Origin of the sequence: Pseudomonas sp. TYF_14 (genome assembly GCF_043105275.1) — a bacterium.
In the GTDB taxonomy this organism is placed as follows: Bacteria; Pseudomonadota; Gammaproteobacteria; order Pseudomonadales; family Pseudomonadaceae; genus Aquipseudomonas; species Aquipseudomonas alloputida.
Genome location: NZ_JBICLK010000003.1, coordinates 1 through 41,194, shown reverse-complemented (window position 1 = coordinate 41,194; position 41,194 = coordinate 1). Strand labels below are relative to the sequence as shown.

44 protein-coding genes, 1 tRNA gene and 1 pseudogene are annotated in these 41,194 nt (G+C 62.9%); 22 read left to right on the top strand and 24 right to left on the bottom strand.

Translation table 11 applies throughout. From position 1 onward, the window contains the following. Positions 1–64: 64 nt before the first annotated feature. A complete protein-coding gene (gene wecB / locus ACF8O8_RS00865) occupies positions 65–1,207 on the bottom strand; it encodes a non-hydrolyzing UDP-N-acetylglucosamine 2-epimerase (protein WP_392509119.1) in 1,143 nt (380 codons plus the stop codon). A 428-nt stretch (positions 1,208–1,635) separates the two neighbouring features. Between wecB and ACF8O8_RS00860 the strand changes: the two genes are divergently transcribed. After that, positions 1,636–1,971, top strand: coding sequence for a helix-hairpin-helix domain-containing protein (locus ACF8O8_RS00860; protein ID WP_020193049.1), 336 nt, complete (start codon positions 1,636–1,638; stop codon positions 1,969–1,971). A 36-nt stretch (positions 1,972–2,007) separates the two neighbouring features. Here ACF8O8_RS00860 and ACF8O8_RS00855 read toward each other — a convergent pair whose 3' ends face one another. Then, positions 2,008–2,175, bottom strand: coding sequence for a DUF2897 family protein (locus ACF8O8_RS00855; RefSeq protein ID WP_010952850.1), 168 nt, complete (start codon positions 2,173–2,175; stop codon positions 2,008–2,010). Positions 2,176–2,358: 183 nt separating this feature from the next. Here ACF8O8_RS00855 and pyrF point away from each other — a divergent pair, with 183 nt between their 5' ends. Continuing rightward, complete coding sequence (gene pyrF, locus ACF8O8_RS00850) at positions 2,359–3,060, top strand: orotidine-5'-phosphate decarboxylase (RefSeq protein ID WP_010952851.1); 702 nt, start codon at positions 2,359–2,361, stop codon at positions 3,058–3,060. 208 nt (positions 3,061–3,268) lie between these two features. Here pyrF and ACF8O8_RS00845 read toward each other — a convergent pair whose 3' ends face one another. After that, positions 3,269–4,270, bottom strand: coding sequence for an NADP-dependent oxidoreductase (locus tag ACF8O8_RS00845; protein ID WP_014591984.1), 1,002 nt, complete (start codon positions 4,268–4,270; stop codon positions 3,269–3,271). 177 nt (positions 4,271–4,447) lie between these two features. On the opposite strand from ACF8O8_RS00845, the gene ACF8O8_RS00840 reads away from it, so the two are divergent. Next, positions 4,448–5,209, top strand: a complete 762-nt coding sequence (locus ACF8O8_RS00840) for an SDR family oxidoreductase (RefSeq protein WP_392509118.1) — start codon at positions 4,448–4,450, stop codon at positions 5,207–5,209. 143 nt (positions 5,210–5,352) lie between these two features. Here the strand turns inward: ACF8O8_RS00840 and ACF8O8_RS00835 are convergent, their stop codons facing one another. Then, positions 5,353–6,096: a hypothetical protein gene (locus ACF8O8_RS00835; RefSeq protein WP_266025038.1), complete on the bottom strand. Its 744-nt coding sequence runs from the start codon at positions 6,094–6,096 to the stop codon at positions 5,353–5,355. A gap of 405 nt (positions 6,097–6,501) precedes the next feature. Here ACF8O8_RS00835 and ACF8O8_RS00830 point away from each other — a divergent pair. Both ACF8O8_RS00830 and ACF8O8_RS00825 read left to right on the top strand, forming a co-directional pair. Further along, positions 6,502–7,533: pseudogene (locus ACF8O8_RS00830) on the top strand (methyl-accepting chemotaxis protein); the annotation flags it as partial. Between the two features lie 27 nt (positions 7,534–7,560). Further along, the gene (locus tag ACF8O8_RS00825) at positions 7,561–8,442 is read left to right on the top strand and encodes a methyl-accepting chemotaxis protein (protein ID WP_392509120.1); all 882 of its coding nucleotides are present in this window, start codon (positions 7,561–7,563) and stop codon (positions 8,440–8,442) included. Between the two features lie 96 nt (positions 8,443–8,538). Here the strand turns inward: ACF8O8_RS00825 and ACF8O8_RS00820 are convergent, their stop codons facing one another. Continuing rightward, positions 8,539–9,729 carry a benzoate/H(+) symporter BenE family transporter gene (locus tag ACF8O8_RS00820; RefSeq protein WP_104887196.1) on the bottom strand — a complete coding sequence of 397 codons (1,191 nt, stop codon included), beginning with the start codon at positions 9,727–9,729 and terminating at the stop codon, positions 8,539–8,541. 144 nt (positions 9,730–9,873) lie between these two features. Between ACF8O8_RS00820 and ACF8O8_RS00815 the strand changes: the two genes are divergently transcribed. Further along, positions 9,874–10,476: a glutathione S-transferase family protein gene (locus ACF8O8_RS00815; protein ID WP_010952856.1), complete on the top strand. Its 603-nt coding sequence runs from the start codon at positions 9,874–9,876 to the stop codon at positions 10,474–10,476. A gap of 130 nt (positions 10,477–10,606) precedes the next feature. Here the strand turns inward: ACF8O8_RS00815 and ACF8O8_RS00810 are convergent, their stop codons facing one another. The 5 genes from ACF8O8_RS00810 to ACF8O8_RS00790 all read right to left on the bottom strand — a co-directional run bounded on the left by ACF8O8_RS00810 (position 10,607) and on the right by ACF8O8_RS00790 (position 13,385). Next, entirely contained in the window at positions 10,607–10,978 is a 372-nt protein-coding gene (locus tag ACF8O8_RS00810) for a glutaredoxin (RefSeq protein WP_004577078.1), read from the bottom strand. A 59-nt stretch (positions 10,979–11,037) separates the two neighbouring features. Continuing rightward, on the bottom strand, positions 11,038–11,583 hold the full coding sequence (folE, locus tag ACF8O8_RS00805; protein WP_003252789.1) for a GTP cyclohydrolase I FolE: 546 nt from the start codon (positions 11,581–11,583) through the stop codon (positions 11,038–11,040). A gap of 70 nt (positions 11,584–11,653) precedes the next feature. Next, positions 11,654–12,214, bottom strand: coding sequence for a Smr/MutS family protein (locus ACF8O8_RS00800; RefSeq protein ID WP_350298743.1), 561 nt, complete (start codon positions 12,212–12,214; stop codon positions 11,654–11,656). A gap of 174 nt (positions 12,215–12,388) precedes the next feature. Beyond that, positions 12,389–12,709: a hypothetical protein gene (locus ACF8O8_RS00795; protein WP_004577080.1), complete on the bottom strand. Its 321-nt coding sequence runs from the start codon at positions 12,707–12,709 to the stop codon at positions 12,389–12,391. Between the two features lie 85 nt (positions 12,710–12,794). Next, positions 12,795–13,385: a cysteine hydrolase family protein gene (locus ACF8O8_RS00790; RefSeq protein WP_003252796.1), complete on the bottom strand. Its 591-nt coding sequence runs from the start codon at positions 13,383–13,385 to the stop codon at positions 12,795–12,797. A 181-nt stretch (positions 13,386–13,566) separates the two neighbouring features. Between ACF8O8_RS00790 and prmB the strand changes: the two genes are divergently transcribed. Continuing rightward, positions 13,567–14,475, top strand: a complete 909-nt coding sequence (gene prmB / locus ACF8O8_RS00785) for a 50S ribosomal protein L3 N(5)-glutamine methyltransferase (RefSeq protein WP_003252797.1) — start codon at positions 13,567–13,569, stop codon at positions 14,473–14,475. Between the two features lie 180 nt (positions 14,476–14,655). Here the strand turns inward: prmB and ACF8O8_RS00780 are convergent, their stop codons facing one another. Together ACF8O8_RS00780 and ACF8O8_RS00775 are read right to left on the bottom strand one after the other, a co-directional pair. Then, the gene (locus ACF8O8_RS00780; protein WP_392509117.1) at positions 14,656–15,438 is read right to left on the bottom strand and encodes a hypothetical protein; all 783 of its coding nucleotides are present in this window, start codon (positions 15,436–15,438) and stop codon (positions 14,656–14,658) included. Between the two features lie 65 nt (positions 15,439–15,503). Further along, the gene (locus ACF8O8_RS00775; RefSeq protein WP_392509116.1) at positions 15,504–16,466 is read right to left on the bottom strand and encodes an alpha/beta hydrolase; all 963 of its coding nucleotides are present in this window, start codon (positions 16,464–16,466) and stop codon (positions 15,504–15,506) included. A 227-nt stretch (positions 16,467–16,693) separates the two neighbouring features. Between ACF8O8_RS00775 and aroC the strand changes: the two genes are divergently transcribed. From aroC to ACF8O8_RS00760, 3 genes are all read left to right on the top strand, one after another. Continuing rightward, entirely contained in the window at positions 16,694–17,785 is a 1,092-nt protein-coding gene (aroC, locus tag ACF8O8_RS00770) for a chorismate synthase (protein ID WP_003252803.1), read from the top strand. A gap of 142 nt (positions 17,786–17,927) precedes the next feature. Continuing rightward, positions 17,928–19,082 (top strand): MFS transporter, encoded by a 1,155-nt coding sequence (locus ACF8O8_RS00765; protein ID WP_020192206.1) that lies wholly within the window; start codon positions 17,928–17,930, stop codon positions 19,080–19,082. Beyond that, entirely contained in the window at positions 19,082–19,618 is a 537-nt protein-coding gene (locus ACF8O8_RS00760; protein WP_392509115.1) for an oxidase, read from the top strand. The genes ACF8O8_RS00765 and ACF8O8_RS00760 overlap by 1 nt, the downstream gene beginning before the upstream one ends. Before the next feature lie 123 nt (positions 19,619–19,741). Here ACF8O8_RS00760 and ACF8O8_RS00755 read toward each other — a convergent pair whose 3' ends face one another. Beyond that, on the bottom strand, positions 19,742–20,014 hold the full coding sequence (locus tag ACF8O8_RS00755) for a DUF3509 domain-containing protein (protein ID WP_003252809.1): 273 nt from the start codon (positions 20,012–20,014) through the stop codon (positions 19,742–19,744). A 266-nt stretch (positions 20,015–20,280) separates the two neighbouring features. On the opposite strand from ACF8O8_RS00755, the gene ACF8O8_RS00750 reads away from it, so the two are divergent. Both ACF8O8_RS00750 and ACF8O8_RS00745 read left to right on the top strand, forming a co-directional pair. Beyond that, positions 20,281–20,805 carry an ankyrin repeat domain-containing protein gene (locus ACF8O8_RS00750; protein ID WP_014591974.1) on the top strand — a complete coding sequence of 175 codons (525 nt, stop codon included), beginning with the start codon at positions 20,281–20,283 and terminating at the stop codon, positions 20,803–20,805. A gap of 60 nt (positions 20,806–20,865) precedes the next feature. Continuing rightward, positions 20,866–21,396: a hypothetical protein gene (locus ACF8O8_RS00745; protein WP_010952867.1), complete on the top strand. Its 531-nt coding sequence runs from the start codon at positions 20,866–20,868 to the stop codon at positions 21,394–21,396. A gap of 123 nt (positions 21,397–21,519) precedes the next feature. Here ACF8O8_RS00745 and ACF8O8_RS00740 read toward each other — a convergent pair whose 3' ends face one another. Continuing rightward, positions 21,520–22,458, bottom strand: a complete 939-nt coding sequence (locus tag ACF8O8_RS00740) for a ZIP family metal transporter (RefSeq protein WP_003252816.1) — start codon at positions 22,456–22,458, stop codon at positions 21,520–21,522. Positions 22,459–22,584: 126 nt separating this feature from the next. On the opposite strand from ACF8O8_RS00740, the gene ACF8O8_RS00735 reads away from it, so the two are divergent. The 4 genes from ACF8O8_RS00735 (at position 22,585) to ACF8O8_RS00720 (ending at position 25,923) form a co-directional block, all read left to right on the top strand. Then, positions 22,585–22,776, top strand: a complete 192-nt coding sequence (locus ACF8O8_RS00735) for a PLDc N-terminal domain-containing protein (protein ID WP_003252818.1) — start codon at positions 22,585–22,587, stop codon at positions 22,774–22,776. A gap of 139 nt (positions 22,777–22,915) precedes the next feature. Further along, positions 22,916–24,973, top strand: a complete 2,058-nt coding sequence (locus tag ACF8O8_RS00730; protein WP_392509114.1) for an LTA synthase family protein — start codon at positions 22,916–22,918, stop codon at positions 24,971–24,973. 206 nt (positions 24,974–25,179) lie between these two features. Beyond that, positions 25,180–25,416 (top strand): hypothetical protein, encoded by a 237-nt coding sequence (locus ACF8O8_RS00725; protein ID WP_020192211.1) that lies wholly within the window; start codon positions 25,180–25,182, stop codon positions 25,414–25,416. A 174-nt stretch (positions 25,417–25,590) separates the two neighbouring features. Beyond that, entirely contained in the window at positions 25,591–25,923 is a 333-nt protein-coding gene (locus ACF8O8_RS00720) for a ribonuclease E inhibitor RraB (RefSeq protein WP_010952871.1), read from the top strand. 45 nt (positions 25,924–25,968) lie between these two features. On the opposite strand, the gene ACF8O8_RS00715 is transcribed toward ACF8O8_RS00720, so the two are convergent. Then, positions 25,969–26,769 (bottom strand): c-type cytochrome, encoded by an 801-nt coding sequence (locus ACF8O8_RS00715; RefSeq protein WP_392509113.1) that lies wholly within the window; start codon positions 26,767–26,769, stop codon positions 25,969–25,971. 529 nt (positions 26,770–27,298) lie between these two features. Here ACF8O8_RS00715 and ACF8O8_RS00710 point away from each other — a divergent pair. After that, positions 27,299–28,033: an amidotransferase gene (locus ACF8O8_RS00710; protein WP_010952873.1), complete on the top strand. Its 735-nt coding sequence runs from the start codon at positions 27,299–27,301 to the stop codon at positions 28,031–28,033. A gap of 101 nt (positions 28,034–28,134) precedes the next feature. On the opposite strand, the gene ACF8O8_RS00705 is transcribed toward ACF8O8_RS00710, so the two are convergent. The 3 genes from ACF8O8_RS00705 to ACF8O8_RS00695 form a co-directional block, all read right to left on the bottom strand. Continuing rightward, positions 28,135–29,106 carry a magnesium and cobalt transport protein CorA gene (locus ACF8O8_RS00705; protein WP_010952874.1) on the bottom strand — a complete coding sequence of 324 codons (972 nt, stop codon included), beginning with the start codon at positions 29,104–29,106 and terminating at the stop codon, positions 28,135–28,137. A 68-nt stretch (positions 29,107–29,174) separates the two neighbouring features. Continuing rightward, complete coding sequence (locus ACF8O8_RS00700) at positions 29,175–29,888, bottom strand: 1-acyl-sn-glycerol-3-phosphate acyltransferase (RefSeq protein ID WP_020192669.1); 714 nt, start codon at positions 29,886–29,888, stop codon at positions 29,175–29,177. A gap of 120 nt (positions 29,889–30,008) precedes the next feature. Then, positions 30,009–30,698 (bottom strand): crotonase/enoyl-CoA hydratase family protein, encoded by a 690-nt coding sequence (locus ACF8O8_RS00695; protein WP_076403568.1) that lies wholly within the window; start codon positions 30,696–30,698, stop codon positions 30,009–30,011. A 198-nt stretch (positions 30,699–30,896) separates the two neighbouring features. Here ACF8O8_RS00695 and ACF8O8_RS00690 point away from each other — a divergent pair. Continuing rightward, positions 30,897–30,986 (top strand) — tRNA-Ser (locus ACF8O8_RS00690). 201 nt (positions 30,987–31,187) lie between these two features. Here ACF8O8_RS00690 and ACF8O8_RS00685 read toward each other — a convergent pair. The 3 genes from ACF8O8_RS00685 to ACF8O8_RS00675 all read right to left on the bottom strand — a co-directional run bounded on the left by ACF8O8_RS00685 (position 31,188) and on the right by ACF8O8_RS00675 (position 35,318). Then, on the bottom strand, positions 31,188–33,320 hold the full coding sequence (locus ACF8O8_RS00685) for a TonB-dependent siderophore receptor (protein WP_392509112.1): 2,133 nt from the start codon (positions 33,318–33,320) through the stop codon (positions 31,188–31,190). Between the two features lie 215 nt (positions 33,321–33,535). Beyond that, positions 33,536–33,916: a hypothetical protein gene (locus ACF8O8_RS00680; RefSeq protein WP_012053335.1), complete on the bottom strand. Its 381-nt coding sequence runs from the start codon at positions 33,914–33,916 to the stop codon at positions 33,536–33,538. Between the two features lie 214 nt (positions 33,917–34,130). Further along, positions 34,131–35,318 (bottom strand): MFS transporter, encoded by a 1,188-nt coding sequence (locus tag ACF8O8_RS00675; protein ID WP_392509111.1) that lies wholly within the window; start codon positions 35,316–35,318, stop codon positions 34,131–34,133. 105 nt (positions 35,319–35,423) lie between these two features. Here ACF8O8_RS00675 and ACF8O8_RS00670 point away from each other — a divergent pair, with 105 nt between their 5' ends. Further along, complete coding sequence (locus ACF8O8_RS00670) at positions 35,424–36,302, top strand: LysR family transcriptional regulator (RefSeq protein ID WP_392509110.1); 879 nt, start codon at positions 35,424–35,426, stop codon at positions 36,300–36,302. A gap of 45 nt (positions 36,303–36,347) precedes the next feature. On the opposite strand, the gene ACF8O8_RS00665 is transcribed toward ACF8O8_RS00670, so the two are convergent. Further along, positions 36,348–37,097: a 3-oxoacyl-ACP reductase family protein gene (locus ACF8O8_RS00665; RefSeq protein WP_064490987.1), complete on the bottom strand. Its 750-nt coding sequence runs from the start codon at positions 37,095–37,097 to the stop codon at positions 36,348–36,350. Between the two features lie 118 nt (positions 37,098–37,215). Between ACF8O8_RS00665 and ACF8O8_RS00660 the strand changes: the two genes are divergently transcribed. Further along, positions 37,216–38,154, top strand: coding sequence for a LysR family transcriptional regulator (locus ACF8O8_RS00660; protein WP_010952884.1), 939 nt, complete (start codon positions 37,216–37,218; stop codon positions 38,152–38,154). A gap of 114 nt (positions 38,155–38,268) precedes the next feature. On the opposite strand, the gene ACF8O8_RS00655 is transcribed toward ACF8O8_RS00660, so the two are convergent. Together ACF8O8_RS00655 and ACF8O8_RS00650 are read right to left on the bottom strand one after the other, a co-directional pair. Beyond that, positions 38,269–38,739, bottom strand: a complete 471-nt coding sequence (locus ACF8O8_RS00655; protein WP_010952885.1) for a GreA/GreB family elongation factor — start codon at positions 38,737–38,739, stop codon at positions 38,269–38,271. A 2-nt stretch (positions 38,740–38,741) separates the two neighbouring features. After that, complete coding sequence (locus tag ACF8O8_RS00650) at positions 38,742–39,140, bottom strand: hypothetical protein (RefSeq protein ID WP_020193656.1); 399 nt, start codon at positions 39,138–39,140, stop codon at positions 38,742–38,744. Between the two features lie 129 nt (positions 39,141–39,269). On the opposite strand from ACF8O8_RS00650, the gene earP reads away from it, so the two are divergent. Both earP and efp read left to right on the top strand, forming a co-directional pair. Further along, positions 39,270–40,403: an elongation factor P maturation arginine rhamnosyltransferase EarP gene (gene earP / locus ACF8O8_RS00645; protein ID WP_392509109.1), complete on the top strand. Its 1,134-nt coding sequence runs from the start codon at positions 39,270–39,272 to the stop codon at positions 40,401–40,403. Between the two features lie 48 nt (positions 40,404–40,451). Continuing rightward, a complete protein-coding gene (gene efp / locus ACF8O8_RS00640; RefSeq protein WP_003252871.1) occupies positions 40,452–41,021 on the top strand; it encodes an elongation factor P in 570 nt (189 codons plus the stop codon). The last annotated feature ends 173 nt before the right edge of the window (positions 41,022–41,194 follow it).

The window sequence follows — 41,194 nt, the reverse complement described above, 5'->3', positions numbered from 1 at the left end:
GCTGGCCAGTTTTTACTGGGGGGCAGCGGGGCTGCGGATATCGTATTCGCGGGTGAACCCGCTCCTACATTGAGCGGTGGGGGGTGTTCCAGGTGGCCAGGGCTTCGCGTATGCGCGCGCAGGCTTTGCCATCGCCATAGGGGTTATGGGCGAAGCTCATTTCGCGATACGCCGCCTCATCGGTCAGCAAGGTACTCAACGCCCGCACAATCGATGCCACTTCGGTGCCCACCAGCTTGACCGTACCTGCCGCCACGGCTTCTGGGCGCTCGGTAGTGTCGCGCATCACCAGCACCGGTTTGCCCAGGGCCGGCGCTTCCTCCTGAATGCCACCCGAGTCGGTCAGAATCACATAGGCCCGGGTCATGAGGTAAACGAACGGCAGGTAATCCAGCGGTTCGACAAGGTGGATGTTGCTTACATCCCCCAACAGCCGGTTGACCGGCTCACGCACGTTGGGGTTGAGGTGGACCGGGTACACCACGTCCAACTCGGGGAATTGCCGTGCAATCTGCACCAGGGCCTGGCAGATGCGCTCGAAGCCGCCACCAAAGTTCTCGCGCCGGTGGCCGGTGACCAGCAACAGCCGGCGCTCGGCTGCCAGGTAACTGAAGTGGCTGGCGAAACGGGCCTTCAGCGCGGGGCTTTGCAGCTTTTGCTCCACCTCCAGCAAGGCGTCGATCACGGTGTTGCCGGTGGTGAAGATGTGCGCCGGATCGGTGCCTTCGCGCAACAGGTTGTCGCGCGAGGTGGCGGTGGGCGCGAAGTGCAGCGCGGCAAGGGCCCCGGTCAGGCGCCGGTTGCCTTCTTCGGGCCAGGGTGAATACAGGTTGTTGGTGCGCAGGCCGGCCTCTACATGGGCAATGGGGATTTGCTGGTAGTAAGCCGCCAGGCTGGTGGCAAAGGTGGTGGCGGTGTCGCCGTGCACCAGCACCACGTCGGGCTTGAACGCAGCCAGCACCGGTCGGATGCCTTGCAAGATGGCGGTGGTCACACCGGTCAGGTCCTGGCCGGCTTTCATGATGTTCAAGTCGTATTCGGGGCTGATGCCGAACAGCTCCAGTACCTGATCGAGCATTTGCCGGTGCTGGCCGGTGACGCACACGCGGGCTTCGAAGCGGCTGTCCTGCGCCAGTTGCAGGGCTAGCGGGGCCATCTTGATGGCTTCTGGGCGGGTACCGAAAACAGTCAGGGTCTTGAGGGGCACGGCAGTGATCCTCTTGCTCGGGTCCTTGAAGCAGGCCGGTTTCCATTGCTCAAAAATCTAGCAGGCGGGCAATGGCGTGCCAGTTTGTCGGGGGGAGGCTTACCGACTGGGGGAGGGCGGTTTACCGGGCGGGCCTTGTTCGGCGGGCGTTGTAGGGGAATGGCCGGGCAATGGTGGGCAGCGGGTATCGGACAAACGGGGATTTGGCTACAGGCACAGGGCCAGGGCCTTGTGCGTTCAGGGCCGGGCCGAGCGGGGCGGAAACGGCCACGGTTTGTGGGTGGGCGAAGTTGACCGTTTTGCTGACCGATTCGGTAACCATTCGCCGGGGGGCTTGGGTATTGTGCGGCCGGGTTACCCGCTAGGGTTGGTTGCGCAGCCGAAGGAAAGCGGTTGCTGGAAAATGACCAACCCAAGGAGTGTTGACCATGCGCAATAACGTTCTGTCGTACCTGCTGCTGCCGCTGTTCGCCAGTCTGTCGTTCTCCCTGAGCGCCGCCCCGGCCAGCACCATGGCTGTGCCCGAACCGGTGCCGGTGGTGGCCCAGGCCCAGGCCCAGCAGGCGCCAAGGCTGGACTTGAACACGGCGGATGCACTCACCCTGCAAAAGGAGCTGAACGGCATTGGCAAGGCCAAGGCGGAGGCTATCGTGGCCTACCGCGAGGCCAATGGGCCGTTTGCTTCAGTGGATGAGCTGCTGGAGATAAAGGGGATAGGCAATGCGTTGCTGGAGCGCAACCGGGACAAGGTGATGGTGGAGTAAGCGGGCAGGGGCCGGGGTGATGCCCTGGCCCGGCCTTTAGCGGTCCTGCGCGTCCTTGGCATCCGCTTCGGCATTACGCTCATGTACCTTGCGCAGTTGTTCTTCGGTCAGCGGCAGTTTCTTGGCCGTGTCGCGCAGCAGCATCAACCCGCCGACAATCGAGCCGAGGGCTATGATGAGTATCAGCCAGGCATACCAGGGCATTGTCGTTCTCCTTAGATCGGGCCGTGGGCAACGGTTACGTGAATTTTGAGCAATTGCCCGTTCCGTTGGTTCAATTATAGGTGCCAGGCCTTGTTGGGCCAATTCCGTGACCTGCGGGCCCCAAAGCCTGCGCCACTTCGTTTACAATGCGCGCCGTTTTCGACTTGCCAAGAGACCCTACCCATGTCCGCCTGCCAGACGCCCCTGATCGTCGCCCTGGATTTCCCTACCCGTGAGGCCGCCCTGAAGCTGGCTGACCAGCTTGACCCTGCGCTGTGCCGGGTGAAGGTTGGCAAGGAGCTGTTCACCAGCAGCGCTTCGGGCATTGTCGAAACCCTGTGTGACAAGGGCTTCGAAGTGTTCCTGGACCTCAAGTTCCACGACATTCCCAACACCACCGCCATGGCGGTAAAGGCTGCCGCCGAGATGGGCGTGTGGATGGTCAACGTGCATTGCTCCGGTGGCCTGCGCATGATGGCGGCCTGCCGTGAAGAGCTGGCCAAGCGCAGCGGCCCGCAGCCGTTGCTGATTGGCGTGACCGTGCTGACCAGCATGGAGCGTGAAGACCTGGCCGGCATTGGCCTGGATGTCGACCCGCAGGAGCAAGTGCTGCGTTTGGCGGCGCTGGCGGAAAAAGCGGGTATGGACGGTTTGGTGTGCTCGGCGCTCGAGGCCCCGGCACTGAAGGCGGCGCACCCCTCATTGCAATTGGTGACCCCGGGCATTCGCCCGGCGGGCAGCGCGCAGGATGACCAGCGCCGTATCCTCACCCCACGCCAGGCACTGGATGCCGGTTCGGACTACCTGGTAATCGGCCGGCCGATCAGCCAGGCTGCAGACCCTGCGCAAGCGTTGGCAGCGGTCGTGGCGGAGATCCGTGGGTAATTAACCTGCGGCTGTCCAGCAAGGGCCTGTGCCGAACCCCTGATGTGGCTGCACCCCCGATCCATGTGTAGGAGCGGGTTTACCCGCGAATACGGTAGCGGCGGCAACGGTGGACGGCCGGTGGTAATTGGCCGGCAGGCCCGGCCCTTTCGCGGGTGAACCCGATTACAAGGGCCTGTGCCGGGCCATCGGTGCCGTGCAGGGGCGTTTAAACCTTCAACACCAACTTGCCAAAATTCTCCCCGCTGAACAGCTTCAACAAGGTCTCCGGGAAGGTTTCCAGCCCTTCCACCACATCCTCTTTGCTCTTCACCTGACCACTGGCCAACCAGCCGGCAATTTCCTGCGCGGCCTTGCCGTAGTCCTTGGTGTAATCCATCACCACAAAACCTTCCATGCGCGCGCGGTTCACCAGCAGCGACAGGTAGTTGGCCGGGCCTTTTACCGCTTCTTTGTTGTTGTACTGGCTGATCGCGCCGCAAATCACGATGCGTGCCTTGAAGTTGATGCGCGTCAGCACGGCATCGAGGATGTCGCCGCCCACGTTGTCGAAGTACACGTCCACGCCTTTGGGGCATTCGCGCTTCAGTCCGGCCAGCACGTCTTCGGCCTTGTAGTCGATCACGCCGTCAAAGCCCAGCTCGTCCTTCAGGTACTGGCACTTCTCGGCCCCGCCGGCAATGCCGACCACGCGGCAGCCTTTGATCTTGGCAATCTGCCCGACAATGCTGCCCACCGCACCGGCCGCGCCGGAAATGACCACGGTGTCGCCAGCTTTGGGTTGGCCGACCTCCAGCAGGGCGAAGTAGGCGGTCATGCCGGTCATGCCCAAGGCTGACAGGTAACGGGGCAGGGGGGCCAGCTTGGGGTCGATCTTGTGCAGGCCCTGGGGCTCGCCGGTGAAGTAGTCCTGCACACCGAGGGCGCCGCTCACGTGGTCGCCGGGCTGGTAACCGGGGTGATTGGAGGCAACCACCTCACCGACGCCCAGCGCACGCATTACCTGGCCCAGGGCCACGGGCGGGATGTAGGACTTGCCTTCGTTCATCCAGCCGCGCATGGCCGGGTCCAGCGACAGGTACAGGTTGCGCACCAGCACCTGGCCTTCGCCGGGTTGTTCGGCGGGTACGGTCTCGAAGCTGAAGTCGTCACGGCGCACGGCGCCGACCGGGCGTTTGGCAAGCAGGAAGCGGCGGTTGGTCTGGGTCATGGCGGGTCCTTGTGGGCGGTGGAGGGCGTAAGGCGTTCAATCTACCTTGTTGATGAAGGCGGTTCCTTAAAATCACTGACAAGCATGGTAGCCCAACCGTTGCTGTGATGATGCTGCCCGGCCGAGTGGTGGCTGACTATGCTCTGAACCCCACCCAATCCCTCACAGGAGCACGCGATGAGCATGACCTTTTCTGGCCTGGTAGCCCTGGTGACCGGCGCGGGTGCCGGCATCGGCCGGGCAACCGCCCTGGCGTTCGCCCACGAGGGCATGAAAGTGGTGGTGGCGGACCTCGACCCGGTCGGCGGCGAGGCCACCGTGGCGCAGATCCACGCGGCAGGCGGCGAAGCGCTGTTCATTGCCTGCGACGTGACCCGCGACGCCGAGGTGCGCCAGTTGCATGAGCGCCTGATGGCCGCCTACGGCCGGCTGGACTACGCCTTCAACAACGCCGGGATCGAGATCGAGCAACACCGCCTGGCCGAAGGCAGCGAAGCGGAGTTCGATGCCATCATGGGCGTGAACGTGAAGGGCGTGTGGTTGTGCATGAAATATCAGTTGCCCTTGTTGCTGGCCCAAGGCGGTGGGGCCATCGTCAATACCGCGTCGGTGGCGGGGCTAGGGGCGGCGCCAAAGATGAGCATCTACAGCGCCAGCAAGCATGCGGTCATCGGCCTGACCAAGTCGGCGGCCATCGAGTACGCCAAGAAGGGCATCCGCGTGAACGCCGTGTGCCCGGCCGTGATCGACACCGACATGTTCCGCCGCGCTTACCAGGCCGACCCGCGCAAGGCCGAGTTCGCCGCAGCCATGCACCCGGTAGGGCGCATTGGCAAGGTCGAGGAAATCGCCAGCGCCGTGCTGTACCTGTGCAGTGACGGCGCGGCGTTTACCACCGGGCATTGCCTGACGGTGGATGGTGGGGCTACGGCGATCTGAGTGGATGCCGTGCGGGCTGCTTCGTAGGCAAGCCCGCCCCTGACAAATGCGATCACCAGGCCAAAGCCTACGATGTCGCGCATGGACAGGAGGGGCGTGCCCAGGCCGTTCTGAGCAAGCCGGGCAGCCAGCCGGCCACCTGGCTAAAAGCTGACGCCTATTTTCAGGCCGTACTCGTCACGGGTTTGTTCGTCCGAGTCGGTCATCAGGAACTGCCCGTCCAGTTCATAGTTGTAGCGGCTGAAGTAAAGCGAAGCGTATACCGGCACAGTACCGTGTTGGTTGAACAGCACGCTAAGTTCGGCAAAGGGGTTGGTGGTATCTTTCAAATCAACCTCTTCGTTGCTGACGCCATGTATTTTCAATTGCGAATCGCCATTGATAACCTGGCGTATGCCCGCTTCGAAACGCAAGGTGGCATTATTGAAGCGGTAATTGTACCCCGCCGCCAGTTTGGCGAACGGCGTGCGGTTGGTAAGGTCGACATCATGGCGGCTGGTATTGGGTTCCAACCGGTTCCACTTGTAGCCGGCGCCCAGCAGCAGGTCGACTGAATGCCGTTCGGCCAGTGCCAAGCGCCAGCCCAGGTCCAGGTCGGCCTGGCCGTCCTTGAGCTTCTGGTCATGCTGTTTCGAGTACATGCCACTGGCCTCGGCCTGGTAGACAAGGCCTTGCGTGGCCGTCATCTTGTTGCCGTAGTTAATGAATAAGCCACCTTCGGGCATATCTTCGGTTTCATTGTTACGGCCGTTGAGTTCCAGTTGGGTGTAGCTCCCTTGTAGGCCAAGGGTGAACAACGGGGCGGTGGAAGTTTCGGCATAGCCAACGGTTGGCACAGTAAACAGCAGCAACGGGGTGACCACAGCAGTAAACATGGCTGTTTTCATTGCAAACTCCAGGGTGCACTGCAGGTCCGGAGAACGGGCCAGTTACCGATCACGATAGCGACGTTTTTATTGTGTGCAGGGGTGTTTAAAAAAATTTCAATACCCCACTTTTGGCGCAAATTTAATGGCGTCAATAGTGTTCGATAAAGTGTGGATTGGAATAAATGAATGTTTTACTTGCGTCGATTTAATATGGGCAGGTGCCGTCGCAGGTTGAGGGACGGGCTATCATTGATGGCCTAGTGATATCTTTTACAGCTGGCACTGAAAGCGACCCTTTTGCAGCCAAAAACGACAAGACATAGCTATTTGACACTATTCTGACGCCAGGCCCTTGTTCATTGGCAGATAACGTTGCCACCCTTAGCCTTCGGGATAACCTCACTGGCTGAAAGGGGATCGGTGATGGGCACGAGCAAGCACGGTGTGCTGGCCAACCTGGGCATGGCCCGCAAACTTGGCCTGGGCTTTGCCTTGGTGCTGCTGCTGACGCTGGCGGTCGCGGCCATCGGCGTCGTGGCGTTGCAAAGCGTTGGCCAGCGCTTCGACAGCTTGCGTCAGCTGGCCCAGTTCAATACCGACTTGCTGCGCTTGCGCGAGCATGAGCAGGCGTTTGCCCTGCGCTCCGACATGCAGCAGGCCGACGCTTTGCGTGGCGGCCTGCAGGGTTTGGTTGAACGCGCCCGAGGCCTGCCGGCGCTGGCGGCGGCGCAAACCGATCTTGCGGCCTATGGCCAGGCCTTCGAAGCCTTTGTCGAGGCCGTGCAAGCCAAGGAGCTGGCGCTGGACATGGCCAGCTGGTCGGTGTCCAACGTGTCCAACAACCTTGATGTGCTGCAGGCCGGCCTGGCCGATGACGGCGTGTACACCCTCAAGCAGTCCCAGGGCCAGCAGGGTGGCGAGTTTCTTGAGCAAGCCGCGCAGGTGGCCCAGGTGTCGCGGCTGATGCTGCAGGCCATGGACGAAGCACGGGTACGCCTGGAAAAAAGCCGCAAGGGCGAGGAGGGTGTGAGCCAGGAGCGTATTGCCCAGACGGTGGAGGCCGCTGGCCTGGTCAGCCAGTTGCAAGGCGCGGTTGGCGATGCCGGTTACCAGAGTGTGTTGGGCGAAGTGGCGGGGCACATTGGCAGTTTTTCGGAAAAACTCAACGAATACACCGACCAGCTGGCCCGCGAGCAGGGGCTGAAGGCGCAGTTGCAAGCCAGCGCCGAGCGGGTTACCGGGCGTGTCGACCAAGCCTATCTTGGGCAGGAGCAGGCCCTGCAAGGCGAGCTGCAGCGCAATGCCATCGCCATCGGCCTGGCCACGGCGCTGGCGTTGCTTGTCGGCGTGTTGGCGGCCTGGCTGATTACCCGCGCGGTGGTCGGCCCGTTGAAGCATGTGATCGCCCGCGCCCAGCGCATTGCGGCGGGTGAACTGGGCTTCGACGCCCAGGCGCCGCGCCGGGATGAGGTGGGGCAACTGATGCAGGCCATGCAGCAGATGGCGGCGGGGCTCTCGGGCATTGTCAGCGGCTTGCAGCAGGGGATCGAACAATTGGCCGGCAGCGCCCAGGCGTTGTCGACGGTGACCGAGCAGACCAATCGTGAGGTGGGCAGCCAGAAGGAGGAAACCGAACAGGTGGCGACCGCCATGCAGCAGATGACTGCCACCGTGCACGATGTGGCGCGCAATGCCGAGGAGGCGGCGCAGGCGGCCCAGGCCGCGGACGAGAAGGTCGACACCGGCCAGCAGGTGGTGCGCCAGAGCATGCAGCGCGTCGAGCAGCTGGCGTCGGCGGCAGAAGCTGCCAGCGCCGGCATCGACAGCCTCAGTGCCGAAATCCACACCATTGGTGACGTGCTGGAAGTGATCAAGAGCGTGGCCGAGCAAACCAACCTGCTGGCGCTGAATGCCGCCATCGAGGCTGCCCGCGCCGGCGAGCAGGGGCGCGGCTTTGCCGTGGTGGCCGATGAAGTGCGCGCGCTGGCGCGGCGTACCCGGCAGTCCACCGAGCAGATCGAGACCTTGGTGGCCAGCCTGCGCGGCAATGCCCAGCAGTCGGTGGCGCAGATCCGCGGCAGTACCGAGCTGGTACGGCTGGCCGTGGCCGATGCACTGCAGACCGAAAGTGCGCTGGGCAGCATTGCCGCAGCGGTGTCATTGATTCAGCAGATGAACCAGCAGATTGCCGCAGCCGCCGAGCAGCAGAGTTCGGTGGCGGAAGAGATCAGCCGCAGTGTCACGCAGATTCGCGGCAGTGCGGATCAGGCGGCATTGGCGATGCAGGACAATGCCCGGTCCAGTGTCGAGCTGGCGCAGCTGGGCACCGATTTGAAGGGCATGGTGGGGCATTTCAGGTTGTAATCTCGTTGCCTGTGCCGGCCCATTCGCGGATTTTGTGATTTCCCGTCGTAGGAGCGGGTTTACCCGCGAATAGGCCACCCCAGGCAACAACAACCCTCACCCCCTACGCGGGTTAAGAATCACCAAAGCCAACACCCCCGCCACAATCCCCCAGAACGCCGAACCAATCGAGAACAAGGTCAGCCCCGAAGCGGTCACCATAAAGGTGATCACCGCTGCCTCCCGCTCACGCGCCTCGTTCATGGCCACGGTCAAACCGTTCATGATCGAACCAAACAGCGCCAGTGCCGCAATCGACAGCACCAGTTCTTTCGGCAATGCTGCGAACAGTGCCGCCAAGGTGGCCCCGAACACCCCGGCAATCCCGTAGAAAATCCCGCACCACACTGCCGCGGTGTAGCGTTTGCCCGGGTCTTCATGGGCATGCGGCCCGGTGCAGATCGCCGCGCTGATCGCCGCCAGGTTGACCCCATGCGAGCCGAACGGCGCCAGCAGCAGCGAGGCAAAGCCGGTGGCCGAAATCAGCGGCGAGGCCGGTACCTGGTAGCCGTCGGCACGCAGGACGGCCACGCCGGGCATGTTCTGTGAGGTCATGGCCACCACGAACAGCGGTATGCCGATGCTGATGGTTGCCGCCAGCGAGAAGCTTGGGGTGGTCCACACCGGCTTGGCCACTTCCAGGTGGAAGCCGCTGAAGTCCAGCAGGCCCAACGCGCCGGACAATGCCGTGCCCACCAGCAGCGCGGCCAGCACGCAATAACGCGGCGACAGGCGCTTGACCAGCAGATAGCTGAAGAACATACCCAGCACCAGCAACGTGCGGTGCTGCGCGGCCACGAAGATTTCGCTGCCGATCTTGAACAGGATGCCCGCCAGCAGCGCCGAGGCCAGCGAGGCCGGGATGCGTTTGACCAGGCGCTCGAAGCTGCCGGTCAGGCCGCACACCAGCACCAGCAAGGCGCAGGTGATGTAGGCGCCAATGGCTTCGCCATAGCTGACCCCACCCAGGCTGGTGATCAGCAGCGCCGCGCCGGGGGTGGACCAGGCGACGGTGATCGGTGTGCGGTAGCGTAGCGACAGGCCGATGCTGCATACCGCCATGCCGATCGACAGCGCCCAGATCCAGGATGAGATCTGCGCGGTGGTCAGCCCGGCCGCCTGGCCGGCCTGGAACATCAGCACCAGCGAACTGGTATAGCCGGTGAGCATGGCAATGAAGCCGGCGACCACCGCCGAGGGGGAGGTGTCTGCCAGGGGCCGCAGGCGTGCGGAAGTGGCATCGGTCATGAACAAAGTCCTTGTAAAGGTGTAAGCAGTTTTTTCAGACTACAGCGAGCAAGGTTGATCCTTGCCATACAGCGGCCATTGCTTTTAGCCGTACAGTCGCCAAATATTGGGCGCAATTGCGAAACTGCTTTGCAGGGAGGGTCGATGTACAAGGTTTATGGCGACTACCAGTCGGGTAACTGTTACAAGGTCAAGCTCATGTTGAGCCTGCTGGGCCGGCCCTATGAATGGCACCCGGTGGACATTCTCAAGGGTGAGACCGAAACGCCCGAGTTTCTGGCGATGAACCCTAACGGCAAGGTACCGGTGCTGGAACTGGAAGACGGTAGCTACCTGTGGGAGTCCAACGCCATTCTCAACTACCTGGCCGATGGCAGCGAGTTCCTGCCCAGCGAACCGCGCCTGCGTACCCAGGTGCTGCAGTGGCAGTTTTTCGAGCAGTACAGCCATGAGCCGTACATCGCCGTGGCGCGGTTCATCCAGTTCTACCTGGGGCTGCCGGACGAGCGCCTGGACGAGTACCGCAAGTTGCACAAGGGCGGCTACAAGGCGCTGAAGGTGATGGAGCGACAGTTGCAGATGACGCCTTACCTGGTGGGTGAGCAGTACTCGATTGCCGATGTGGCGCTGTATGCCTACACCCATGTGGCGCAGCAGGGCGGGTTCGACCTGGCAGACTACCCGGCGGTAAGGGCCTGGCTGGAGCGGGTCAGCAGCCACCCGCGGCATGTGCCGATGGTGGGTTGATCTTCATCCTGTACTGGCCCTTTCGCGGGCAAGCCCGCTCCCACAGGGATCGCGTATCGCAGGGACCGCGCGCACCGCTGTAGGAGCGGGTTTACCCGCGAAAGGGCCAGAACAGGCTGCCTACAAACCGTCAGGCCGACGCAAACCGCTCATCCAGGTAAGCGATGATTGCCTTGGACTCATACATCCAGGTCACCTTGCCGGCTTCTTCAATGCGCAGGCATGGCACTTTCACCCGGCCGCCACCTTCCTGCAGGGCCTGGCGGTGCACCGGGTCGTTCTTGGCGTCGCGCAGCGCCACCGGCACGTTCAAGCGGTGCAGTGTGCGGCGGGTTTTGACACAGAACGGGCAGGCGTGGAACTGGTACAGCGCCAGCCCCTTGGCCGCTTGCTCGATGCGGGCCTGGGCGGCGGCGTCGCGTTTGCGCTTGGCCGGGCGGCTGATCCAGTCACCGAAGACGATGAGCTGGCCGAGGCCAACCCGCAGGGCTTTGACGATCATGGGCAACTCCTGAAATGCAAAAGCCGACCCTGAAGGGTCGGCTCGGGGCCAGCAACCAATCACTTGATCAGGCTGAGGAACTCGCTGCGGGTGGCGGCGTTGTCGCGGAACTCACCCAGCATCACCGAGGTGATCATGGTCGAATTCTGCTTCTCGACACCGCGCATCATCATGCACATGTGCTTGGCTTCGACCACCACGGCCACGCCTGCGGCACCGGTTACCTGCTGCACGGCTTCGGCGATCTGGCGGCTGAGGTTTTCCTGGATCTGCAGGCGGCGGGCGTACATGTCGACGATACGTGCCACCTTCGACAGGCCCAGTACCTTGCCCTTCGGCAAGTAGGCAACGTGTGCCTTGCCAATGAACGGCAGCATGTGGTGTTCGCACATCGAATACAGCTCGATGTCCCGGACCAGCACCATTTCGCTGTTGTCAGAGCTGAACAAAGCGTTGTTGGTGACTTCTTCCAGTGTTTGCTCATAACCGCGGCAAAGGTACTTCATCGCCTTTGCAGCCCGCTTGGGCGTGTCGAGCAGGCCCTCACGGGAGACGTCCTCGCCAATCTGGCTGAGGATCTCGGTGTAGTTCTGTTCCAGGGACATGGATCTACCTGTGGGAAAAAATCGCAAAAACGAAGGGTACGGCGGTGAGGGCGGCGCTGCAAGCGCGGCGTTACTCGTCGCGGCCTTCGAGCATGGTTCGCTTCAGCATCACATACACCGCGCCGGTGCCGCCGTGACGGGCACTGCACGAGGCAAAACCGAGCACTTGCGGGTGCTGGCGTAGCCAGGTGTTGACGTGGCTTTTGATCATCGGGCGCTTGCCGTCCAGGCGCGCGGCCTTGCCGTGGGTCACCCGCACGCAGCGCACCTCCAGTTTTGTGGCTTCGGCGATGAAGTCCCACAAGGTTTCGCGGGCCTTTTCCACCGTCATGCCGTGCAGGTCGAGGCTGCCCTCGAACGGAATCTGCCCCAGCTTCAGCTTGCGCAGCTGGCCTTCCTGCACGCCATCGCGGCGCCACATCAGCTCGTCTTCGGCGCCTACGTCGATGACGAACTGGTCGGACATGCCATCGATGACCAAAGCCTTGTCACTGCGCACGGTCGCCGCCTGGCGCAGGCCGGCCAGCTGCTGGCGGTCGGCCTTGGGCTTGCCGACTTCGGCACGGTCGTGGCGCATCGGCTTTACGCCGCGCACTTCGGCCTTGAACAGGGAAAAATCGTCGTCTTGCATGATGCCTCCACGTAGGCGGCGTAGTTTACGCGACTGTGGGGCGGTGTGCAGCCTGTGCGGGCCTCTTCGCGGGTGAACCCGCTCCTACGGGGATGTCACAGAGCCTGAAGGCGGCGGGGTGCCTGTAGGAGCGGGTTCACCCGCGAAGAGGCCCGCACAGGTTACGCAAAACCATCAATCGTGCTTCTTCATCAGGTGCGGCGACAGGTTAAGCTCCCGCCCGCGGCGCAAGCGGATACGGCTGCGCCGCCAGAAACGCACGCCCAGCCACAGCAGCAACAAGCCAGCCACGGTGAGGATGCTGGACAACGGTTTGTTGGCGTTGAGTTCCTGCAGGGCAGGGTAGTTGCCTAGCAGCCCGGCGACGCCGGCCATGGCCAGCAATACGCCCAGCGTCGCCAGCAGGGCCGACAGGCCGGCCGCCAGACGGGCGCCCCAGTTACGCGGTTCGCGCGGGCGCAGGCGCTTGGCGTCGAAACTGCCTTTAAGCTTCATTCCGCTCTCCTCGGTGGATATCCGGAATTCGACCTGCTGCTGCCCATCGGGTTCCGCCCGGCTGCCGGGCGGTCCTGCAAGCCGCTCAGATCAGGCTGGCGGTGGGGGCCACGCAAGCGAAGTTGTCAGCCATCACGGCCATTTCGCACTGGTGAATCTGCGCGGCCGGAATGACGCCGTCCTTGAATGCCAGGTCACGGGTGGCCGACGCGTCTTCTACCAGGGTGCACCGATAACCATAGTCCTTGGCGCGGCGAACGGTGGTGCTGACGCTGGAATGGCTCATGAAACCACAGACGATCAGGTCCAGGTGGCCCAGCTCCTGCAATGTTTCGTGCAGCTTGGTGTTCTTGAACGCATTGGGCATGCGCTTTTCGATGACGATTTCACCTTCCAGCGGCTCCAGCCCCGGAATGAACTGGCCAGCCGGCCCCTGGGGGTCGAAACGGCCACCAACAGTGCCCAGGTGGCGAACATGGATGATCGGACGGCCGCTTTTACGGGCGGCGTCGAGCAACCTGGCGATGTTGGCCACGGCCTCGTCCATGCCCGACAGCTTCAGGGGACCACTGAGGTACTCCTTTTGTGCATCGATGATGATCAGGCTGGCGTGGCTCAGCTTGGCCGGCGGATAGTCGCGGCCAGTGAGGCGAAACATCGTGGTTGGAACGGACATCAAGGGCTCCTTGGATAGGGCTTTTGTATACCTATTCTCCCCTGCCTTGGCGCCAATGGGAATGGTTGACAACGCAAGCGGCATGGTTACTGGCCTGTGGCTAGCCTTTGGGCAAGGCAAAGGAACAAATGTGCGGGTGGGGCTGTTAGACTTTTGTCCGGTCTGAAAATAGGAGTACCCCGTGATCACATCCCGTCTGCGCACGCTGCGCGACTACATCCGCTGGGCGGTCAGCCGCTTCCACGAGCATGACCTGTTCTTCGGTCACGGTGCCGACAACGCCTGGGACGAAGCCCGCCTGCTGGTGCTGGGTGCGGTGCACCTGCCATGGGAGGTGGCCGACAGCTACCTGGACTGCATGCTCGAGGACGACGAGCGAGTACGCCTTCAGCACCTGCTCAAGCGCCGTATCGAAGAGCGTGTACCGGCCGCCTACCTGCTCGGCGAGGCCTGGTTCTGCGGCATGTCGTTCATCGTCGACGAGCGGGTGCTGGTGCCGCGTTCACCCATTGGCCAGCTGATCGAAAAACGTTTCGAGCCGTGGCTGGCCAGCGAACCGGCGCGCATTCTGGACCTGTGCACGGGGTCGGGTTGCATCGGCATCGTCGCCGCTGACGTGTTCCCCGAAGCCGAGGTGGTATTGGCCGACCTGTCGTTCCAGGCCCTTGAAGTGGCCAACCAGAACATCGAGCGCCATGGCCTGGACGGGCGCGTGTACACCGTGCAGGGCGATGGCTTTGGTGGTTTGCCGGGGCAGCGTTTCGACCTGATCCTGTCCAACCCGCCGTATGTCGACGCCGAAGACTTCGACGACATGCCGGCCGAGTACCACCATGAGCCCGAGCTGGGCCTGGCCTGCGGCAGCGACGGCCTGGACCTGGTACGGCGGATGCTGGCCGAAGCGGCTGACCACCTGACCGAGAAGGGTTTGCTGATTGTCGAAGTGGGCAACAGCCAGGTGCATGTCGAGGCGTTGTACCCAGAGGTGGACTTTGCCTGGCTGGAATTCGAGCGTGGCGGGCACGGGGTGTTCATGCTCACCGCCGAGCAGTGCCGCCAGCATCAGGAATTGTTCAAGGCCCGCGTTTAGGCTATTTGGGGCTGCCTTGCAGCCCATCGCGACACAAGGCCGCTCCCACAGATTGATCGCAATACCTTGTGGGAGCAACTGTCTTGCTCAATTTCTAAAAGCTGGCGCGATCCCTGTGGGAGCGGCCTTGTGTCGCGATGGGCCGCGAAGCGGCCCCAATCTCCACCGGCTGATGCGGTCTTAGCGGGTTGCAATCCAGATCAACAGCCCTGCCTGGAACACGGCAAACGCCACCAGGCAGGTAATGGTGAAACGCAATCCGCCGTCTTCGCGCTGGTATTTGGCCACGCGCTCATCCCGCTCGCGCAGTTGCCCTTCCTTTTCCTGCAGTTGCTGGTCCGCCTGCTGCAGCAGGCTGGCGGCATCCAGAATCTCCACCCGCTGCAGGCGCTCGCTGCTCCAGGCGGCCTTCAGCTGGCCCACCGCCATATCCGCGATACGGCCCTTGAGGTGCTGGCTGTCCTCGTACTGCACCTCGATACCCACCCCGCGCAAGCACTGGTCACGGCGCAGGCGTGAGTCCTCGTTCAGGGCGTCCTTGCTCGGCAGCGCCATGCCTTCCACCCGGTAGTGCGACCACTTGCGCTGCAACCACTGTGCGGCCTGGGCCAGCATGAAACGGCCGATGCCACGGTTCACCGGTTCCAGTTGCAGGCCATGTTCATTGCCAATACGCACCAGGCGCTCGGCATGGTCGACGCGGATGTCCAGGCGGTTCTGCTCTTTGTGCACTTTCTGCCCAGGCAACTGGATTTCCATGCGCAGCAGGCTGTGTGCCTTGTCATGGCGCTCGGCATAGCCGAACTGCACAAAACGCAGCGGCCGCGCTCCGGTGCTGCGGTCGGTCGGCAGTGCTGCCAGGCGTAGCAGCTGGAAATGTTCGGCGGTCAGCTCGGCCCAGGGCAGGGCGGGGGTTTCCTGGGGTTCTTCGGCCGGCTCGACGGCGGTGGGGGAGGTGGTCATCAGGGCTTGTCCTCAGCTATGCCTGCTGTATCGGCAGGCATGGCTGAGACCTGAGCCTGTTTGACTTACGCCGAAGGCAAATGCTGGATGAACGTCACAATTCGCTCGCCCAGCTCACGCGCCAGCGGCAGCTCGGGGTTGAGGTAGCTGTCGCGCTGCTGGCTCATGCCCTTGGGGCTGATGCGCAGCATGTGGTTCATGCCATCGATCAGGACCAGTTGTGCATCTGGCTTGGCCGCTTTCAGCCGTTGGGCGTCGGCCACGTCCACCTGCACGTCGTTGCGCCCCTGCACGATCAGCGCGGGCATGGGCAGGCGGGCAAAGGCGGCTGCCGGGTTTTGCTGGAACAGCGAAATCAGGTACGGCTGCACGCTGGGGCGAAACACCTGGCGCAGCGGCGCTGGCACATCCAGGCTGGTCTGCCCGGCCTGCAGGCGGTCGAGCAGGGCGCTGCCACCGGCCAGTTGCGCGGGCGGCAGGCGCTGGGCCAGTTGTTCGTGCAGCACCTCGGCCAGCGGCCGGCCGCTGCCGGCCAGGGTGATGACTGCGCTGGCGCCAGCCTGCTCGGCGGCCAGGCTGGCAATCAGTGCGCCTTCGCTGTGGCCAATCAGGATCAGCGGGCCGAAGCGCGGGTCGGCTTTGAGCTTGTGGCTCCAGGCGACCACATCGGCCACGTAGCGCTCCACGCTGAGGTCACGCTCGTCAGGCGTGGCCGGTTGGCTGGCGGCCACCCCGCGTTTGTCGTAACGCACGCTGGCAATGTGTTCGTTGGCCAGCAGCAGGGCCAGGCGCTTCAGGTTGTCGACCCGGCCCGACGCCGGGTTGTTGCCGTCGCGGTCGGTGGGGCCGGAGCCGGCGATGATCAGCACCACTGGCGGCGGGGTGGCCTGTTGCGGCAGCAGCAGGCTGCCGTGCAGCACGCCCTGGCCGGTGTCCAGGTCGATTGGGCGTTGCAGTACAGTGGGGGCGGCGCCCTGGGCCAGGCCGGTGCACAGCAGGAAGAGCAAGGCGACGAGGCGCGACATCATGCGGTACTACATGGGGAGATGTGGGTTTGACCCAATGTTTGCAGGAAGGTTCTGGGAAGCGAATGGCAGGTTCGGCCCTTTCGCGGGCACGCCCGCTCCCACAGGTATTTCACAGCATTCGGATCTGTGGTGGGAGCGGGCATGCCCGCGAAGAGGCCCGCACAGGCGATCAAAGCATCTGTATACTGCTGCTTTCGTCCATTTCAGGCAGAACTCGCGGAGCGTCCATGTCCGGCAATACCTACGGCAAGCTGTTCACTGTCACCACCGCTGGCGAGAGCCATGGCCCGGCGTTGGTCGCCATTGTCGATGGATGCCCTCCGGGCCTGGAAATTTCCCTCGCCGACCTGCAGCACGACCTTGACCGGCGCAAGCCCGGCACCAGCCGGCACACCACCCAGCGCCAGGAAGCCGACGAGGTGGAAATCCTTTCCGGCGTGTTCGAAGGCCGCACCACCGGCTGCTCGATCGGCCTGCTGATCCGCAATACCGATCAGAAGTCCAAGGACTACTCGGCCATCAAGGACCTGTTCCGCCCGGCCCACGCCGACTACACCTACCACCACAAGTACGGTATCCGCGACTACCGCGGTGGTGGCCGCAGCTCGGCCCGTGAAACCGCCATGCGCGTGGCCGCCGGTGCTATCGCCAAGAAGTTCCTGGCCACCCAGGGCATCACCGTGCGTGGCTACATGAGCCAGCTGGGCCCGATCGAAATCCCGTTCAAGACCTGGGAGTCGGTGGAGCAGAACGCCTTCTTCAGCCCTGATCCGGACAAAGTACCTGAGCTGGAGGCCTACATGGACCAGCTGCGCCGAGACCAGGATTCGGTGGGCGCCAAGATCACCGTGGTCGCAGAAGGCGTGATGCCCGGGCTGGGCGAGCCGATCTTCGACCGCCTGGATGCAGAGCTGGCCCATGCGCTGATGAGCATCAACGCGGTCAAGGGCGTGGAAATCGGCGCCGGCTTCGCCAGTGTGGCCCAGCGCGGCACCGAGCACCGGGACGAGCTGACCCCGGAAGGCTTCCTCAGCAACAACGCGGGCGGCATTCTGGGCGGTATTTCCTCGGGCCAGCCGATCGTTGCCCACCTGGCACTGAAGCCCACTTCCAGCATCACCACCCCGGGCCGCTCGATCGATGTCGATGGCAACCCGGTGGACGTCATCACCAAGGGCCGCCACGACCCGTGCGTGGGCATCCGTGCCACACCGATTGCCGAGGCGATGATGGCCATCGCGTTGATGGACCACCTGCTGCGCCACCGTGCGCAGAATGCCGATGTGCAAGTGAATACCCCGGTGCTGGGCCAGCGCTGATCCAACTGCACCGGCCTCTTCGCGGGTAAACCCGCGCCTACATTGGGATATCACTGCCCTCAGGTGCAGTGACAGGGTGAAATCCGCGTAGGAGCGGGTTCACCCGCGAAGAGGCCGGCCCAGGTCCCCACAAGGCCATCCCATGCAACCCATCCCCTACTGGCGCCTGTCCAGCTTCTACCTGTTCTACTTCGCCCTGCTGGGCTCCACCGCACCGTTCCTGGCGCTGTACTTCGACCACCTGGGCTTTTCCCCGGCGCGCATCGGCGAGCTGGTGGCCATCCCCATGCTGATGCGCTGCGTGGCCCCCAACCTGTGGGGCTGGCTGGGCGATCGCACGGGCCAGCGCCTGTTGATCGTCCGCCTTGGCGCGCTGTGCACCCTGGCCACCTTCGCCCTGATCTTCTTCGGCAAAAGCTACGCCTGGCTGGCGCTGGTGATGGCCCTGCATGCGTTCTTCTGGCATGCGGTGCTGCCGCAGTTCGAGGTCATCACCCTGGCCCACCTGCACGGGCAGACGTCGCGCTACAGCCAGGTACGTCTGTGGGGTTCGATCGGTTTCATCCTCACCGTGGTTGGCCTGGGCCGCTTGTTCGAATGGTTGAGCCTGGACATCTACCCGGTGGCGCTGGTCACGATCATGGCCGGCATCGTCGCCGCCAGCCTGTGGGTGCCCAATGCCCAGCCGGTGGAGCAGGGCGGGCGCAGCGGCACGGGGGGCTTCCTGCAGCAGTTGCGTGCCCCGGGGGTGATCGCGTTCTACGTGTGCGTGGCGCTGATGCAGCTCAGCCACGGGCCGTACTACACCTTCCTTACCCTGCACCTGGAGCACTTGGGCTACACGCGCGGTGCCATCGGCCTTCTATGGGCGCTTGGGGTGGTGGCCGAGGTGCTGATGTTCATGGTCATGAGCCGCCTTTTCGCCCGTTTCAGCGTGCAGCGCGTGTTGTTGGTCAGCTTCCTGCTGGCGGCATTGCGCTGGCTGCTGCTGGGTAACCTGGCCCAGGAGCCGGCAGTACTGATCTTCGCCCAGCTGCTGCACGCGGCCACCTTCGGCTGCTTCCATGCCGCCAGCATCGCTTTCGTCCAGGCCAGCTTCGGCGCCCGCCAGCAGGGCCAGGGCCAGGCGCTTTACGCAGCGCTGTCGGGGACCGGCGGTGCGCTGGGGGCGCTGTACTCAGGCTACAGCTGGAAGCTGCTGGGCCCCACCTTCACCTTTGGTATGGCCAGTGCCGCAGCCTTGGCCGCAGCCGTTATCATTGCCCTTTGTTCGCAACCGACCAGGACCCGCCCCTGATGAGCATTCTCAGCGTTTTCCACCCCGCCAGCCCGGCACTGCCGAACAAGGTGCTGACTCACCACGACGACATCGCCGCTACGTTGGCCGAGCAGGGCGTGCGCTTTGTGCATGCCGAACCTGGCCTGCGGGTGCGCCCGGGCACGGCCCAGGACGAGGTGCTGGAGGTTTGCCGCGTGTATCTGGATGAGTTGATGACGGCGCATGGCAGCAAGGCCTTCGCGCTGCTCAACCGCGACGGAGAAGACCCGGCACAGGTCGATGTGCGTGATGAACATGTGCATGATGCCGACGAGCTGTTTGCCGTGGTCAGCGGGCGGGCGCAGGTTGGCCTGCGGCTGGGGGACTGGGTGTATTCGGTGCTGTGCGAGAAGGGTGACCAGCTGCTGGTGCCGGCCGGGACGCGGCGCTGGGTTGAGTTGGGTGATACACCGTTTTGCCTGGCGTTGCGCTTGTATGGCAGCGAGCAGGGCATGCAGGCGCGGTTTACGGGCGATGTGACTGCGCGGGCATTTCTTGGTATCGAAGAGCTGTAATCGCATTGCCGGCCTCTTCGCGGGTGAACCCGCTCCTACATTGGTTGCGCCGCCCTTAGGCATCGCGCAGTCAATGTAGGAGCGGTTTTACCCGCGAAGAGGCCAGGTCAGGCGACACAAATCTCAACGATAGGTCGGCAAGGCAAACCGCTGCTGGCTCTGCAGCATCGAGATGACCGGCAATTCACTGGCCTCTTCGGCCAGGTCACGACGGATGGCACTGATCGCCCAGGACAGCTGTTCGGCACTGTGCAATTGCCCGTAGGTCAGCACCCGGCGGGTAACCTTGCCATCCGCTGCGCGCAGGGTAAGCAGTACACCGCCATCGGGGCGGGCTTTGGTATTCACCTGATAGGCCGAAAATACCGATGCGAACTTTTGCTGGATGAGGTCCATATCAACTCCTGGCTGTTGTGTGGCAGACATGAGTTGATGGTTGCAGTGACCGTGCCAGAATCCTGGCTGGCGAAAAACCCAGTAAATACAGGCGGTTACGGGGGATTTCCAGAAGCGGCATCGTGCAGGCTGCACGGTCGTGCATTTTGCACAGTGCATTTTGCACGGGTCAGGGTTTGCCTATCGGCTTCATAGAATCTGAACCTTTGACCGCAATGGCATGCCTGACGAACACTTGGGCCATCAATTATGCCAGGAGGTTCCCTATGTCCAGCCAAGCCGCACCCGCCACCATGACCGATGACGAAACCGCTGCGTTCGCCGAGCAGGTGTTCGAACGTGCCCGCCAGGGCGACGCCGACATGCTCGGGCGCCTGCTTGCCAGCGGCCTGCCGGCCAACCTGCGTAACCACAAGGGCGATACCCTGCTGATGCTGGCCAGCTACCACGGTCACCACGAGGCGGTGCGCGTGCTGCTGGCGCAAGGTGCCGACCCGCTGATTGCCAACGACAACGGCCAGCTGCCGATTGCCGGTGCCGCATTCAAAGGGGACCTGGCGATGATTCGCCTGCTGGTGGAGCATGGCGTGCCGGTGGATGCCGCCGCGCAGGATGGTCGCACCGCGCTGATGTTGGCGGCCATGTTCAACCGCAGCGAAATTCTCGACTACCTGCTGGCACAAGGGGCCAACCCGGCGCACCAGGATGCCCGCGGCATCACTGCCCTGATGGCGGCGCAAACCATGGGCGCAGCAGACACTGCCGCGCGCCTGCAAGCGCTGGCCGGCTAACCGCCAGGGGGCATTTGCGGCTATCCTTGGCGACTTTTCACCCGTCGCAGGCCCCCTTTCATGAAAACTCAGTTGCTCGAATTCATCAGCCTCATTGGCGCCGGCTGCATGCGTGAGGCAGACATCGAGCGTATCGCCGACGAGGCCGCCCAGGCCTACGCCGACCCTGCCGCCTTCCTGGCCGCCAACCCCGACATCAACTACGACGACACTTTCCCGATTCCCTTGGGCGAATGGGTGGTGCTGGGCAGCCTGCCGGATACCGTGGTGTTCCAGGCCGACAGCTATCAGGAGCTGTTCCAGCAGATCAGTGATTCGTTCGACAACAGCGTGCCGTTTACCCTCAAGCCCAAGCAACTGGCCCGTACCGAGCCACTGACAGCGCTCAACCGTATCCAGGTGCAGATGGGCGCGCTGAACAAGGAGGCGGGTGGTTATGTGCTGCTCAACTTCAGCCAGTTGCTCGATGACGAGCTGCAGATGGTCATGGTGGGGCAGCAGGACCTGGCGCGGGTAATGGAGTTGGGAGCAGAGCTGGGCATCAAGGTCGAGCCGGCGCTGGAGGCTTTGAAAGTCGCCGTCCACATCTGATACCAGTGATTGCTTGTTCGCGGGCATGCCCGCTCCCTCAGGTACTCCAGCGCATCAGGCCCTGTGATAACCCTGTGGGAGCGGGCGAGCCCGCGAAGAGGCCGGCTCACGAAACATCAATCTTCAGCCCAGCGCAGTGTCGAGAAACATCATCACCGCAAACCCGCCCATCAATCCCAGGGTCGCCGCTGTCTGGTGCCCGTTGCGGTGGGTTTCGGGGATCACCTCGTGGCTGACCACAAAGATCATCGCCCCTGCCGCCAGCCCCATGCTGATCGGGTAGGCGAGGGCAAAGCCGGTAGAAATCCCCAGCCCGATCACCGCCCCTAGCGGCTCCATCAGGCCCGACCCTATCGCCACCAACGCGGCCTTCAGGTTAGAAAGCCCGGTGGCGCGCAAGGCCAGTGCCACGGCCAGCCCCTCGGGGATGTCCTGGATGGCGATGGCACTGGTCAGCGGCAGGCCGATGTTCATGTCGCCATTGGCAAAGCTCACGCCAATCGCCATGCCTTCAGGCAGGTTGTGCAGGGTGATCGCCAGCACAAACAGCCACACCCGGCTGATGCGCTCGGCTTCGGGCCCGCACGGGCCGGTGCTTTCGTGTTCATGCGGGGTGAAGCGGTCCAGGCCCAGCATCAGCAGCACACCCAGGCCCATGCCCAGCACCACGGTAAACGCGGCGGCCGGGCCATTGCCCGTGATCTCGCGGGCAGCCTCCAGGCCTGGCAGAATCAGCGAAAACGAGCTGGCGGCCAGCATCATGCCGGCAGCAAAGCCCAGCATCACATCCTGGGTGCGCGCGTTGACATCGCGCAGCACCACCGCCAGCACGGCGCCCAGTGCGGTGGCGCCAAAGCCCGACAACCCGCCCAGCATGGCCAGGTGCAGGTTGTCGGCATGGTCGCCGTTCACCGCGTTCCAGAGGCTGGCGGCCAGCAGCACGCACACCGCCAGCAGGCTCAGCCCCAGGCCGGCGCTGAGCCAGGGGGTATCGGTAACCTGCTGGCGCCAGGCCTGCAGCAGTGAAGAGGGGGCGGCGCTTTGGCTGTGGGTGGGTGGCATGCGAACCTCGAATCAGTGAATGCAGTCAGTCTACCGAGGGACCTGCGACATCCGCCAAGGATTCCCTTCTATTGCTGCGATAGCTGACTATGCTGTGCAGCAAAGCCTCTGGACAGGAATTCAGACATGGGATCTACCTTCAACAGCCTGGTCGGGCTGATCATTCTGGCGCTGGATATCTGGGCCATTCTCAACGTGATCAAGAGTGGCAGCGAGGTGGGCATCAAGGTGTTGTGGATCTTGTTGATTGCCTTGTTGCCGGTGGTGGGGCTGGTGATCTGGGCGATTGCCGGGCCGCGGGGGAATGTGCGGCTCTAGGCGCGTTACTGACATAGCCAGTAATAGGGCCGTGACAAAATTTTCACATTGGTTTAAACAGAATCCGCACCCGCATAATGCTGCGTTGGCCTAGCGCCATCGCCTCTTCGCAAACCGCAATCCTAGGACCTTCCCATTCATGGCTAACACGGACGCCTTGAAGCAACAGGGCGCGCGAACGTCATTTTCGCCGACCTTGAAATCCCACCTGGCCTACACGCTGCTCAGCGGCCTGGTGATCATGCTGATGCTCAGCCTCGTGCGCCTGGCGCTGCTGGCCTACAACAACGACATGGTCGGCGATACCCCTTATTCGACGGTCGCCGAAGGCTTCCTCAACGGCTTGCGCTTCGACCTGCGGGTGGTGGTTTACATCAGTATTCCGCTGCTGCTGGCCATCCTCAGTCCCTGGGCCATGGCCCGGCGTGGCGTGTTCCGTTTCTGGCTGACCCTCGCTTCGAGCGTGGTGATGTTCCTCGGCCTGATGGAAATGGACTTCTACCGCGAGTTCCACCAGCGCCTCAACGGCCTGGTTTTCCAATACATCAAGGAAGACCCGAAAACCGTCATGAGCATGCTCTGGTACGGTTTCCCGGTGGTCCGCTACCTGCTGGCCTGGGCCTTCGGGACCTGGCTGCTGAGCCTGCTGTTCAAAGGTATCGATCGCGTCACCCGTGCCGAAGGCCTGTACCGCGTTGCCCCGTGGTACAAGCGCCTGGCGGTATTCATGGTGATCCTGCTGGTGGCCGTGGTCGCTGCCCGTGGCACCCTGCGCCAGGGCCCGCCGATGCGCTGGGGTGATGCCTTTACCACGGACTCCAACTTCGTCAACCAGCTGGGCCTGAACGGCACCCTGACCCTGATCGACGCCGCCAAGAGCCGCTTTGGCGAGGACCGTGCCAACATCTGGAAGCCAGTCCTGCAGCAGGACGTGGCCACGCAAAGTGTGCGTGAGCAACTGCTGACCGCCCACGACACCCTGGTCGACGCCGACGAAGCCGCTATCCGCCGCGACTTTGTGCCGCCGGCTGACCGTACCCTGCCGATCAAGAACGTGGTGGTGATCCTGATGGAAAGCTTCGCCGGCCATTCGGTTGGCGCGCTTGGCAGCCCCAACAACATCACCCCGTACTTTGACAAGCTGGCCAAAGAAGGCCTGCTGTTCGACCGCTTCTTCTCCAACGGCACCCATACCCACCAGGGCATGTTCGCCACCATGGCCTGCTTCCCCAACCTGCCAGGTTTCGAATACCTGATGCAGACCCCGGAAGGCGGCCATAAGCTGTCGGGCCTGCCGGCCCTGCTCAGCGCCCGTGACTACGACGACGTGTACGTCTACAACGGCGACTTTGCCTGGGACAACCAGTCCGGGTTCTTCGGCAACCAGGGGATGACCACCTTCATCGGCCGTAACGACTTCGTCAACCCGGTGTTCTCCGACCCGACCTGGGGTGTGTCCGACCAGGACATGTTCGACCGCGGCAACGAAGAGCTGGCCAAGCATGATGGCAAGAAGCCGATCTACGCGCTGCTGCAGACGCTGTCCAACCACACGCCGTATGCCCTGCCGAAGGACCTGCCGGTAGAGAAAGTGACCGGCCAGGGCCGTCTGGACGAGCACCTGACTGCCATGCGTTATTCGGACTGGGCGCTGGGCCAGTTCTTCGAGAAGGCGCGTAAGGAGCCTTACTTCAAGGAAACCCTGTTCGTCATCGTCGGTGACCATGGCTTTGGCAACCACCAGCAGGTTACCGAGCTGGACCTGGGCCGCTTCAACGTACCGCTGCTGCTGATTGCCCCGGGCATTCAGGAGAAGTTCGGTGCGGTGAACCACACCGTGGGTACCCAGGTCGACATCGTGCCGACCATCATGGGCCGCCTGGGTGGCAAGGCTCGCCACCAGTGCTGGGGGCGCGACCTGCTCAACCTGCCCGAGGGTGACCAGGGCGTAGGCATGATCAAGCCGTCGGGCAGCGAGCAGATTGTCGGGCTGGTGCAGGGTGACCGTATCCTGATCGAGTCCAAGGACATGAGCCCGCGGATGTACCGCTACCAGTTGGGCAGCGAGTTCAAGGCCGAACTGATCGAAAGCCCGGACCAGCCGGAAATGCTCAAGAAGCTGGAAGCGTATATCCAGACCGCGACCAAGAGCCTGCTGGATAACACCGCCGGCGTGGTGCACGGCACACCGAAGTAAACCGGGGCCGCGTTGCGGCCCATTCGCGGGCTTGCCCGCTCCCACAGGCATTGCACAGGGTTCGGACCTTGTGCAGGTCCTGTGCGAGCGGGCAAGCCCGCGAATGGGCCCCGCACAATTTTCCCGGACTGAACATTATCCCCGCCCCAAGGTCAGTTATTCAGGCATCACACACCTGGTGTTCGTTGACTGAGAGGGTCCGTTCAATGAAAGAGTGGGAAGTCATTTTTGCCGACCAGAAGGGCGAACCGTCCGCATTGCTGTTGCATGCCGAGCATTGCCCCAGCGAGGAAGACGCTGCGCGGGCCATCCGCTCACACCTGTTTCCGGTGATGGACGAGCTGGACCTCAACGACTTCCAGGACCGTATCATCTCCCCGACCGCACGCTGGCTCAAAGAGCATAGTGGTGTGACCATCACCAGCATTCACGAAGTCCCCTGAACCACACGTTTGCGTGGTGCCTTTGCAGGCACTACGCTGGAGAAGGGCCTGCCTGTTCTGCGGGTTGGCGCCGCTACAATTCGCGTCTTGCATCAGCTCGAACTGCCCGGCCGTTGCCGGCAGGTGCGTAGTGCACGGAAAGTCTATCCATTGCTTTATTCAGGAGGACGATTCATGAGCAGCCAGAACGACGATATCAGCAGCAACGTCCTGCGCCAGATGAAGGCAGGCGGTTTCGACTTCACCCAGATCCACCCCATCGAGTTCTATGCCGTATTCCCGGACGAAGCAGGGGCCCGTCGGGCAGCCGGGCAGTTTCGCGGGGAATCGCTCAATGCCCAGGTGAAGGAGCTGGGCGACGGTGCCTGGCACCTGGAACTGAGCAAGGTCATGTACGCCACCCATGGCGGGATTGGCGACTTTGAAGAGGCCTTCGAGCAGTTGGTGACACCGTATGGGGGTGAGGTGGAAGGGTGGGGCGTCAAGCAAGAGCGGCTCACGGCCTGACAGTTTTGTGTTGGCCCGTTCGCGGGTTAACCCGCGAAGAGGCCCTCAAGGCTTACGCGTTGCCATGTGCCCCAAATAGGCCAACAGCGCATCCAGTTCCTGGTCACTCAACACACTTTCGGCAAACCCCGGCATCTTCGCCTGCGGCCACCGCCGCAGGCTTTGCGGGTCGCGTATCAACTTGCGTAAATAAACCGGCTGAAAATACTCGGTCGGGTTATACGGCACATTCAAGTCCGGCCCCACCTGCCCATCCCCCGCACCGTTCAACCGGTGGCACACCAGGCAGTTCTGCTGGAACAGGGCAAAGCCCTGACGCACCGGGCTGTCGGCCGGCAGCTTCGGGTCGGGCAGCAGCGCAGGAAACCGCTGGTCCACCGGGGCCAGCTTGCGAAGGGTGGCAATCTGGAATGGCCACTGTTCAGGGCGGATGCCGCTGGCCTGCGGCGCAGTCCACACCAGGTAGAACGGCCCGGCACTTGGCTTGCCTTGACCCAGTGGCGGCCACGGCTTGCCTGGGTCTTCCACGGCCAGCCAGGCCCGTGCTGGCCCTGGCTGCAGCAATGCCGCAGCGGGCATTTCGGCGGCAAAGCCATCCAGCGCCACGGCCTGCAGGTGATCGCGGGCGCTCACGCCTTCCAGCAACGTGGCCAGCGGCACCGCCCGATAGTGCATGGGGCGTTTGTAGGATACGTCCTGCTCGATACTGATGTCCTGGGCCTCAGGGTGGCCAAGCAGTTCGGCGCTGCTCCACTGGCGCGGTGTAGCGCCCAGTTCAAGGTGCAGTTGCGCCGCCGACAATGGCAGGCTCAGGAGCAACGCTAGCAGGGCAAGGCAGTGGCGCATAGGCAATCTCCGACCATCAAGGCCAGCAGGTTACCTGTGCGTTGCCCGTTGGCGCCACCGCTGCCGTCAGCCAAACAAACGTGTCAGGTTCGGCAAGATCAATAGCAACGTGGTGGCGAATAAAATGAGCCCAGCTTGGCGAATTTTCGATTGTCTGAACATGGCGGACCGCCTTCTTGTTGTTATTCCTGAATACCCGTTGGCTTCCTTGTCGTCGCGCTTCGGGTCGATCGCAGCGGCATTGCATGGCGCCGGACTGCTTGCCTCTTGAAAGTGGATATACCTTCAACAGTAGGGTGTGCGTTATCCATATTTGAGAACCCTTTGTTCTAACCGTGCACTAAAACCATTCCTCTGGCTATGAGACCAAGTGCTATCTAGCTGGCACGCTCTATCTAGACAGTGGCGCAACTACCCGGCACGCGCCGACGAAATGTGACCGTTCGTCAGTGCAGCCTACTTGCTTGTACGTGCCTTTCGCGGCAGTCTCTACAGCAGATTCCCACCCATGTCGTTCAGGACTACCCCTATGTCGTTACGCATCTGCATCCTTGAAACCGATGTCCTGCGACCGGAGTTGACGGCGCAATATCAGGGCTACGGCAGGATGTTCGAGCAGCTCTTCTCGCGTCAGCCGATTGCCGCCGAATTTTGTGTGTACAACGTGATGCACGGCGACTATCCCGCCGACAGTGAAAAGTTCGATGCCTACCTTGTGACGGGCAGCAAGGCCGATTCGTTCGGTACCGACCCGTGGATCCAGACGCTAAAGGCCTACCTGCTCAAGCTGTACGAGCGCGGTGAAAAGCTGCTGGGCGTGTGTTTTGGCCACCAGTTGCTGGCCTTGACCCTGGGTGGCAAGGCCGAGCGGGCTGAGCAAGGTTGGGGCGTGGGTATTCATCGCTACTCGTTGGCGGCGCATGCGCCCTGGATGGACCCGGAGGTGTCGGAGCTGACCTTGCTGATCAGTCACCAGGACCAGGTGACCGAACTGCCGGAAGGCGCTACGGTGATCGCCTCCAGCGATTTCTGCCCGAATGCCGCGTATCACATTCGCGACCAGGTGCTGTGCTTCCAGGGCCACCCGGAATTCGTGCATGACTATTCCCGCGCACTGCTCGATGCGCGCCAGGAATACCTGGGTGACGAGGTGTACCACAAGGCCGTCGCCAGCCTGGCCACCGAGCACCAGGGTGATTTGGTAGGGGAGTGGATGTTGCGCTTTATCCAGCAGCCGTCAAAGGCCGGCGACAGCGCCGCGTAATCGGTGGCAACCCTTCGCGGGCACGCCCGCTCCCACAGGTGATGCACAATTTCCAGCATTGTGCGCAACCTGTGGGAGCGGGCGCGCCCGCGAAGAGGCCATCAAAGCCAACCCGATTTCTTGAAGCTCGCATACAAGCCGGCACACCCCGTCGCAATCACCCCCAATACCGCGAAGTAACCGTAGTGCCAGCTCAGCTCCGGCATGTTCTGGAAGTTCATCCCGTAAACCCCGGCAATCGCCGTAGGGAATGCCAGAATCGCCGCCCAGGCCGCGAATTTGCGCTGCACGATGCTTTGCCGTGACGACTCCAGCAGCATGCCGATCTCGATCGTCTGGCTGGCAATGTCGCGGATGCCGGCCAAGTCTTCCATCTGCCGTGTCACGTGAATTTGCACATCACGAAAGTACGGGCGCATGTTCTTGTCGATGAACGGGAAGCTCAGGCGCTGCAGTTCTTCGCTCACTTCAACCAGGGGTGCCACGTAGCGGCGCAGGCGCAGGATGTCACGGCGCAGGCTGTGCAGGCGGCGGATGTCGTCTTCCCGCAGCGAGCCGCCCAGTACGCTTTCCTCCAGCGCTTCGATCTCGCCATGAATGGCCTCGCTGACCGGCTGGTAGTTCTCGGTGACGAAGTCGAGCAGGGCGTACAGCACGAAGTCTTCGCCATGTTCCAGCAGCAGCGGCCGAGCCTCGCAGCGCTGGCGGACCATGGCGTAGGATTTGGAGTGGCCGTTGCGGCAGGTGATGATGTAGCCGTTGCCCGCGAAGATATGGGTTTCGATGAATTCCAGCTTGCCTTCGTGGCGCACTGGCGAATAGGTGACGATGAACAACGCGTCACCGAAGGTTTCCAGCTTGGGCCGGCTGTGTTTTTCCAGGGCATCTTCGATGGCCAGTTCATGCAGGTTGAACTGCGACTGCAGGTTGGCCAGCTCTTCGGCATTGGGCTCTTCCAGGCCGATCCACACGAAATGCCCCGGCTTGCGCGCCCACTCGCTGCCTTCGTCGATGCTGATGTTGGTGACCTTTCTGCCGGCGCTGTACACCGCCGATGCCACGACTCGACCCATGGTTGTCCGCTTATTCGTTTGAACACGGATACAGCTTGGGCTGTACCCGGCTCCAGAGCAACCCCGGATCAGGCCAGTTCTTTTTCCATGCGGTCAATGCACTGCTGCATTTGCCCACGGCATTGCTCGATCAGCGCTGGCAGGTCCTGCAGCGTCATGCCCGTCGTGGCAATGGGCGGCAGCGAGCGCACAATCACCGTGCGCTGGCGCCAGCTGTTCAGGCTCAGGCGCCTGGCATATCGGCTGACGCAGACCGGCACGATCGGCACACCGGCCTCGATGGCCATGTGAAATGCGCCTTTCTTGAACGCCAGCAGATGCTCGCCGGGATTGCGGGTGCCTTCGGGGAAAATCCAGATCGAGGTGTCGTCCTGCAGAACCCGGGTGGTCTTCTGTAAGGCCCTGCGCGCCTGATAGGCATTCTTGCGGTCGACCAGCACGTTGCCGCCCAGCCAGAACAGTTGGCCGAACAGCGGGATCCAGCCCAGGCTCTTCTTGCCGATGGCGACGGTGCGCTGCGGCACCACTTGGCCCAGCACGAACAGATCGAAGTTGGACTGGTGGTTGGCCACGATCACGCAGCCGGGCGGGTGGTCCCACAATGGGCCGACTTCGGCCTTGACCTTGATGCGCATCAGCCAGGTGGCCGGCAAGCTGTAGAGCCGGGCGAAAACGCGGCTGTTGTCAGGGTTGAAGGGGCGGCACAGACCAATGAGCAGGCCCACGGCGCCAACGGCAAGAAAATGCAGCCCCAGCAGGAACATACGCAATGAATAAAGCATGGTACGACTCACACCAGACGGTCGCGGGGCAGTGTACGGGTGTGCACTGGCTGGGGCAAACCTTGGTGCAGGCCTGTTACGGCCCTTTCGCGGGCAAGCCCGCGAAAAGGGCCCGTGCGGCTAGCCCATATGCTGCTGATCCAGCTCGATCGCCTTGTCCAGCGCCTCCAGCAGCCCTTTGCGCACTTTCAGCTTGGTGTTCTTGTGCGCCAGCATGTTCAGCTTCTTCAGCTCCCGCGCTGCGGTCATTGCCGCTTCCTGCAACTGCTCGGCCGGCACCACCTTGTCGAGGAAGCCGGCATCCACGGCACCCTGCGGGTCAAACACTTCGGCATTGATCACCGAGCGGTGGAAGGCCGAGCGGCGCAGGCGGTCGCGGGCCAGTTCAATGCCGGCGTGGTGCATGGTCATGCCGATCTGCACTTCGTTCAGGCATACCTTGTACGGCCCTTCGACGCCAATGCGGTAGTCGGCCGACAGCAGCAGGAAGGCGCCCTTGGCCACGGCATTGCCGGGGCAGGCGACCACCACCGGGAACGGGTGCGACAGCAGCCGGCGGGCGAGGGTGGAACCGGCGGTGACCAGGCTGATGGCCTCTTGCGGGCCGCGGGTCATCACCTTGAGGTCGTAACCGCCTGACAGAATGCCCGGTTGCCCGGTGATGATCACTACTGCACGCTCCTCGGTCGCGCGGTCCAGCGCTGCATTGAAGGCAGTGATGACGTCCGGCGAGATGGCATTGACCTTGCCGTTGTTCAGGGTAAGGGTGGCGATGCCGTCTTCGGCGTGGTAGGTAATCAGCTCGCTCATGGCAGAGTCCTTTTGTTGGCGTGGCGACGACGTTACCCAGCGCCAGGGGCGAGGTAAAGCAGCAAGGCTGACTGGTCGGTCAGTGCTCATGGCAGCCCAAGTGCAAATACATGAAAAAATTGAAAAAAATGCTTGCCAAAGGGAAAGTCTTTCACTAAATTAGCGCACCTCGACAGGCCGCAAGGTTTGAAGAGAAACGGTGAAGTGTCCGAGTGGTCGAAGGAGCACGCCTGGAAAGTGTGTATACGAGAAATCGTATCAAGGGTTCAAATCCCTTCTTCACCGCCACATTCTACGAAAAGCCCCCGCGCTGAAAAGTACGGGGGCTTTTTGTTTTCAGGGCCATTGGGGCTGCTGTGCAGCCCATCGCGACACAAGCGGGCTTGCCCGCGAAGCCAACACCGTGGTGGATGGCACGGGCTTCGCCCGTGTTCGCGGGCAAGCCCGCTCCCACAGGTCGCGAAAGGGCCGCAGAGCGGCCCCGGCAATCTAGAAGCTGATCGAAGCCGAAAGCCGAGCGGTACGCGGTGCCCCCTGGAACAGGTAGTTATCCCCCAGGTAATCCCCCACATCGCGCCAGTAACGCTTGTCCAGCACGTTATCCACCGTCAGCCGCAGCACCGTGTCATACCCGGCAATACGGGTCCTGTAGCGGCTGCCAAGGTCGAACACGGTATACCCGCCAACCTTCACATTGCCCGCCTGGCTCGCATACTTGCTGGCGCTATACCGCGCACCGCCCAGCAGCGCGAGCCCCGGAACCGGCAGGGTATATTCCGCATGCAGCGCCGCCCGGAATTTAGGCACGTTGATCGCCTGGTGCCCTTCATAGGCTTCGGTACCGCTGTTCTGCACCCGCGCGCGAATGGCTGCCGCACTGGCCTGTACCTGCAGGTTCGGGGTCACCCGGCCGCTGGCGCCCAGTTCCAGGCCGGTATTTTTCTGCTGGCCTTGCTGCACGTAGGTGAAGTTGCCGGTGCCGTCCGGCCGCGCGTACTGGTACGCCTGGCGGATCTGGAACAGGGCGGCACTCAGGCTCAGGCCTTGCCAGTCGTGCTTGACGCCCAGTTCCAGTTGGCGGGAGGTGGTGGGTGCAAGGATCTCAGCTGCATTGCTGGCGAACCAAGGGGCCGTGCCTCCGGCAGACAGGCCCTTGGCGTAGCTGGCGTATACCGTGGTGTTCGGCTGCGGTTTGTAGATAAGCGCAGCGTTGGGCAGCAGCTCGTATTGGCGGGTATGGCGCCCGGCTACGCCGTTCTCGTCCCAGGTCTTTTCATCCAGGCGCACTTCACGGGCGCCCAGCACGGTCTGCCATTGCTCGTTGAGGCTGATGCGGTCGCTGACGAACAAGCCGTACTGGCGGCTGTCGAGCCGGCGTTCGCTGGCGCCGACGGGTTTGTCGGATGGATCGAGGTCCGGGGCGCCGGTATGGATGTTGCCGGTCCCAAGCCACTCGTTGTAGTACGGGCGCTGATCCAGTGTGCGTCGCTGCGCACTGGTACCCACAGTCAGCTCGTGCCCCACCCCCAGCGCATCGAAGTGCCCGTTGAGCATGGCCTGTGCCTCGTCGGTACGGCGGGTATCGTCGGGGCTGCGGAAGTCATAGATGTCGTAGTCGCCATTGCTGCCGAAAAACGCCCCCTCGCTCGAACCCCAGGCAAACGCGCTGTAGTCGTCGATCACCACTTTGCTGCGGGAGGCGCTCACGGTGCCGGTCCAGGTATCGTTGAAGCGGTATTCGAAGCGCCCGCCCAGGTTCAGCGAGTCGTTCTGCACGGGCTTTGCCCAATGCTGGTAGGCCAGGCGGTCTTCCGGGTCGATGCCGTGGGGCACTTCAGTGCCTCCGAGCAGTTGGTAACCCGGCACCGACGCCTGTTCGCGATGCTGGTACTCGGCATCCAGCTGCAGGGTGGCATCCGGGTTGATCTGCCAGTCGAATGCCAGCGAGGCGAAGTCGCGCTGGCCGTCAGCGTGGTCGACGTAGGTGCGGATGTCTTCATGGGCCAGGTTGGCGCGCAGGCCGAACTGCTTTTCGCTGCCGAACCAGCCGCCAAGGTCGGTGGCCAGGTAGCGTTCGCCCTGTTCGTTGGTCGATACCGTGACGCTGCGTATGTCTTCGGCGCGCTTGGTCACATAGTTGATCAAGCCGCCCGGCTCCGACACGCCGGTCTGCAGCCCGGACAGGCCCTTGAGCAATTCCACCTGCTGCTTGTTTTCCAGGGCTACGTTCTGCTCTCCGGCAATGGTCTGGCCATTGATGCGGTAGCTACTGGCGGCGTTCAGCTCGAAGCCGCGCACATTGAAGTTTTCGTAGTAGCCGATGGGTGCATAGCTTTCGCCGACCGAGGCATCGCTTTGCAACACTTCGCTAAGCTTGCGTACCTGGCGGTCTTCCAGCAACTGCTGGCTGAACACGCTGACAGAGGCGGGGGTGTCGAGCAGTGGCGCGGGCTGGAAGCCGCCCACCGCGGCCTGGCGTGCCTGGTAGCCATCATTGGCGTAGGTGTCGGAGACCTGCAACGGGGCCAGCATCACGCTGTCTTCGGCAAGCACAGAGGGGCACTGCAGGACCAGGCCCAGGCTGAGCAGGCTCAGGGGCAGGCGGGGGTGATGCGGGGGCATGCGGTGGGGCTCCTGGATGCGCGATACCTGTACTGGCCCTTTCGCGGGTAAACCCGCTCCTACACCGGGTGGTGATGCACCGGTTGGTGATACACCAGATGGTGATACCCCTGTAGGAGCGGGTTGACCCGCGAAGAGGCCGGCACAGGCCATGAAAAAGGCGGCATCTTACCAGCCGCCTTCCACATAAAACGATCCAGGCCCGGTGTATTCAGTCAGCCTGTCCTGATCGGCCGCTTGTGCTGCCGCCAGTTGTCATCGATCTTCGACCAGGTCTTGCCATCGGTAATGGCCATCAGCTTGCGTCCATCCTTGAAGGTGGCCAGAAAGGTCGCTTCTTCTTCCTTGCCACCCAACCACAGCCCGGCCAGCAGCCCTACTGGCCCTGCCACCAGGGCGCCGGCCACGCCCCAGCCCAAGGCGCTGCCAAGGCTGCGGTTGGTTTCCAGGCTGGCCAGCCGCAAGTCGCTGATGCGTGCCAGGGAAATCCGCTCACCGGGTGAGGGGCTGCGCGCGGTCTTGAGTGTGAGCGATCCATTGCGATACTCGCCTTCACCTTGCAAGAAATCGCCGGACTGTACCGTGAGTCTTGTCATAAATTCATCCTGTCAGGGAAAGGGCATTCCTGCGCTTACTGAGCGCTGCCCCGGCAGGCAAGTCAACGGCATTGCGACGGAGGGTAGTGCGGTACTTTGTCGCCATGGCTGGCCTCTTCGCGGGCATGCCCGTACCCACAGGCGTATCACTGCCCTGAGGTTTGTGAGGCACCTGTGGGAGCGGGCGTGCCCGCGAAGATTCCAGCGAGCATTTTCAGGCCACCTGCAAGGTTTTCTTGCGCTTGCGTTCGGCCCATCCCCAGGCCAGCAACGCCAGCCCGCCAATCACCAGCCCCGCCACCACGATCCCCATCCAGCCCTGGCGCTGGAACAGCTGCGTGCCCAGCAACGACCCAAGCGCCCCGCCAATGAAGTAGCAGGTGATATAACCGGCATTCAGCCGCGTGCGTGCCTCGGGCCGCAGGGCGATCACCGCGTTCTGGTTGCTCACATGCACCAGTTGTACCGCCAGGTCGAGCATCAGCACGCCCAGCAGCAAGGCGAGCAGCGACTGTTCGGCAAACCCCAGCGGCACCCACGACAGCAGCAGCACCACCAGGCCCACGGTGGTACCCAGCGCGCTCTTGCCGCGGTCTGCCAGGCGCCCGGCCCAGTTGGCCGACAATGCACCGGCCGCACCGGCCAGGCCGAACAGGCCGATCACTGCATCCGAATAGTGGTAGGGGCCTTTTGCCAACAGAAACGCCAGGGGGGTCCAGAACAGGGCGAACAGGCTGAATGCCAACAGACCGAGCAGCGAGCGCAGGCGCAGCACGGGCTCTTCGATGAACAGACGGAACACGGAGCCGATCAGCGCCGGGTATTTCAGCCCGGCGTGGCTGTGGTGCTGTGGCAGGCTGCGGTACAGCGCCACGGCGGTAACTGCCATCAGCACTGCGGCCAGCACGTAGATACTGCGCCAGCCACCCAGCTCGGCCATGAAGCCGGCAGCAGTACGCGCCAGCAGGATGCCCAGCAGCAGGCCGCTCATCAGTGTGCCGACCGCGCGCCCACGCTGATGGGGCTCACTCAGGGTCGCTGCCATCGGCACGAGGATCTGTGCCACCACCGAGAACAGCCCGGTCAGCGCCGTGCCGAGCAGCAGCCAGGGCAGGCTGGGTGCACAGGCGCTGATGACCAGGCCCAGGGTGGAGACAACGGTCATCACGGTAATCAGCCGGCGCTGCTCGAACAGGTCGCCCAGCGGTGCCAGCAGCAACAGGCCGGCGCCATAGCTGAGTTGCGCGGCAATCACGATGCTGCCGGCGCTGGCGGTGCTCAAGCCAAACTGCTGGGCGATGCTGTGCAGCAGTGGTTGGGCGTAATAGTTGCTGGCCACGGCCAGGCCTGTGGCGGTGGCCATCAGCAGGATCAAGGCGCGGCTGAGAGTGGGGGTGTGCATGCAATTCTCGTGGGGCAGTGGTGTGTAGTGATGATTATCAGTAAGTGTCAGGCATGACACCAATGTATAGTTTTCAGCCTATTCATCTTGAAAGCAGATAGATCGATGAACCTCAAGCAGCTCGAATATGCCCTTGCCGTGGCCGACACCGGCAGTTTTACCCGCGCGGCGGAGCGCTGCCATGTGGTGCAGTCGGCCCTTAGCCATCAAGTGGCGCGGCTGGAGGCGCAGCTGGGGGTGAGCCTGTTCGAGCGTAGTTCGCGGCGGGTACGCCTGACCCCTGCGGGGGAAGCCTTTGTGCTCAGCGCGCGGCCCGCGGTGGAGGCGGCCCGGCGCATTGCCGATGACGTGGCGGCGGCCTGCGGCCAGGTGCGCGGGCGGCTGGCGATAGGTGAAATCAGCTCGCTCACCGCGCTGGACCTGGTCGATCTGTTGGCGGTGTTTCACGGTCGTTTCCCGGATGTGGATGTGCGCTGGCTCACGGCCAAGAGCGAATTGCTGATCGCTGACGTACTCGAGCGGCGCCTGGACGTCGGCTTTATCGGGCTGTGGCAGGGCGAAGTAGTGCAGGGAGTGCAGCATCGGTTGCTGGCCAGGGAAGAACTGGTGGCGGTGTTGCCGTTGGGGCATCGCCTGGCGGGCAGGGCACAGCTGGCGCTGGCTGACCTGGCAGGCGAAGTGTTGGTGGACTTCCCCGAAGGCACCGGGGCGCGACGACAGACTGACGAGGCGTTTCAGGCGGTGGGGTTGCAGCGCAGGGTGCAGTTCGAGATCGGGCATGTTCGTCTGGTGGAGAAATTCGTGCTGCGGGGCATGGCCGTCGGCCTGGTGCCCGAGCGGGTGGCTCAAGGCATCGAAGGTGTAGCCGTGGCGCGGTTGGTGGATGCGCCGGTGCGGCACTTGTATGCGGTGTGGTCGTCCAGCCCCACACCGGCTGCCCGGGCTTTTCTGGACGTGATGGAGCAGTGCCTGGGGGCAAAGTAAGGCTAAGCCTGTGCCGGCCTTTTCGCGGCACAGGCAAGCGTTCAATCAGGCTGCAAACCCACCATCTACAGTCAGGCTGGCCCCGGTGATATACCCGGCTTCAGGCCCTGCCAGGTAAGCCACGAAGCTGGCAATCTCCTCCGGCTCGCCATATCGCCCAATGGCCATCAGCGGAATCAGGCTCTCGGCAAACTCGCCACTGGCCGGGTTCATGTCGGTGTCCACCGGGCCGGGCTGCACGTTGTTCACGGTAATGCCCTGCGGCCCGAGGTCGCGTGCCATGCCGCGGGTCAGACCAACCAGTGCCGACTTGCTCATGGCGTACGGTGCACCACCGGCAAACGGCATGCGCTCGGCGTTGGTGCTGCCAATGTTGATGATACGACCGCCCTGGCCCATATAGCGTGCCGCGGCCTGGCTGGCGACGAACACGCTGCGTACGTTCACGGCCAGCATATGATCGAAGTCGGCCAGGTCGAACTCTGTCACTGGGGCCACTGCCAGCACACCGGCGTTGTTGACCAGGATATCCAGCCGGCCCAAGGCCTTCACGGTGTCATCCACCGCCAGCTGCACGGCCGCGGCATCAGCGCTGTCAGCCCGCAGGGCCAAGGCTTTGCCGCCGTTCTCGGTAATTTCCCGAGCCAGTTCTTCAGCCGGGCCGGCAGAGCTGACATAGGTGAAGGCCACTTGCGCGCCTTCGCGGGCCAGGCGCCTTACGATAGCTGCGCCAATGCCTCGGGAACCGCCCTGAACCAGGGCCACTTTGCCTTCGAGTGTAAGTTGCTTGGACATGCTGTTCTCCTGCTGGAAGCCAGGCCGAAATGCCTTGGATGGGCACAGTATCGGCGCTCGATTGCCTACTGATAAGATGGTAATCACTATCAGCAGAGTAAACCTTTGGTTGCTAATCATGGCCATGGAATCATTCAGCGCGTTGGAATGCTTCATCCGCAGTGCCGAGGTCGGCAGTTTTGCCGAAGCCGCCAGGCGCCTGAGCCTTACCCCGGCTGCCGTGGGCAAGCACGTTGCGCAGCTGGAAGCGCGCCTGGGTGTGCGGTTGTTCCAGCGTAGTACCCGCAAGCTGACCTTGACCGAAGCGGGGCAGCGTTTTCTTGGCGAGGTCAGTGACAGCTTTCGCACCATTCAGTACGCCGTGGCCAACCTGGCCAGTGCAGAAGGCCAGCCGGCTGGGTCGTTACGGGTGAGCATGGGCACGGTGTTCGGGCGTTTGTATGTGCTGCCGTTGCTGGGGGAATTCTTGCGCCGATACCCGGCGATTACCCCGGATTGGCATTTCGACAACCGCCAGGTCGACCTGATCGGCCAGGGCTTCGATGCAGCGATTGGCGGTGGTTTCGAACTGCCGCCGGGGGTGGTGGCGCGCAAGCTGACCCCGGCGCACCGGGTGTTGGTGGCGGCGCCGGCCTATCTGCAGCGGCACGCGTCGATAGAAGACCCGCAGGCGCTGCAACGCCATGACGGCATCCTGGTGCGGTCACCGCAGACCGGGCGGGTGCGCTCGTGGCCGTTGACCAGCCGTTGGCAGGCGCAACAGCCGCTGCAATTGCGCCAGGCGATGACCATGAGCGATTCGGATGCGGCGTGCGCGGTGGCCGAGCAGGGGCTGGGCATTGCCCTGGTGAGCCTGCCGTTTGCCGTGCCCTACTTGCTGGCCGGGCGGCTGCTGCGGGTGTTGCCGGACTGGTATGTGGACGATGGGCATATCAGCCTGTATTTCGCCGAGCACAAGCTGTTGCCGGGCAAGACCCGGGCGTTCATCGATTTTGTGGTGGAGCAGTTTGCCGAGCAGGGGCTGGCGGGGCGGTTCGATGCCCTGCAGGCCCTTTAGAGAATTATTGCCTGTGCCGGCCTTTTCGCGGGCCCGCCCGCACCCACAGGGATATCACAGCCCTGAAGACAGTGGGGTCCTTGTGGGAGTGGGCGGGCCCGCGAAGAGGCCGGTTCAGACAACATCGACAATGAACGATACCTGTGCGCCCAGGTGCACCTCGTCATCCACCCGCTTGCCCAGCAGTTGTTGCCCCAGCGGCGATCGTGGGGTAATCACCGTCACCAGCCCGTCACCCTCGCCAATCTTCAACCCCGCTGCCTCAGGCCCGAGAAACAGCCTGCGCTGCCCGCCATCTTCATTTTCCAGGGTCACCAGGTTGCTTACCTGCACACCGCGCGCCGGGTCGTAATCACGCAGCAGCAACTGCTGGTAGATCACCAGCGCCTGGCGGATCTCGGCACTGCGGCGGGCCTGGCCGGTGGCCAGGTACGAGGCCTCCAGGCCCAGCGTGTCGTACTTGTTCTCGGCGATGTTCTCTTCGGCGGTGGCGGCCTCGTAGGCGGTTTGCGCCGCGCGGGTCAGCACGTCCAGGTCATGCTCGAGGGTGGCGACAATCAGCGCCAGCAGGTGGGGCTTGTCCATGGTCAGTAACAGAACTCCAGCACGTTGGCCTGGCTTTTTTCGGTGGGCGCGGTACGGTTTTGCTGCAGCCAGAACTGGCACTTGGGGCTGTTGAGGTTGCGCGGGTTGCCTTGGGCGGCATCGGCGGCCTGTTGCAGCTCCTGTTTGTGCAGGATGTCCTTGTAGCGTTCGAACATCTCGGCCTGGGCATCCTGGGCAGTGGCCGGTGCAGGCGTTGCAACGGGGCGGTCTGCATGCGGGGCTACAACCTGGGCCAGAGGTTGCACCTGCTGTGGCCACAACTGCTGGGCCAGCCACAGGCTCGCGGCAATGGCCATGGCGCCTAGCCACAGGCCCAAGGCAACGCACATGATCAACGGCAACGGCTTGAGGGTGATCTTCAATTCACGGTGGCGCGGCATGGCAGCCTCCTGGCAGCGTGGTAGGGGGGCATTGTCGCATGCGCTTGGGCATTTTTCTGCGCAGGTGCTTTTGTCAGCGCCAATTTATGCGCAGAATTCGCGGTTTTTGCACCAGCACGGGAGGGGCGCATGAAAGCCACCTGGGACATCTTCTGCAGCGTCGTCGACAACTACGGCGATATCGGCGTGACCTGGCGCCTGGCCCGGCAGTTGGTGGCCGAGCACGGCCTGGCGGTGCGCCTGTGGGTGGATGACCTCAACGCTTTCACGCCCATGTGCCCTGGCGCCAATGCCACGGCGGCGCAACAGTGGCAGCACGGTGTGGATGTACGCCACTGGCCGGCAGCGTGGTTGCCGGTGGCGCCGGCCGATGTGGTGATCGGCGCATTCGCCTGCCAGTTGCCCGCAGCCTATGTCGAGGCCATGCGTGCCCGCCCGCAGCCGCCGCTCTGGCTCAACCTCGAGTACCTGAGTGCCGAGGACTGGGTGGAGGGTTGCCACGGGTTGCCTTCGCCGCAGCCCAACGGTTTGCGCAAGGTATTTTTCTTCCCGGGCTTTACCGACAAAACGGGCGGTTTGCTGCGCGAGGGTTCGCTGCTGGCCCGGCGTGGCGCGTTCCAGCAGTCGGCGGAGGCGCGCCGTGCCTTTTTGCAGGGGCTTGGTGTAGACCTTGTGCCGGGTGCGCTGCTGATCTCGCTATTTGCCTATGAAAACCCGCAGCTGGGCAACTGGCTTGATGCCCTGGCCACGGCTGACCAGCCTTGCCACCTGTTGGTCCCGCAAGGGCGCGTCGTCGCGGGGCTCAGCCAGTGGTTGGGCGAGGGGCCGCTGCACGTGGGTGATGTGCGCACCCGTGGGGCGCTGACCGTTCAGGTGCTGCCTTTCGTCAGCCAGGACGACTTCGACCGGCTGTTGTGGAGCTGTGATTTCAATGCCGTGCGTGGCGAAGATTCGTTCGTGCGTGCGCAGTGGGCGGGGCAGCCGATGCTGTGGCACATCTATGTGCAGGACGAGAATGCCCATTGGGAAAAGCTCGAAGCTTTCCTCGCGCATTATCGCTGCGGCCTGTCAGACGATGCCGATGCAGCCCTGTTGGGCCTGTGGCGTGCCTGGAACATGGATTTCGACATGGGCCAGGCCTGGCGGGCGGCCCGCCAGCATTGGCCGGAACTGCAGCAGCATGCTCGCCTTTGGGGGGCGCGACAGGCCGCTCAGCCGGACCTTGCCACAGCGCTAGTACACTTTTACCGAAATTCGCTATGATACGCGGCCTCGATTTTTATAAATCCATCCAGATTCGGATACTTCGTAATGAAAACTGGTAAAGAACTGAAACCCGGTACCGTCCTGCGGATCGACAACGACCCGTGGCTGGTTCAAAAAGCTGAGTTCACCAAGTCGGGCCGTAACAGCGCGATCATGAAGACCAAGCTGAAGAACCTGCTGACCGGCTACAAGACCGAAACCGTATACGGTGCGGACGACAAGCTGGACGACGTGATCCTGGATCGCAAAGAAGCGACCCTGTCGTTCATCAATGGTGACGAGTACACCTTCATGGACACCACCGACTACACCATGTACGAGCTGAACGCCGAGGACATCGAAGCCGTTCTGCCGTACATCGAAGAAGGCATGGAAGACGTCTGCGAAGCCGTGTTCTTCGAAGGCCGTCTGGTGTCGGTTGAGCTGCCGACCACCATCAGCCGTAAAGTTGTCTACACCGAGAACGCTGCTCGCGGTGACACCTCCGGCAAAGTCATGAAGCCTGCCAAGCTGGCGAACGGTACCGAGATCTCGGTTGCCGACTTCATCCAGATCGACGAGTGGATCGACATCGACACTCGCGACAACAGCTTCAAAGGCCGTTCCAAGAAGTAAAACTTCTTGCGAGACGCAAAAAACCCGGCGCAAGCCGGGTTTTTTTATGCCTGTGTGCTCGTGCTTTTGTGGGTGCAACTGTCATGCTCAATTTCTAAAAGCTGGCGCAGATCCGTGTGGGAGCGGGCTTGCCCGCGAACACGGGCGAAGCCCGTGCCATCCACCGCGGTGTT

Excerpts from the sequence above, each read along its gene's own strand:
- ACF8O8_RS00860 (WP_020193049.1), top strand. The coding sequence starts at position 1,636 with ATGCGCAATAACGTTCTGTCGTACCTGCTGCTGCCGCTGTTCGCCAGT.
- ACF8O8_RS00855 (WP_010952850.1), bottom strand. The coding sequence starts at position 2,175 with ATGCCCTGGTATGCCTGGCTGATACTCATCATAGCCCTCGGCTCGATT.
- pyrF (WP_010952851.1), top strand. The coding sequence starts at position 2,359 with ATGTCCGCCTGCCAGACGCCCCTGATCGTCGCCCTGGATTTCCCTACC.
- ACF8O8_RS00845 (WP_014591984.1), bottom strand. The coding sequence starts at position 4,270 with ATGACCCAGACCAACCGCCGCTTCCTGCTTGCCAAACGCCCGGTCGGC.
- ACF8O8_RS00840 (WP_392509118.1), top strand. The coding sequence starts at position 4,448 with ATGAGCATGACCTTTTCTGGCCTGGTAGCCCTGGTGACCGGCGCGGGT.
- ACF8O8_RS00835 (WP_266025038.1), bottom strand. The coding sequence starts at position 6,096 with ATGAAAACAGCCATGTTTACTGCTGTGGTCACCCCGTTGCTGCTGTTT.
- ACF8O8_RS00825 (WP_392509120.1), top strand. The coding sequence starts at position 7,561 with ATGCAGGCCATGCAGCAGATGGCGGCGGGGCTCTCGGGCATTGTCAGC.
- ACF8O8_RS00820 (WP_104887196.1), bottom strand. The coding sequence starts at position 9,729 with ATGACCGATGCCACTTCCGCACGCCTGCGGCCCCTGGCAGACACCTCC.
- ACF8O8_RS00815 (WP_010952856.1), top strand. The coding sequence starts at position 9,874 with ATGTACAAGGTTTATGGCGACTACCAGTCGGGTAACTGTTACAAGGTC.
- ACF8O8_RS00810 (WP_004577078.1), bottom strand. The coding sequence starts at position 10,978 with ATGATCGTCAAAGCCCTGCGGGTTGGCCTCGGCCAGCTCATCGTCTTC.
- folE (WP_003252789.1), bottom strand. The coding sequence starts at position 11,583 with ATGTCCCTGGAACAGAACTACACCGAGATCCTCAGCCAGATTGGCGAG.
- ACF8O8_RS00800 (WP_350298743.1), bottom strand. The coding sequence starts at position 12,214 with ATGCAAGACGACGATTTTTCCCTGTTCAAGGCCGAAGTGCGCGGCGTA.
- ACF8O8_RS00795 (WP_004577080.1), bottom strand. The coding sequence starts at position 12,709 with ATGAAGCTTAAAGGCAGTTTCGACGCCAAGCGCCTGCGCCCGCGCGAA.
- ACF8O8_RS00790 (WP_003252796.1), bottom strand. The coding sequence starts at position 13,385 with ATGTCCGTTCCAACCACGATGTTTCGCCTCACTGGCCGCGACTATCCG.
- ACF8O8_RS00780 (WP_392509117.1), bottom strand. The coding sequence starts at position 15,438 with ATGACCACCTCCCCCACCGCCGTCGAGCCGGCCGAAGAACCCCAGGAA.
- ACF8O8_RS00775 (WP_392509116.1), bottom strand. The coding sequence starts at position 16,466 with ATGATGTCGCGCCTCGTCGCCTTGCTCTTCCTGCTGTGCACCGGCCTG.
- aroC (WP_003252803.1), top strand. The coding sequence starts at position 16,694 with ATGTCCGGCAATACCTACGGCAAGCTGTTCACTGTCACCACCGCTGGC.
- ACF8O8_RS00765 (WP_020192206.1), top strand. The coding sequence starts at position 17,928 with ATGCAACCCATCCCCTACTGGCGCCTGTCCAGCTTCTACCTGTTCTAC.
- ACF8O8_RS00760 (WP_392509115.1), top strand. The coding sequence starts at position 19,082 with ATGAGCATTCTCAGCGTTTTCCACCCCGCCAGCCCGGCACTGCCGAAC.
- ACF8O8_RS00755 (WP_003252809.1), bottom strand. The coding sequence starts at position 20,014 with ATGGACCTCATCCAGCAAAAGTTCGCATCGGTATTTTCGGCCTATCAG.
- ACF8O8_RS00750 (WP_014591974.1), top strand. The coding sequence starts at position 20,281 with ATGTCCAGCCAAGCCGCACCCGCCACCATGACCGATGACGAAACCGCT.
- ACF8O8_RS00745 (WP_010952867.1), top strand. The coding sequence starts at position 20,866 with ATGAAAACTCAGTTGCTCGAATTCATCAGCCTCATTGGCGCCGGCTGC.
- ACF8O8_RS00740 (WP_003252816.1), bottom strand. The coding sequence starts at position 22,458 with ATGCCACCCACCCACAGCCAAAGCGCCGCCCCCTCTTCACTGCTGCAG.
- ACF8O8_RS00735 (WP_003252818.1), top strand. The coding sequence starts at position 22,585 with ATGGGATCTACCTTCAACAGCCTGGTCGGGCTGATCATTCTGGCGCTG.
- ACF8O8_RS00730 (WP_392509114.1), top strand. The coding sequence starts at position 22,916 with ATGGCTAACACGGACGCCTTGAAGCAACAGGGCGCGCGAACGTCATTT.
- ACF8O8_RS00725 (WP_020192211.1), top strand. The coding sequence starts at position 25,180 with ATGAAAGAGTGGGAAGTCATTTTTGCCGACCAGAAGGGCGAACCGTCC.
- ACF8O8_RS00720 (WP_010952871.1), top strand. The coding sequence starts at position 25,591 with ATGAGCAGCCAGAACGACGATATCAGCAGCAACGTCCTGCGCCAGATG.
- ACF8O8_RS00715 (WP_392509113.1), bottom strand. The coding sequence starts at position 26,769 with ATGCGCCACTGCCTTGCCCTGCTAGCGTTGCTCCTGAGCCTGCCATTG.
- ACF8O8_RS00710 (WP_010952873.1), top strand. The coding sequence starts at position 27,299 with ATGTCGTTACGCATCTGCATCCTTGAAACCGATGTCCTGCGACCGGAG.
- ACF8O8_RS00705 (WP_010952874.1), bottom strand. The coding sequence starts at position 29,106 with ATGGGTCGAGTCGTGGCATCGGCGGTGTACAGCGCCGGCAGAAAGGTC.
- ACF8O8_RS00700 (WP_020192669.1), bottom strand. The coding sequence starts at position 29,888 with ATGCTTTATTCATTGCGTATGTTCCTGCTGGGGCTGCATTTTCTTGCC.
- ACF8O8_RS00695 (WP_076403568.1), bottom strand. The coding sequence starts at position 30,698 with ATGAGCGAGCTGATTACCTACCACGCCGAAGACGGCATCGCCACCCTT.
- ACF8O8_RS00685 (WP_392509112.1), bottom strand. The coding sequence starts at position 33,320 with ATGCCCCCGCATCACCCCCGCCTGCCCCTGAGCCTGCTCAGCCTGGGC.
- ACF8O8_RS00680 (WP_012053335.1), bottom strand. The coding sequence starts at position 33,916 with ATGACAAGACTCACGGTACAGTCCGGCGATTTCTTGCAAGGTGAAGGC.
- ACF8O8_RS00675 (WP_392509111.1), bottom strand. The coding sequence starts at position 35,318 with ATGCACACCCCCACTCTCAGCCGCGCCTTGATCCTGCTGATGGCCACC.
- ACF8O8_RS00670 (WP_392509110.1), top strand. The coding sequence starts at position 35,424 with ATGAACCTCAAGCAGCTCGAATATGCCCTTGCCGTGGCCGACACCGGC.
- ACF8O8_RS00665 (WP_064490987.1), bottom strand. The coding sequence starts at position 37,097 with ATGTCCAAGCAACTTACACTCGAAGGCAAAGTGGCCCTGGTTCAGGGC.
- ACF8O8_RS00660 (WP_010952884.1), top strand. The coding sequence starts at position 37,216 with ATGGCCATGGAATCATTCAGCGCGTTGGAATGCTTCATCCGCAGTGCC.
- ACF8O8_RS00655 (WP_010952885.1), bottom strand. The coding sequence starts at position 38,739 with ATGGACAAGCCCCACCTGCTGGCGCTGATTGTCGCCACCCTCGAGCAT.
- ACF8O8_RS00650 (WP_020193656.1), bottom strand. The coding sequence starts at position 39,140 with ATGCCGCGCCACCGTGAATTGAAGATCACCCTCAAGCCGTTGCCGTTG.
- earP (WP_392509109.1), top strand. The coding sequence starts at position 39,270 with ATGAAAGCCACCTGGGACATCTTCTGCAGCGTCGTCGACAACTACGGC.
- efp (WP_003252871.1), top strand. The coding sequence starts at position 40,452 with ATGAAAACTGGTAAAGAACTGAAACCCGGTACCGTCCTGCGGATCGAC.